The following is a 45,861-nucleotide window of genomic DNA, read 5'->3' as shown; positions in this document are numbered from 1 at the left end:
CTGCGCTACCTCAGCCGCGGCGAGGCCGTCCGCGCCGACCTGCGCGCCCTCGTCGCGGGCCTGGAGCCGCCCGTCGCGCTCGTCTGTCACAGCCTGGGCGGCATCATCGCCCTGGACACCCTGATCTCCGCCCCGCTGCCCCAGGTCCGCCTCCTGGTGACGGCCGGCTCCCAGGGACCCTTCCTGTACGAGTCCGGCTCCCTGCCCTCCCTCGACCACCCGGCCCCGCTGCCGCCGCACGTCCCCGACTGGCTGAACCTGTACGACCCCCACGACCTGCTCTCCTACCTCGGTGCGGACCTGTTCCCGGGCCGTGTCACCGACGTCGCCGTCGACAGCCGCCAGCCGTTCCCCGCCGCGCACAGCGCCTACTGGACCAACCCCGAGGTGTACCGCCGCATCGTGGACCGCCTGCCGTGACGGGCCCCGTGCCGCCCTTGCCGCCACGCGTGGATCCCGCCCGCGTGCACGCCCTGATCGTCGGCATCGAGAGGTACGACGCCGGCTCCGGCTGGGACCTGCCCGGGCCGGCCCGGGACGCCGTCGCCTTCCACCGGCTGCTGCGCGCGGCCGGGGTGCCGGACGCCCAACTCCGGCTGCACCTCGCGCCGTTGCCGCCGTACGCCCCCGAAGTCCCGTACGAGCCCGCCGACCACGCCACCCTGCGTCGCGTCCTGGTCCGTGAACTTCCCCTGGTTCAGGGCGACATCCTGTGGGTGTGGTGGGGCGGGCACGGCGTTCTCGACCGGGCCGGGCGGCTGCGGCTGTTCTGCGCCGACGCGTCCACCGCCGACAAGCTGGGCATCGACCTGGACTCCGCGCTCGCCCGGTACGCCGGCGACGCCGTGCCTGGCTTCGCCGAGCAGTTGTGGATCGTGGACGCCTGCGAGACCTTCGAGGAGGCCCTCGGCTTCCGGGAGCCGCTGCCGCCCGACGCGCTGCCCGTGGGACGGCGCAGCCTCGCCCATCAGCAGACCCTGCTGCGCGCGGCGGGCCGCGGCCGGGCCGCCGCCAACGACCCCGTGCGCGCCACCGGGCTCTTCTCCGAGATCATGCTCGGTCTGCTGGCCGCCCGAGCGGCCGTCCTGCCCGCCCCGCCCGATCCGGAGGAACTGTTTCCGGCCGTAAGGACACGTATCGCGGCCCTCAGGGAAGCGGGACGTACCCATCAGTATCCGGAGATCCGACTGCGGAGTCCCGAGCGCACCGAGATCCTGCCCGCGGCGGCACCGACCGCCGAGCGGCGCCCGGTCTCGCCGCTGCAGCGGGCCGTGGAGGCGCTGCTCGCCTACCCGTTGATGGGCGACCCCACCGAACGGCAGACCGTGGTCGCCGCGTTGAACCCCCGTGTCACAGCGATGCTGCCCCGTCACCCCAGGGCCCGCACGGACGCCATCGGCATCCTCAATGCCCTCTCCCGGCACCACCCGGAGGCGCTGTGGGAGCTGTTCGACGCCGTGGTGTCCGTCGACGACGACCCCGAGCGTAAGGAAGAACTCGAGGCCGCGCTGCGCGATTTCGCGGCCTCGGTGAAGCGTCCGAGCGATCGGAAATGATCGGGTGGCGTGATCGTACGGTTTTCGACCCGGGCGGGAATGGCCATGATGGAAAAGGACACGGGCACGGGGCATCGCGTGCCACCGTGCGAGAAGGGGGAGCATCTTGGACCGGCCGCCCGCACCGCACCACCCCGCAGCCACCGCCCAGGCGTCGGCCGCCACCAGGCATGCCGACGTCTGGGAGTCGGATCTGGCGGACCTCGCGGCGCTGCCCTTGACCGCCGTGGACGGTCTCGCCCCGCTCGGCCCGACCGCCCGTCTCCTCGAAGAGGTCCTGCGCGCCCGCAGCGGCATCAGGGGCGGAGGTGAAGGGGGAAGCGCCCGGGCCGAATAGCGCCGCCCGTTCCTACGGCAGACCCTGACGAGGCCCCTGCGCCCGTCGGGGCCCCAGCATGCCCGCACCCGCGACCGGAGGTCCCCGCCCATGACCAGTGAGCCGCACCCCGCCCCGTTCCGCATGCCGGAGCGGCTCTTCGCGGAACTGGCCGCGGGCGGCGGCTCCGCGGAGGCCGTCGCCTTCCTCGAACGGGGGGAGCGGGCGCGCCGGCTGCTGCTCCTGCGGACGCTGCTGGACCGCCTCGACGCGCTGCCCACACCGCTGACCCCGGCCGCCGAGGCATGGCGCGTGCTGAAGGAGGCGGCGGCCCGGGCGCCCGAGCCGGTCGACCGGCTGCTGCTCGCCCCGGCGACCGGCGCCTGGCTCGCCCATGTACTGCGCCGGGCGCACGGCACCGCGACGGGCCCGCCGCTGTGGGCGGAGGCGGGCCATCTGTGCGCCCTGGCCGTCACGGCGTCCCTGCGCGCCGGCACGGAGGCCGACCTGACGGTCCCCCTCACCGACGGCGCGCTCTCCCTTCCCGGCCTGGGACTGGCCCGACTCACCGACGGAAAAGGAGGGTTGACGGTCGGTCAGGCCCACACGGACGGGGGAGAGCTGACCCTCACCGGGGCCGGGCGCGGCGGCGGTACGACGTCCCTGACGATCCGTCCGGCCACGGCACCGTTACCGATCGGGGGCGCCCAGGCCGTCGTAGAGGAATCCGACCCGCTGGACCCGGCGTCCTCCTGGCTCCCCCTGCGCACCCTCACCCATCCCGGCCCCGCCGGACCCGTCGCCATACCCCTCGACGACCTCGATCCCTACCGTGACCTGGACGACCCCCTGCCGCCCGCCCGGCTGGAAGCCGCGGAGGCGCGGGCGTGGCAGCGGCTGTTCGAGGAGGCCGTCGCGGTGCTCGCCGTGCCGGGCGGTACCGGGCCCGGGCGGATCGACCCGGCCGCGATCCGCTCCGTCGTGCCCTGGGGCCGTACCGGCGCCGTGCCGCCCGCCCCGCCGGCCGTGCTGGTCTCCGCGTCCAGCGGCGACTCCTTCGGCGCCATGGTGATCGCCCGGCCCTCCCGCGCGCTCGCCCTCGCCGAGACGCTCGTCCACGAGTTCCAGCACAGCAAGCTGGCCGCCCTGCTGCACCTCTTCCCGTTGCTCGAGGACGACAGGGCGGAGCGTTACTACGCCCCCTGGCGTCCCGACCCGCGCCATCTCACCGGCCTGCTGCACGGCGCGTACGCCTTCACCGGCGTCGCGGGCTTCTGGCGGGACCGCCTGGCCTGCGCGGGGGACGGCCGGTCGGCCGACGAGGCCGGCTACCACTTCGCGCTGCGCCGCCTGCAGAGCCGGCTCGTGGTGCGCACCCTGCTCGCCGAGGGCCGTCTCACCACCCAGGGCCGCGCCCTGGTGTCGGCCCTCGCGCGCACCCTGGACGGCTGGCTGCGCGAACCCGTACCCCCGGCCGCCCTGACCCGCGCCCGTGCGGCCGCCGCGCTGCACCGCACCGAGTGGCGTCTGCGCAACGTACTTCCGGTGTCCGACGCCACGGACGCGGCCGGCACCCCCCGCTTCCGCCCCGACCGCACCTCCTGGCCGGACGTCCGCACCCCCGCCTTCGCCACCCCTCCCGCCGCCCCGCGCACCGCCGACGAGCACCTCGCCGCCGGGAATCCGGCCGCCGCGCTCACCGCGTACGCCGACGAACTGGCCGCCGACCCGGCCGAACCGCACGCCCTCGCGGGCTGGATCGTCGCCCGTGCCGCCCTCGACCCGGGCCGCGCCTCCCGCCGAATGCTGGCCCGCCCGGAACTGATCCGACAGCCACTGCCGAGCGGTTGACCCCGGCCACGCGCCTGAAGCCGATCGGCAGCCGATCGTCCGTCCCGATTCTCGTCAAGGAGACGAAAACAAGGTCGTGCGGAAACGGTCGACCAGCGGGTGAACACGGTCTCCGGTGGTCAGGATGGAGGCATGGGATTCCATGTCGACTCCGAGGCCGGGCGGCTGCGCCGCGTCATCCTGCACCGGCCGGATCTCGAGCTCAAAAGGCTCACCCCCAGCAACAAGGACGCCCTCCTCTTCGACGACGTGCTGTGGGTGCGCCGGGCACGCGCCGAGCACGACGGGTTCGCCGACGTGCTGCGCGACCGCGGGGTCGCCGTGCACCTCTTCGGCGACCTGCTGACCGAGGCCCTGGAGATCCCGGCGGCCCGAGCGCTCGTCCTGGACCGGGTCTTCGACGAGAAGGAGTACGGGGTGCTCGCCACCGGCCACCTCCGGGCCGCCTTCGAGACCCTGCCCGCCCGGGAGCTGGCCGACGCGCTCGTCGGCGGCATGACCAAGCGGGAGTTCCTGGACGCGCACGCGGAGCCGACCTCCGTGCGCTTCCACGTCATGGAGCTCGACGACTTCCTGCTCGCCCCCCTGCCCAACCACCTCTTCACTCGCGACACCTCCGCCTGGATCTACGACGGCGTCTCCATCAACGCCATGCGCTGGCCCGCCCGGCAGCGCGAGACCGTGCACTTCGAGGCGATCTACCGGCACCACCCGCTGTTCCGTGACGAAACGTTCAATGTCTGGTCCGAGGGGCAGGCCGACTACCCGTCCACCATCGAGGGCGGGGACGTCCTGGTCATCGGCAACGGCGCGGTCCTCATCGGCATGAGCGAGCGGACGACCCCCCAGGCCGTCGAGATGCTCGCGCACAAGCTGTTCACCGCCGGCTCCGCGCAGACGATCGTGGCCCTCGACATGCCGAAACGGCGCGCCCTCATGCACCTCGACACCGTGATGACGATGGTCGACGGCGACACCTTCACCCAGTACGCGGGGCTCGGCATGCTCCGCTCGTACACCATCGAACCGGGCGTCGGCGAGGAGCTGAAGGTCACCGACCACCCGCCGGAGCACATGCACCGCGCGATCGCCGCAGCCCTCGGACTGAGCGAGATCCGCGTCCTGACCGCGACCCAGGACGTGCACTCCGCCGAGCGCGAGCAGTGGGACGACGGCTGCAACGTGCTGGCCGTCGAGCCGGGCGTCGTCGTCGCCTACGAGCGCAACGCCACCACCAACACGCATCTGCGCAAGCAGGGCATCGAGGTGATAGAGATCCCCGGCAGCGAGCTCGGGCGGGGGAGGGGCGGGCCGCGGTGCATGAGCTGCCCGGTCGTACGCGAGGCCGTATAGATACGCGAGGCCGTATGGAGAGGCCGTGGAGAGCCGCCGCTGTATAGAAATGCTGATCGTCGTATAGACTTCCAGTGTCCCTGTTCTCGTCCCCCTGGAGCGCCCCCCATGGCGACAGTCCCGACCACCCTCGCCGGCCGCCACTTCCTCAAGGAGCTGGACTTCACCGAGGGCGAGTTCCGCGGTCTGATCGAACTGGCCGCGGAACTCAAGGCCGCGAAGAAGGCGGGGGCGGAGACCCAGTACCTGCGGGGCAGGAACATCGCGCTGATCTTCGAGAAGACCTCCACCCGCACGCGCTGCGCGTTCGAGGTCGCCGCCGCCGACCAGGGCGCCTCGACGACGTACCTCGACCCCTCGGGTTCGCAGATCGGTCACAAGGAGTCCGTGAAGGACACCGCGCGGGTGCTGGGCCGGATGTACGACGCGATCGAGTACCGCGGGGACAGTCAGGCCAAGGTCGAGGAGCTTGCCGCGTACGCCGGCGTGCCCGTCTACAACGGCCTCACCGACCACTGGCACCCCACCCAGATGCTCGCCGACGTGCTCACCATGACCGAGCACTGCAGCAAGGACCTCGTCGAGGACGGTTTCGTCCTCGCCTACCTCGGCGACGCCCGCTTCAACATGGGCAACTCCTATCTGATCACCGGCGCGCTGCTCGGCCTGGACGTCCGTATCGTCGCGCCCAAGCAGTACTGGCCCAGTGACGACGTCGTCGCCCGGGCCCGCGAGCTGGCCGAGGGCAGTGGTGCCGCCATCGTGCTCACCGAGTCCGTGGAGGAGGGCGTCGCGGGCGCCGACTTCGTCGCCACCGACGTCTGGGTCTCCATGGGCGAGCCCAAGGAGGTCTGGGACGAGCGGATCGCCGCGCTCGGCCCGTACGCCGTGACCATGGACGTCCTGCGCGCCACCGGCAACCCGGATGTGAAGTTCCTGCACTGCCTGCCCGCCTTCCACGACCTCGGCACCAAGGTCGGGCGCGAGATCCACGAGTCCCACGGCCTGGAGTCCCTCGAGGTCACGGACGAGGTCTTCGAGTCGGCGCACTCGGTGGTCTTCGACGAGGCGGAGAACCGTATGCACACGATCAAGGCGGTCCTCGTGGCCACGCTGGCCTGATCAGTCCTTGCTTCTCGCGTTCTTCGCGGGGACGGTCATACCGGACGCCGCTGACGCGGTATCGACGGCAGCCTGAACCACACCGCCTTGCCGGACTCGGTGGAGCGGTGGCCGCAGGACGAACTGAGCGTGCGGATCAGCAGCAGACCGCGCCCGTGCTCCTGCCAGGGATCGGGCTCGGTGTCCGCCGGACGCGTGAGGTCGCCGGGCGGCACCGGGTCCGGGTCGTGCACCTCCACCCGGCAGCCGGTCGGCAGCAGCTCCACCACGAGCTCGATCGGCGCGTCGCCGGCGGTGTGCTCCACGGCGTTCGCCACCAGCTCCGCCGTGAGCAGTTCCGCGGTGTCGCTGTCGGCCCCGTGCTCCAGCTCCGCCAGCGCCGTGCGCACCAAGGCGCGGGCCACGGGCACGGCCGCGACGGAGTGCGGCAGCGCGATGCGCCAAGAAGCGGAGGCGGAGGCGGAGGGGCGTTCGTACAAGGCGGGTCCGTTCATGAGCAGGCTGTCCTGCTTTCAACCTGATGAATGGTACGGGGCCACCCGGCAGAGGCGTCCGACGGGCACCGTACGGGACCGTCGGCCCCCTTGCCGGGCGGCTTACCCGGGTGAACGGCGGGCCTCGCGCGGTTGCTCCCGCCGTTACGGGGGTGTCGACGAGCCGTGACGGATGTGACGGAGCGGGGTCGGATCCGGGTCACGCGCATCCGTCCGTCTGTATCGCGGACTCGTGACGACAGTCACGGATGAGTGATAACTTCGTGGAGTAGTGCTCCGTGAGTCCGTGAGGCAGTGCCCGTCGCTCCCACGAGGAGGCCGCACCCCATGAGTCCGTTCACCGGCTCCGCCGCCCGCACCTCCCACTGGCAGCATCTGCGCGTCACCGTCGCCGACGGCGTCGCCACCGTCACCCTCGCCCGCCCCGACAAGCTCAACGCGCTCACCTTCGGCGCCTACGCCGACCTGCGCGACCTGCTCGCCGAACTGTCCCGGGAGCGGTCCGTACGCGCCCTGGTGCTGGCCGGCGAGGGACGCGGCTTCTGCTCCGGCGGCGACGTCGACGAGATCATCGGCGCCACCCTGGCCATGGACACCGCCCAGCTCCTCGACTTCAACCGGATGACCGGGCAGGTCGTGCGGGCCGTACGGGAGTGTCCGTTCCCGGTGATCGCGGCGGTGCACGGGGTGGCGGCGGGCGCGGGGGCGGTGCTGGCGCTGGCGGCGGACTTCCGCGTCGCCGATCCGAGCGCCCGCTTCGCCTTCCTCTTCACCCGGGTCGGACTGTCCGGCGGCGACATGGGCGCGGCCTATCTGCTGCCCCGGGTCGTCGGACTGGGCCACGCGACGCGGCTGCTCATGCTCGGGGAACCGGTACGGGCGCCCGAGGCCGAGCGGATCGGCCTGATCAGCGAACTGACGGAGGAGGGGCGGGCGGACGAAGCCGCACAGGCGCTGGCCCACCGTCTGGCCGAGGGCCCGGCCTTGGCATACGCCCAGACCAAGGCGCTGCTCACGGCGGAGCTGGACATGCCGCTGGCCGCCTCGGTCGAGCTGGACGCATCGACCCAGGCCCTGCTGATGAACGGCGAGGATTACGCAGAGTTCCACGCGGCGTTCACGGAAAAGCGCCCACCGAAGTGGCGGGGACGGTAATGCCCACCTCAGGTGCACGTACCTCAGGGGCGCGGGGAACTGCGCGACCAGCCACACACGATGTACAACCGCCCGCGATGACCAGCCACCCCCAACGCATCGCAATCATCGGCGGCGGCCCCGGCGGCCTCTACGCCGCCACCCTCCTCAAACGCCTCGACCCGTCCCGCGAAGTAACCGTCTGGGAACGCAACGCCCCCCACGACACCTTCGGCTTCGGAGTAGTCCTCTCCGACGAAACCCTGGGCGGCATCGAACACGCCGACCCCGTGGTCTACGAGGCCCTCCAGAGAGACTTCATCCGCTGGGACGACATAGACATCGTCCACCGAGGCACCCGCCACACCTCCGGAGGACACGGCTTCGCGGCCCTCGGCAGAAAACGGCTCCTGCAAATCCTTCACGACCGCTGCCGCACCCTTGGCGTAGAGCTCCGCTTCCGCACCGAGGCCCCATACCCCGCCTGGCTGGCAGAGACGTACGACCTCGTCATCGCGGCCGACGGTGTGCACAGCACCACCCGCGAGGCCTACACCCATGTGTTCCGCCCCCATGTGGCCGCCCACCACTGCCGCTACATCTGGCTCGCTGCGGACTTCGCCTTCACATCCTTCCGCTTCGAGATCGCCGAGACCGAACACGGCGTGATGCAACTGCATGGCTACCCGTACGCGCCCGACGCCTCCACCGTCATCATCGAGATGCGCGAGGAGGTCTGGCACGCTGCCGGGTTCGACGAAATCACCCCGCAGGAGTCGATCGCCCGCTGCGCCAAGATCTTCGCGGACGCGCTGGGCGGGCGGCCGCTCAAGTCCAACAAGCCGGCGTGGACCACCTTCCGTACGGTGGTCAACGAGCGCTGGTCGCACGACAACATCGTTCTGCTCGGCGACGCCGCCCACACCGCCCACTTCTCCATCGGCTCCGGCACCAAACTGGCCGTCGAGGACGCCCTCGCGCTGGCGGCGTGTCTCGAGGAACAGGACTCACTGCGGAAGGCGCTGCGGGCTTATGAGGAGGAGCGGCGTCCCGTCGTCGCCTCCACCCAGCGCGCCGCCCGAGCCAGCCTGGAGTGGTTCGAGAACCTCGGCCTCCACCTCGACCAGCCGCCCCGCCAGTTCGCCTTCAACCTGCTCACCCGCAGCCGCCGCGTCACCCACGACAACCTGCGGCTGCGCGACGCCCGCTTCACCGAGTCGGTGGAGCGCGCGTTCGGCTGCCCGCCCGGCACGCCCCCGATGTTCACCCCGTTCCGGCTGCGCGGCCTGACCCTGCGCAACCGGGTCGTCGTCTCGCCCATGGACATGTACTCGGCCACCGACGGCCTCCCCGGCGACTTCCACCTCGTCCACCTGGGCGCACGGGCGCTCGGCGGCGCCGGGCTGGTGATGACCGAAATGGTGTGCGTCAGCGCGGAGGGACGGATCACGCCCGGCTGCACCGGCCTCTACACCGGCAGGCAGGCCGAGGCCTGGAGGCGGATCACCGACTTCGTGCACGCCCAGGCCCCCGGCACCGCGATCGGCGTGCAACTCGGCCACAGTGGGCGCAAGGGCTCGACCAAGCTGATGTGGGAGGGCATCGACGAGCCCCTGGAGGACGGCAACTGGCCACTCGTGGCCGCGTCCCCGCTCCCGTACAAGCCGTACAGCCAGACCCCGCGCGCACTCTCCCGCGCCCAACTCACCGACCTCCGCGAGCAGTTCACCTCGGCTGCCGGGCGCGCCGCACGCGCCGGCTTCGACCTTCTCGAACTGCACTGCGCCCACGGCTACTTGCTCTCCGGCTTCCTCTCCCCGCTCACCAATCAGCGTACGGACGCCTACGGCGGCTCGCTCGAGCGGCGGCTGCGCTTCCCGCTGGAGGTCTTCGACGCCGTCCGGAGCGTGTGGCCGCAGGAGAAGCCCATGACCGTCCGCATCTCCGCCACCGACTGGGCCGAGGGCGGGACCACCGCCGAGGACGCCGTCGAGATCGCCCGCGCCTTCGCCGCACACGGCGCCGACGCGATCGACGTGTCGACCGGGCAGGTCGTGGCCGACGAACACCCGGAGTTCGGGCGGTCGTACCAGACGCCGTACGCCGACCGGATCCGCCACGAGGTGGGGATCCCGGTGATCGCCGTCGGCGCGATCTCCTCCTGGGACGACGTCAACTCGCTGATCCTGGCCGGTCGTACGGACCTGTGCGCCCTGGCCCGCCCCCACCTCTACGACCCCCACTGGACGCTGCACGCGGCGGCCGAGCAGGGCTACGAAGGGCCGGGAGTCGTCTGGCCGGCACCGTACCGGGCGGGCAGCCGCCGTCCGCAGACGGGGCGGACGGATGCTCCGAAACCCCGGCTCAGCCTGGGGAGTTGAGCAACCCCCGCGCCGTCAGCAGCGCGTACACCGCGTCCGCCGACTCCCAGAAGCCTGAAGGTTGTCTTAGTGACCCCCGGTGTGAATGGGATCACACGCCGACGAAGGCCGCCCCCGCATCCCGCAGCCGCTCGTGCAGCCCACGGAACACCGCCGCCGAGCGGGCGCCGGGCCAGCCCTCCGGGAGCAGGTGGGCCGGCAGCCCGGGGTCGGCGTAGGGGAGGTGGCGCCAGGAGTCCAGGGCGAGGAGGTAGTCGCGGTACGCCTCCTCGGGCGGGGTGTCCGTGCGCCGCTCCCAGTCGTGCAGCACGCGCGCGTGGCGGTCGAGGAACGCCTCGTGCTCCTTGGCGATCGCCGCCAGGTCCCACCAGCGGGCGACCGCCTCGGCCGTCGGCGCGAAGCCGAGGTGCTCGCCGCGGAAGAGGTCGACATACGGGTCGAGGCGCAGCCTTCGGAGGGTGTGCTCGGTCTCCTCGTACAGCCGTGCGGGGGCGATCCACACGCCTGGGGTGGCGGTGCCGAAGCCGAGACCGGCCAGGCGCGAGCGCAGCACGTGCCGCTTCTGCCGCTCCGACTCCGGCACGGAGAACACGGCGAGCACCCAGCCCTCGTCCCGCGGAGGAGCCGTGGCGTAGATGCGCCGGTCGCCGTCGTCTAGCAACTGGCGGGCGTCCGGCGACAGTTCGTACCCGGCCGCGCCCTGTGCCGTACGGGCCGGCACGAGCAGTCCGCGCCGTTTGAGCCGGGACACCGACGAGCGCACCGAGGGCGCGTCCACGCCGACGGCGGCCAGCAGCCGGATCAGCTCGGCGACGGGCACCGGGCCGGGCATGTGGCGTCCGTACGCGCCGTAGAGCGTGACGATGAGAGACCGTGGTGCATGCTGGTCGGACACGTTGATCATCTTAGTTCGTCGGCATCATTGCTGGTCACCATCAGTGCGCAGACGGAAGCGCTGGAGCTTGCCGGTCGCGGTGCGCGGCAGCGCGTCCAGGAACACGATCTCGCGCGGGCATTTGTAGGGCGCCAGTTCCGATGTGACGAAGGTGCGCAGCGCCTCGGCGTTCCGCGCCGCGCCCTCCTTGACGACGGCGTAGGCCACCACGATCTGCCCGCGCGCCGCGTCGGACCGGCCCACCACCGCCGCCTCCAGCACGTCCGGGTGGCGCAGCAGGGCCTCCTCGACCTCCGGCCCGGCGATGTTGTACCCGGCGGAGATGATCATGTCGTCCGCGCGGGCCACATAGCGGAAGTAGCCGTCGGGTTCGCGGACGTAGGTGTCGCCGGTGATGTTCCAGCCCTCGCGCACGTACTCGCGCTGCCGCGGGTCGGCGAGGTACCGGCAGCCGACCGGCCCGCGCACGGCCAGCAGCCCGGGCTCGCCGTCGGGGACCGGCGCGCCGTCGGCGTCCTGCACGCGCGCGTGCCACCCCGGTACGGCGACACCGGTCGTCCCGGGCCTGATGTGCTCGTCGGCCGCGGAGATGAAGATGTGCAGCAGCTCGGTGGCGCCGATGCCGTTGATGAGGCGCAGGCCCGTGCGCTCGTGCCAGGCCTGCCAGGTGGCGGCGGGCAGGTTCTCGCCGGCGGAGACGCAGCGGCGCAGGCAGGAGATGTCGTACCCGTCGAGCTCGGCGAGCATCGCGCGGTACGCGGTCGGCGCGGTGAACAGCACCGACACCCGGTGCTCTGCGATCGCGGGCAACAGCTGCTTGGGACCCGCCTGTTCGAGGAGCAGGGCACTGGCGCCGACGCGCATCGGGAAGACGACCAGCCCGCCGAGCCCGAAGGTGAAGCCCAACGGGGGACTGCCGGCGAAGACATCGTCCACATGGGGTGCGAGCACATGCTTGGAGAAGGTGTCGGCGATCGCCAGCACATCCCGGTGGAAGTGCATACAGCCCTTGGGGCGGCCGGTGGTACCGGAGGTGAAGGCGATCAGCGCCACGTCGTCGGCGGCGGTGTCCACGGCCCGGTACGGGGTGTCGGGCGCCGTCCGGTTCAGCAGGTCGTCGGGGGCGTCACCGCCGTACGCCGTGATCCTCAGCCCCGGAATCTCCGCCTTGGCGAGGTCGTCGACGGAGCGGATGTCGCACAGGGCGTGCCGCACCTCGGCCATCTCGCACATCGTGCGCAACTCGTGCGGGCGCTGCTGGGCCAGCACGGTGACGGCGACCGCGCCCGCCTTCAGCACGGCCAGCCAGCAGGCGGCCAGCCACGGGGTGGTGGGGCCGCGCAGCAGGACGCGGTTGCCGGGGACGACACCGAGGTCACGGGTCAGGAGATGCGCGAGCCGGTCCACGCGGGCGCGGAGTGTGCCGTACGTCCATGTGGCGCCGGAGGGGGTGTGGAAGACCGGGCGGTCGTCGGGCGGGCCGTGGAGCAGTTCGGCGGCGCAGTTGAGCCGTTCGGGGTAGCGCAGCTCCGGCAGGTCGAAGCGGAGCTCGGGCCACTGGTCGGGGGGCGGGAGGTGGTCGCGCGCGAAGGTGTCGACGTGGGCCGAGACGTTCATGACGGGTCGCCCCCTTGCCTTGGCGGGTCGCCTTGTGGGCGTCGTGGTGGCTCGGTGGTGCGCTTGGTGATGCGCTCGGTGGTGGGCTCGGTGGTGGGCTCGCGCAACGAGCGTATCGTGTTGGTGACGACAGTCAACTGTGCGCGATACCGTCGGGTGAAGGGCCACCGCGGCTCCGCGGAGGGAGGACCGGCAATGCCCGCATTCTCACTCGATCCGGCACAGACCGCCTGGTGTGCCCAGCTGCGCACGCAGGCCGCGCAGCGACTGCGCCCCCTCGCCGACAAGGGCGAACCGGGCCACGTCAACCGCCCGCTCCTCGCGGAACTCGGCCGACTCGGCCTGCTCGCCCGCCTGTTCACCTCCGGAGCGGTCGACCTGTGCCTGATGCGCGAGTCCCTCGCGTACGCCTGCACCGAGGCCGAGACCGCCCTCGCCCTCCAGGGCCTGGGCACCCACCCGGTCCACGCCCACGGCACCCCGGCCCAACGGGACCGCTGGCTCCCCCGAGTGGCCGAGGGCACGGCGGTGGCCGCCTTCGCCCTGAGCGAGCCGGGGGCGGGGTCGGACGCGGCGGCACTGACGCTGCGGGCCGATCGGGAAGCCTCCCGGCCGGGGGGCTCGCCGGCCGCCGAGCCCGGCGCCCCGAGGCCCGCCACCGCCCTCGACGCCGAGTCCGACGGCCCGTCCCGCTGGCGGCTCAGCGGTGAGAAGTGCTGGATCTCCAACGCACCCGAGGCCGACTTCTACACCGTCTTCGCCCGCACCACCCCCGGCGCCGGCGCCCGGGGCGTGACCGCGTTCCTCGTGCCCGCCGACCGGCCCGGCCTGAGCGGCACCGGGCTCGACATGCTCTCGCCGCATCCCATCGGCGCCCTCGACTTCGACGCCGTCCCGGTGACCGCCGACGACGTACTCGGCGAGCCCGACCGCGGCTTCCGGGTCGCCATGGGCACCCTCAACCTCTTCCGCCCCAGCGTCGGCGCCTTCGCGGTCGGCATGGCCCAGGCCGCCCTCGACGCGACCATCGACCACACCTCCCGACGGGACGCGTTCGGCGGCAAGTTGAGGGACCTCCAGACGGTCGCCCACACGGTCGCGGAGATGGCCCTGCGCACGGAGGCCGCCCGCCTCATGGTCTACGCGGCGGCGACGGCGTACGACGAGAGCGCACCCGACGTCCCGCAGCGCGCCGCGATGGCGAAGCTGCTCGCCACCGAGACCGCGCAGTACGTCGTCGACGCGGCCGTCCAACTGCACGGCGCCCGCGCCCTGCGCCGCGGCCACATCCTCGAACACCTCTACCGCGAGGTGCGCGCCCCACGCGTCTACGAGGGCGCGAGCGAGGTCCAACGCGGCATCATCGCCAAGGAGTTGTACGCCCGCCAGGAGGCCCCGTGACCGCCGAGCGCATCAACCCACCCGACCTGTCCCCACCCACCGGCTTCTCGCACGCCGTCGTCGCCACGGGCTCCCGCACGGTGTTCCTGGCGGGCCAGACCGCCCTCGACACCGACGGCAAGATCGTCGGCGACACCCTCCCCGAACAGTTCGAGCGGGCCCTCACCAACCTCCTCACCGCCCTCCACGCCTCCGGCGGCACACCCGCCGACCTCGCCCGCGTCACGGTCTACGCCACGGACATCGCCGCGTACCGCACCCACGCCGCCGAACTCGGCCGGACCTGGCGGGAGCTGGCGGGCCGCGACTACCCGGCGATGGCGGTCGTGCAGGTCGTACGCCTGTGGGACGAACAGGCCATGGTGGAACTCGACGGCTTCGCCGTACTGCCGTAGCCGGCCGACCTCGGGGACGTCACGCTGGTCGAGAGCGACTGCGGCCGCGCCCGGACGGTGGCGGCCCGGCACCCCGAACGGCCGGCGCGTCTCGTGCTGATCTCCTGCGAGGCCTTCGACAACTGTCCGCCGGGCCTGCCGGGCAAGATGATCGGCCTGGCCTGTCTGCGCACGGACCCGGATCGAGGACGCGCCTACGCTGATCGCCGAGGACCAGCCGAAGCGACTCGCCTCCGTACTGCGGGAGTTCATCGCACAGAAGTGATCAGGCGGCGATCGTCAGGCGCTCGACGGGCACCCGGTGAGGTGCGACGATCCGGCCGTCGGGCAGCAGCTCGCCGGTGTCGTCGAAGACGATCGCGCCGTCGCACAGCAGGTTCCAGCCCTGCTCGGGGTGGGCGGCGACGATGTGCGGGGCCTTGCGGTCGGTTGCGGGGCACGAGGGCTGGTGGGAACACATGGCGCACCTCCACGTTCGTAGTGCTCGCTGGGTCATTGCAGTGTGTATGGGTAGACCATGCTCCCGACGCGAACTCATCGGAACGGCGCGGCGGGAAGCGTGACAACACGCGGACAACTCCCGGACCGTTCCACGACGCTCGAGGCAGAGGGAGTATGCCGGGATGAACACCGAGGCGGCGGCCGGGCAGCTTCTGGAGCTGCTCGCCATGAAGGCGGACGCGGCCTTCGCGGAGCGTATGCAGCGGTTCTTCCCCAGCGAGATCGCCGCGCTTGGCGTGAGCAATGCCGCTGTGGTCGCTCTCGCGAACGACTACTTTCGCGAGAGGCCGGACGTTCCCGCGGAGACCCGGCTGCTCCTGGCCGAGGAGGTCTTGTCGTGGGCAACGCACCACGAAGAAGTACTCCTCGGATTCGCGCTCCTCCGCAAGGTCGCCAAGACCAAGCTGGGACCTGAACTTCTCGACCACTCCCTTGTCTGGCTCGAACAGCGTGTTTTCAATTGGGCACAGTGTGACGACTTGTGCCTGAAACTGCTGTACCCGTTCTTCTACGGGCATCTCGACCTGATCCCGCGGACTCAGCAGTGGATCGAGTCCCCTTCGAGCTGGGCGAGACGTGCCGCCAATGTGGCGATGGTGAAGTTCGTGCGGCGCAAGGTCGGGAAGTCGACCTTCGAACTGCCTCTGTCTCATGTCTTCGACAACTGCACCCGGCTCATGCACGACGACGACGTGTACGTACAGAAGGGCTGCGGGTGGTTGCTCAAAGTCGCCGGCGAGATTCACCCCGAGGAGGTGGCAGCCTTCCTTCGCACATGGAGGGGCGACTTGAAGCGTGACACGTTCAGGTATGCGATCGAGAAGATGGATCGACAGACGAGAGCGTCACTGATGTCGCTCGGCAGACAGGCAAGCCGATGAGTTCCCACGGATGCCGCCGCACCCCCTCACGAGCCGCTTCCCAGCAGGTCGGACGGGGTGCGGCGGCACCCGCCGTTCAGATGTCCCGGAAGAGACCAGCGAACGCAGTGACCTGCCCCAATGGGTTCTATGTCGTCACTGCCCCTGACGCGTCGAGTCGGTTCAGAACTATCTGACGAAGGCGTTGGGTACGAGGGTGCGCCGTGAACCATGCGCTGAACATGGACGACGCTGCCGCAGCGCGCATCGAGCAGGTCGGCGCGTGTCCTGGCGAAGGCGGCCGCGAGTTCCGCCCGACTCTGCCGGCTCAGGCTTTCGCATGCCCGGTTGACGAGGGTGCGTTCTTCCTCGTCGATGTGGCGGGCGGTGACCGAGGCAAGCTGCTTCAGCCGCCAGTCCCACTCGGCGGAGCCGATCTCGCGTACTTCCAGAAGGGCGAGGAGGACCTTGAGGGCTTCCCGGTGTGCTGCCTCGATGTGTTCGACGGTGTCGGTCTCCTCGAAGGGCATGAGCACGGGGTGCACCGAAGTTTCCTCGGCCTCGCCGTGCGCGATCATCAGCTGAGCGAAGTCGTTGAGCGCGGCCTGGCGGTCGGCCTCGATGCTCCGCATCAGGCGGAGCAGGTCTTCCATCATCCGGTGGTCATCGAGGATCACCTCGACGACGTCCTGGGGCGGTGTCATGAGATGCGCCTCCTCCCTGCAGTGGGTTCGCCTCCCGTTACCCGATCCGTCGGCAAGCAATGCTCTTGCTGCCCCGTTTGCGCCACATCCTCAGGTCGGAGCGGCCCGAGGGCGGCAGCGAGCGGGCGCCGTCGAGTGGCCCGCCGGCCTGCCGGGTTGGCGATCACCAGTACGGGGCATCAGGACTCGGGGGACCGGCCGCGCACAACATGCCGCGGCCCCGGCGAGCGGCCAGACCGCGGGGATGCCGGGAGACCAGGAGGGGAAGTGATCCGCCATGCGTACGCATCGGCGTACCCATCGGCGTTCCGTACGAGTGGAGTACCTGCTGCCGGACGAGGCCGCATCGGCGGGCAGGGCGCGGAAGCTGACCTCCGACTTCCTCGCCCGTTCCCGCCCCCGGATGACGCGGGTCGATGCCGGCCACATCGACGACGCGACGCTCATCGTGTCCGAGCTGGTCACGAACGCCACCCGGCATGGCCGCAGCGCCTGCCGCCTGCGCCTGCAGGTCTCCGACCGACAGGTGACCGTCGAGGTCTACGACGACAATCCGGACCAGCCCCGCATGCGGCCGTTGACGGCCGAGAGCGAAGGCGGACGGGGCCTGGCCATGGTGCGCTGCCTGGCACAGTGCTTCGACATCGCTCCGGTCAGCGGTGGCGGCAAGAGAGTGCGCGCGGTCCTGGCCATCTGAAGCTACGCAGGCACCCTGCCGTCGGAATCCTCATCATCGTCCGGGCCTTCGCGGCCGTTGAGCAGGTCCGCGGCCACCTCTGGCAACGACTGTGACTGGGTGAAACTGCGTGCGCGCAGCAGGTCCAGTGCATCGTGGACGGGGCAGCCCAGGCGGGCGGCGAGCACGCCGACCGCCTGATAGACGGTGGTCCACGGCTCGACGGGCGTCGGCCCGTTGCCATCGTCTTCTGCCAGGACGGCTTCCTGGGCGCGGAGGAACGGCGCGACCGCGAGCTGTGCGGCGTGCTGGGCGTACTCGACCTGTTCGTGTGCGAGTGCGTGCGGGCGGGCGAAGTAGAGGGTGATCACCCCCAATTGGAGGTTGCGCCTGGCCAGAGGCAATGCCAGCACCGTGCGCACGCCGGGCAGCCGTTCGGCCAGCGGCGCCGTCAGCTGCCAGACGTCTCCCTGCACGTCGGGGACCAGGACGGTGCGCCCGTCGGCGGAAGCGGTGACCGTGGGCCCGTCGCCCAGGGTGAACTGGCCTTCCTCGCCGTGCAACGCGAACGGGGTGGTGGCGTGCAGCAACTGCCACCGCTCCGTGTGCGGCAGGAGTGACACGGTTACGCCGTCGGCACCCAGCGCCTGTTGAAAGGTCTCGCACAACCGGGCCGGCATCTCACGCGGTGCCGCCGTGGCCACGGCGGCCGTGACCTGACGCACCGCCCATGGCGGCTCCTGTGCTGGCTCACGCTCGGCGGTCGTCACCGTTCGCCTCCGCTCATCGGGCTGCGGCCGGATGAAACCCGCGGCAGTCCTGTGCCACACCTCGTGACCACAGGTCAAACGCCGCACCGGCCCATGGGCGGGCGGTCGTACACCGGCAGGAAGCCCCGGGCAGTGGCTGCCGGGAACCACGCCGCAGTGGTGGGCCGCCACCGGCCCCAGTCCAGGACTGGCGACGGGTCGCCCCGTGGCGAACCCACCACTACTCATCCGCAAGGACCGGCCGCCTGCGGAACGAGGACTAGCCAGGACGCTGAGGGAGCCCTTCGGCCATGACTGGCCTCCGGCCAGCGACGCGCCAGCCCGTCCGCCGGCGGCACAGGATCTGTTACCCCGAGTTTGCGGATGGACACCCTTTCCTCCCGCGAGCCGCCGCAGCCCTCCAGCAGAGCCTCCGCTCCACGCGGCTCCCAGCGTCCCGCGCCACCTCCCCAATCGGCCCACGTCCCAGTAGGCACTGCCGGCTGGAGGGCCCCCGAATGCAGTAGCGCATGGTCGGCGCTACGTGCGAATTCCTCACGGAGAGTTAAGTCACAGGCATGTCACGATCATTAGGGGGGTATCAAGCAGGGCACGACGCGCTCCGCCCACGGGGCGCCCTTATCGTTTCGGGAGCGACGATGGCGACTGCGACCACCGGCAATCCAGTCCGCACGATCTCGTATGCGGAGCGACATACCACCGGCCCGGGCGCCGCGCATGCGGTCGTGCCGGGCCTGGAGGACCTGCCGCCCCTGCCCGACCCGGCCCACGTCGACGCGGCTGACGCGCGAGCGCTGTCCAAGACGCTGTTCGCGCGGCTCGACTCGCTGGAAGAGGGCACACCGGAGTACTCCTACGTGCGCAACTCCCTGGTGGAGCTCAATCTCGCCCTGGTGCGCTTTGCCGCCGGCCGCATGGGGGTGCGGGGCGAGTCGTACGACGATGTCATTCAGGTCGGCACCATCGGGCTGATCAAAGCGATCAACCGGTTCGACCTGCACCGCGGTGTCGAGTTCCCCACCTTCGCCATGCCGACCATCATCGGCGAGATCAAGCGGCACTTCCGCGACTCGAGCTGGGCCGTGCACGTCCCGCGCCGCCTGCAGGAACTGCGCCTGGACCTCACCAAGGCTGTGACGCACCTCGAGCAGACCCACGGCCGCGCACCCACCGTGCCTGAACTCGCCCGGCACCTGGACCTGGACGAGGACGAGGTCGTCGAAGGACTGGTCGCCGCCAACGGCTACACCACGTCGTCCCTGGACTATCCGAGCGACACCGAGAGCCCTGAGGACACCCTCGCCGACCACATCGGCTACACGGATCCGGACCTGGCGAAGGTCGAGGACCTGCACGCACTCAAGCCCCTCATCGCCGCTCTGCCGGCCCGCGAGCGCAAGATCCTCGCCCTCCGCTACGGCGCCGACATGACGCAGAGTGCCATCGGCAAGGAACTCGGGATCTCGCAGATGCACGTTTCCCGCATCCTGAACCGCACCCTCGCCCGTCTCCGAACCAAACTCGTCGGCCGACGATAGGCCGCCGGGCTCATCTGCTCCCCACAGCCACGTCGAAACGACTCCGGCCTTCGGCTACCGAGCGGTCGGCTGCGGGGCAGGGGTGGGTGGGCCACGGCAGGGGTGGGTGGGCCACGCCCCGGCCGTGGGCCCCACCCCTCTGCCCGGCCTACTCCGTGGCACTCAGGGGCGGCGGGTGAGCAGTGGCAGCGGATCAGGGATCTGCCCCGTGTCGTCCGGGGCGGACGGGAGGGCCGGGGGCGCCGGGGCTCGCGGGGTCCCCAGTGCAGAAGCAGGGCCGCTCGCCCAGAGGTACAGGGCGGCCAGACGCTCTCAGCCCACTGGGGGAGAACACTCGCCCATCCTTGCCTTGCTGCTGGCCCACTTGCCGAGCCGCCGCCCATGCTGATCCGGGCAGTCCGCGCGGATCACCGACGAGCTGGCCAATCCTCGGAGCCACCCGTATGGGGGTGGCTGAACCAGCTGACCCAGGACAGGTGAACGAAATGGCCGAACTCTCACAGCTGCTGCAACAGACCATGCGACGCAGGCGCCTGAACGCGCAAGCGCTCGCCGACCGCACAGGTATTCGCACGCCGCGGATCCGCGTCTTCGCCGAGGACGGTGCCCGCGGTCCCGTGCGGCCCACCGAGAAGGAACTGGCGGAACTCGCCGAGGCTCTGGCACTGCCCCTACGCGATATCCAGGAAGCCGCTCGTCCCGCGGCACCAGCGCCGGGCTGACGATCCCGCCCCGTCCCGGGGAGGCGGGGCGGCCTTCTCGAACCGATCACGGGTAACTGCCTTGCTACGCAGGAAAGTTGACGACTGGAGGACAGCATGGCCCGTACAGCCGCACGTCCGCACGCCGCTCTACGCCTGCGCACCAACAAGCCGAAGGCATCCCGCACGCCCAAGCGCGGGTCGCGACCGGCCCGGCGCGGACGACGGCCCCTGCCCCTCCCCGTCCGCGTGCTGGCGATGCTGTTCGCCTTCGCCTTCATGGTGGCATTCGCCGTCGTGCTGGCCCGGCTGACGTTGCAGCCCTCCCCTGCGTCGGTGGCGTTGGCCCACACCAACCTGCACCCGGGGCGTTCACTGCAGGCTTATCTGGACCAGCCCGCACTGCGGGACGCCGTCAAGCAGATCGGCGGCAACCTGTTGCTGGGCGTTCCGTTCGGGCTCCTGCTGCCGGTTCTCGCGCCGCGCACGCTCGGAATACTGCGGGTGCTGCTGCTGACCGCGATCGTCATGCTGCTGGTGGAGTGCGCGCAGGGCGCTCTGGTCACCGGGCGGGCCTTCGACGTGGACGACGTCATCCTCAACACGACCGGCGCCCTGGTGGGCTACCTCCTGCTGGGGCGGCGGCTGAGCCGGGCGGTGCACAGCTGAGGTCGGTGGCCGTGAGCGAAGCGGCGCCAGACGCACGGTGATGCCCCGCCAGTTGGAATCGGCGTACAGGACTTGCCACGAATCGCCGGCCCCGGGCTGCCCCACCCCGCACGCAGAAGGGATCTGGATGCCGGGGGAGCAGATCCAGCGGGGTGGTGCTGTTACGGGGCCGGCACCCGTTGGCCGATGTAGCGGTCGGCACCTGGGGCACAGCGGAGGCGGTCAGACTGCTCGTAGTTGGGTCGAGCACCCGTCAACAGCCCGTCGCTGCCCGCATGTGCCGGGGTGCGCTGCCCCCATACATATGCCGGTGGATCGAGGGCAGCCGGACAGTACGGAACACGTGAACAGCACGCGAGTCCGTCAGTGACGATGGAGGTGACACCGCCATGGACACGAAGGTGTTGGAGCGGTTTCCCGCAGGATCTCCGCGCGGATCGTGGCCTGCGGAGGAGTACGCGGCGCGACTACGGGCCGCGGGCGAGCCCTGCGCGACCGTCGTGATGGACCTCAAGTCGGATGCCTTCCTCGTCGTCGTCCGAGAGCGGACAGAACCACGGACGGCATGATGGCGTCCCGCCGAGTGGTGTAGCCAGGTCGAGCGACGGACTCGCGGGTGTCTGCTCGGGGGCGTGCACCCACTGTCCGTGACTGCTCCACGATTGGACCTGCCGCGTGACGGGGTCATGCGGGACATCGTCGACAGCTCTGCCAGAGGCTCTGTGTTGTAATGGTCAAGTGCAGTTTGAGCATGACAACATGGTCGGGGTTCACTTGGCCGTGGCGCTGGTGAATCTCGATTCGAGTGGTTCATGGATGCCTGAGACGCTGGAGCAGACGCTGCGGGCGTATCAGATTCGTCGTCCGCACGTCACTGGCTTCACATCCGAGGACATCAGAGCGTGGTCGCGGATGATGAGGCTGGTCTTCGAGGCATCCTCACAGGCCGAACGGTGCCAGAACATCAACGCTCTGCTCGCGGATGGCGCAGGAAGCGTGTATCTGACCACGCACGACAATCTGCGGCCACATTTGCACTTCGCTCCGGATACCCAGGACCTCCAAAGCCGCGTGAAAGCCGTGACTGCCGGAGGTCTGGCCATTTTCGCCCTGGAAGCCGAAGGGGAACGACTGGGCGTCTGCGCGCTGGGCTCTTGCCGGACCGCTTTCGTCGACACCAGCCGCAATGGCCGCCGTGCCTACTGTTCCTCCCGCTGCGCCAACACTGATGCGGTCCGCCGCCACCGCGACAGGCGCCGCTAGCGTCGGGTTGGCTATGCCGGGACCAGTGCCACGACGAGCGGGACGGCGGCTATTCCCAGGAGCGTTTGCGTTGCCGTGATCCCGGCCATCAGAGGTGCGTCGCCACCGAGTTGCCTGGCCATGATGTACGACGACGATGCCGTGGGCAGGGCCTGAAAGAGCACGGCGATGATCAGCGCGTGAGAGCCCAGGCCGAAGAGCTGGGCCGCCAGGAACGTCGCGGCCGGCATGAGCGCGAACTTGGCGGACGAGGACGTGACGATCGGTGCCGCCCACGACCGTGCAGCGCCGAAGCGCAGAGCGGCGCCGATGCAGAGCAGACCCAGCGGCATCGAGGCGGCTCCCAATGCCTGGAGTGCTGGTTCGATGCCCGGCGGCAGGCTCAGATCGAAGGTCTGCAGGAGAATGCCTCCTGCGCAGGCGAGGATGAGCGGGTTGGTCACGAGCTGTTTGACGATGCCCGAGAAATGCAGGCGCGCGGTTCCGAACCACGCGAAGACCAGCACGCACAGCACATTGACGGTGGGTACGATCGCCGCGTTGCAGACCGCGGCGAAGGCGACGCCCTTGGTGCCGAACAGGCCGGCAGCGATCGTCACACCGATGTAGTTGTTGAACCGGATGCTGCCCTGGAAGACCGAGGTGAAGGCATCGCCCTTCAGCCGCATCAGGGGCTTGCAGGCGATGACCAGCACGGCCACTACCACCGTGGCGGCGACCAGAGCGCCGGCCAGGGCCCCCACCGGCAGATCGTCGGTGTCGGCGGTCGCCAGGCTGTGCAGAAACAGGGCCGGCAGCAGGACGCGATAGCTGAGGCGCTCGGCTTCGGACCAGAAACCCTCGGCTTTGATCATCGATCGCTTGAGCGCGTAGCCCAGCGCGATCAGCAGGACGACCGGAACGAGCGCCTTTACGGTCAGTGCGATCACGCGGAGACCCCATCCAGCGTGGCGACGATGATGCGGCAGCCCTCTTCCAGGGCGGCGATGTCGGTGGCGAAGGAGAGCCGCAGGTGACCCGGCGCTCCGAAGGCGCTGCCCGGGACAGTCGCGCATCCCGCTGCGAGGAGGGCGTCCGCTGCTGCGAGGTCGTCGCCGGCCGCGAGGCGGGGGAAGAGGTAGAAAGCGCCGTCGGGTTCCACCGTGTCCAGGTGCCGGCTCCGCTTGAGGATCGCCAGGCCCGCATCGCGCCGTCGGCGGTATGTCTCACGCCGTTCCGCCAGAAGATCCTGCGGCCCCTGCAGTGCGGCGACCGCGGCGATCTGGCTCACGGTCGAGGTCTGCGTGCAGTTGTGCGTCTGTACGGCGGTGATGCGGCGGACCAGATCGGGCGGCCCGAATCCCCAGCCGACACGCCAGCCGGTCATCGCGTAAGCCTTGGAGACGCCGTCGACCAGCAGGATCCGCTCGCGCAGGTCAGGCGCGACCTGGGCGATGCTCACGTATTCCCCGGCGTGGTAGCGGATATGGGCGTAGATCTCGTCCGACAGGATCAGCGTCGAGGGGTGGCGCCGCAGTACCTCGGCGAGACCGACCAGGAGGTCATGGCTGTAGGTGGCGCCCGACGGATTGCCTGGAGCGTTGAGCACGACCCAGCGGGTGCGATCGGTGACGGCCGCTGCCAGCGCGTCGGGGGTGAGCCTGAACCCTGACTCGGCCGAGCAAGGAACGATCACGGGCACTGCACCGCACAGGCGAACCATGTCCGGATAGCTGGCCCAGTAAGGCGCTGGGATGATCACCTCGTCGCCCGGGCGCAGGGTGGCGAAGAACGCGTTGAAGATCACCTGCTTGGCGCCGCACCCCACGGCCACCTCGGCATCCGAATAGCTCAGGGTGCGGTCTCGTTCCAGCGCATGCCGTGCAGCACGGCGCAGTTCGGGTATCCCGTTGGCAGGCGAGTAGCCCATCGGGCGGGCGGCGGCCTGCTGAGCGGCAGCCGCGGCGTGAACAGGCGCGGCGAAGTCCGGCTCGCCGAGCGTGAGGTCGATGATGCGACGGCCGGCCGCACGGTACTCGGCCGCCCGGCGGGCCATCTCCAGGATCGGCGAACCGGCAGGTGTCGTGGGGTGACTAGGCAACGGTCAGCAACTCCGCCATCGATCGGCCGACGGCCCGCGGCGAGCGGCGTGTACCCGCTCGGGCCGGCGACAGCTCGGGTACGGCCGACCGCGCGCATCCAGTGGCACCGGCCGGCTTCGCAGGGCGGCCGGCACCTGCGCCGTGCTGATGGAGAACCGCTTCTTCTCTGGTCGGGCGGGATGGATCAGTGATCCGTGGGCTGAGCGTCATACCCTTCATGCCGACAGGCTGATGTAACATCGTTAGGCATTTCAACCATTACGGAGCCGCCGGACGGCCTGTGGCGTGGCGGTCCGGCGCCCCCGCCGGTGCGAACCACACGCGATGGCGCCTGTCTGCGGAGCCAATCCGCTCAAAGCGACTCACGAGCCGTCCGCACGGGGTGAGGAAACGCCGACAGTGCTTGGAGGTAGGTCCTCCAAGCACTGTGAGAGAACGGCTGATGTCAGATCGGTCCTCGTGCGGTGACGGGTGCCTCCTGGCCTGTCACAGACCCATGTCTTCCAGCCACTGCGTCGTGGTCCGGGGCGTGACATCCAGCAGCTTCTGGGCGGAGTTCTCCGGCGCGATCGAGCGGCCCGGCATCGCGCTCATGGCCCGGTACGCCTCCGCGATGTCCGCGGCGGGACCTTCGCCGATCAGAGGTGCCACGGACGTGCGGAGCTCATCAGGGCTGATCTGCTCGAAGACCACGTCCCGCCCGAGCCGAGCGGCGAACGCCTCGGCCAGGTCAGGCCCGGTGATCGCCGGGTACTGCCCGACGGAGACCACGCCGGTGACGTCCGGGTGCGCGAACAAGGCGACCGCGACGTCGGCGATGTCCAGGTGCGACGCCCAGGACACGGGGAAGTCGGCCCGGATCGCGTAGGGCAGTACGCCTCGCTCCCGGACGGAATCGATGACGTACGGCATGAGCAGGTTCTCCAGATACAGCTCGGGGCCGATCACCGCATGGGACACCCCGCTGTCCGTCAGGCCGGCGGCCAGCGTCGCGGCGGCGCCGCCGATGGCGGGGTCGATCGGGAAACCGCTGGTGGAGAACACCACGCGGCCCGGCCGGGCCGCACGGACGGCGGCGAGGATGTTGTTCGCGAAGGCCAGACGGTCCTCCTCTGCGCCCACCGGCAGGTGGACGAACACTCCGTCGGCGCCGCGGTAGGCATCGGTCAGGTCGGTGACGGAGGAGTAGTTCGCGGCCACGACGCGTGCGCCGTCCACGGCAGCGTCCGGGTTGCGGGTCAGCGCGGCCACGGACTTGCCCGCGGCAGTGAGAGCGGTAACGACAGGGGCGCCCTGGGCGCCGGTGGCGCCATGGATCACGTAGGTCATGCGGGCTATTAGTGCACATGATGCACCGGTTACATCAAGTGCACTAATGGACTACTCTCGAAAAGTGACCAATCCCTGTCTTCCCGAGTGCGGTGTGGCCCGGTTCCTCACCCTCCTCAACGGCCCCTGGGCCACCCTCATCGTGCGCGAACTCCTCAAGGGCCCTCACCGCTTCACCGAACTGCGCCAGGCCCTGCCCGGCATCAGCCCCCACACCCTGACCAGTCGGCTGCGCCAGTTCGAGACCCACGGCGTCGTCATCCGCACCACGTACGCGGAGATCCCCCCGCGCGTCGAGTACCGCCTCACCCCTCTCGGCGAGGGGCTGCGCGACGTTCTCGACGCCATGGCGGCCTGGGCCGAGTCGGTCCCCGCCCCGGAGACTGTCCCCTCGGTCCTGGCCGAGGGCACAGGTGAGCAGCGGTGAGCGGGCCTGCCTCGGCTACGGCATCGCTGTCATCTGGTTCGAAGCGGGCCATCCCCCGATAGGGCGGCCCCTCGTCCGGCGCGGGCGCCCGGGCCTGGACCTCGGCTCCGCCTCCCGCCAGCGCTGTTCCCCACTGCGCCCGCAACTCCCGGCACACGTCGAGCCCGTCCATGTCCGGAAGCCCGAGGTCCAGCAGCACCATGCATCCAGCGGCTGCGGCCCCTCCTCGCGCTCGAGCCGGCCTGCCGTGCCGTCGATGTCGCGGACCGGCTGTGGATCGTGGACGGCACCTTGATTCCGGTCCGCGACCGCAAGGTCGGTGCCTCGAGCCGCAACTACCGGTTCTCCGCGAACGTGCAGGTCATCATCGATGGCGACACGCGCCTGGTCGTGGCCACCGCTCGCCCGCCAACGGCTGATGTCCTGACGACGATCGAGCCCTTCACTGAGAAACCGGACGGTTTCGGACAGCGGCGGTCCCGACGGTGGTGGACGGCCGGGTCGCTCCGTGTCTGCGGCGCCCGAACGGTCACGGATGCGGCGATGAGTTTGGGGCGTCCGTCTGGTCTGTATGTGTAGCCGACGCTTTCGCGCCGGCACGACGAGCGAAGGAGCTCCAGATGTTCGACCTCGAACCGCAACAGGCCGCCGGCAAGGTCCTCTTTCACTTCAGCATGTCGCTGGACGGGTTCGTGGCGGGCCCGAACCACGCCATGGACTGGCTGACCGGGGTCACCGGCCGCGACGGCGTGGAAGAGGAGTACATCGAGACCACCGGCGCGGTCCTGGGCGGGCGGAACGGCTGGGACCGCGACCCGAGCGCCCGACCCTACAGCGAGGACTGGAAGGGCCAGATCTTCGTCCTCACCCACCACCCCGAAGACGCCACGCCCGCCGACGGCGTCACGTTCCTGAACTGCGACGTGGCCGAGGCGGTACGCATCGGCCTGGAGGCCGCCGACGGCAAGAACCTCGAAGTCCTCTCCCCGACGATTGGCCGCCAACTGCTCGAACGCGGTCTGATCGACGAAATCAACCTGCACATCGCACCCGTCCTGCTGGGTGACGGCATCCGGCTCTTCGACAATCCCGGCGGCCGGCCGATCCGGCTGCGACACGCCCAGGGCTCACAGCCCTTTGCCGAGGTCGACGTGCGCTACCACCCCGTGGCAGAAGCGTAGGAACCGCGGCGGCCCCGTCCGGGTCGTTCAGGTGTGGATGCCGCGGGGCCGGCTCGGGCGATTGTCGAGTGTGCCGGTCACAGCCACTCGTTGATGGCCGCTACGAGGCGACCGTGCTGATCGCAGTTATCAACGAGTGGCTGTGCCCCGCATTTTCTCGACAGAGCCCATCTTGGTGGCGGATGGCCATTCCTCGTGAGGGGCGTGGTGATCTGACGAACCGCCAGGTCTTACGGGGCGAGCACGGCCAGGGCGCTCGCCACCGGTGCTGGGTCCAGCGGGCCGATGTGCGAAGCGGTGGGGAAGTCATGGACCCGGAAGGGGTTGTGAGGCGTCCGTGCGTCGGCCTCCGCGATCATCCGGTCCTGGAGCTTCGTGGCGATCGTCCGGTCGTTGCCGAAGCGGAGGTACGTGCGGGGCAGCCGTCCCCAGGTAGCCGCCTTGCCGACGGCTCGCCCTGCGTAGGCCGTGGTCGACTCGTCTGTTTGCATGCTGCCGAGCCGCTGCCGGAACGCGTCGTCCGGATAGTCCGCGCACATCATCTCCCTGAGCGCCTTGAGGTCCCCGGAGTCACCCGTGCGGGGATTGAGCCGCATCACACCGAGCTGTTCCGGGTCCCCGATGATCTGATCGAACGGTATGAGCGCGTTCTCGTTCTCCGGTGCCGCGGTGCAGGCGTCGGGGGTCGGCAGGGCGGGGCTGGGGCAGAAGGCCGCCATGTAGCAGATGTGGTGGAGCAGTTCCGGTACGGCGTTGCTCACCCGGCTCACGGTGGCACCGCCCAGGCTGTGGCCGACCAGGACCACGGGGCCGTGCGCCGCCGCGCGGCGCACGATGCGCGTCACGTGCTTCTCGTAGTCGTCCAGAGAGAGGGCGGCGACAGGTGAGGGCTCGGTGGCCATGGCCGCCAGGTCCTGCCTCTGGTACGACTCCGGCACGAACGCCTGCGAGCCGTGCAACGGCAGATCCACCGCGACGACGCGATGACCGCGCTGGGTCAACTCCTGCGCGACGGGCAGCCAGTACGCTCCCGCACTATGCGTGCCGTGCACCAGCACATACGTACACGGTCCTCTCCCGCCCCGGCTGCCGTCACGCCCGGTCGCGGCAGCGGACGCGGTCGCTCCCGTGCCCACGCCGAGGACAGTGCCACCTGCGGCGAGGCCAAGCCCCAGCAGCACACCCCTGCGCGTCGTGCTCCCACGCCCAACCCCGTCATCGCCCACCACGTAGTCCTTCGTCATACCTTGACGCTAGGGATGGCCGATGGCCTCCGGGAATGGGGTTGAGCGCCGGAACGGGCGGCGGCAGACCCCCGGAGGCGCACTCTGGTTATCCCCCCCGTCAGGTGGCACAACTCCGTGGACAGTCCCGATGCGGAGCGAGAGTTCCCATGTCCGGGCAAGCCGCGACCATGCGATCGGCTGGGAAAAGCAGCCAGCCCGTCATGCGGGGCATCGCAGGGGGTTCTGCCGCCGTGTTGCTCCAGGCTGAGCTGGCCTCTGAGTGTGTCGATCACGGCCTCGATCCACTGGCGTACGGCCGCGGGGCGATCGTGCCGGACGGACTCGTCCTTCCGGCACGGACGTATCAAACGGTGGCGCCTCGAGCAGCCCCGCCCACAGGGTCGGCCGTCTGGTGCTGTCATCCGCTGCTGCACCGAGGTGGGGACTTGCCACTCCGCCGTCATCATGAAGCCCCGAGTGTCACGACGATGTGTGGATCTGCGTGAGCTCTTAGGATGATCGCCTTCGGCCAGTTGGGGCCGTGAGGGGGACACAGGGGGAAATGCCGATCATGTCTGATGTGCGACCGAGACCGGACGAGGCAGAACCATCCCGCCGGGTTCCCGGCGCGGACGAGTCCACGGTGACGAACGGTGCCAGGCCCCGCCGGCGGTGGGTCGCCGGGGCCGGGGCGGTTGTTCTCGTGCTCGTCGCCGGCGCTGCCATGGTCGTCAACCGATACCCCGACGACGCCCGGCCACAGCCCGGGCCCGCTCCGCTGAGGACCTCCGCGTCGAAGAGCGCTGCCTCGCCGGGCGACGGGCCACCGTATGTCGCGGTTCCGCAGTTCACTTCCACTGCCGCCCGCGACACGGCGTTCGTCGGTGACGTCGCGCCGTTCTCCACCTGGCCCAGCGGCACCGTCTCCTACGGTGTCATGTCGTCCATGCCCGGCGGCAGCGACATATCCGACTTCCGTACGGCCGTCATCAAAGACGCGAAAGCCGTCTGCGAGGCGCTCGCCGGCGGCACGGACATGAACGAGGTACCCGACGCGGTGGGGCTGCCGTTGACCGACCAGGTCGACCAGGCGGGGTTCATCGTGGAGGCAGCCACGTTCTACTGCCCGGACCAGATGGCCGCGGTGACCGACGGTGTCTACAGCCAGCCGGTGCCGACCGAACAGAGAGAAGACTGCCCCACGGCTCGCGCCTTGGAGGTGTCGGCCTCGGTCGAGGAGCAGTCGGGCGACGACCTGATTCACACGGCCTCGTACAGCGTGGAGGTCCACAACACCTCGTCGTACACCGTCCGCGCTCAGCTGCAGCAGCGCTGGTTCGCCGACGGATATCCGGGCGAGGACGAGTGGGAGTCCTTCGGCGACGTGACGGCCGACCCGGTCGTCACCATAGAGGCGGGAGACACCTTCACCTACGAGGGCGAGCAGAGCGGGATCTACCGCTGGGAGCGCACCGAAGTACGGGTCCAGCCCGGGCAGTTCGTGTTCATCGGGTGCGGATACCAGCCTGGCCCAGGTACTGCTGGAACGGATGAGGAATAACCGTCATGACCGACGCCTCTGCCGACGCCTCCCTGGTCGCCGAGGTCGGGGACTACCGGTCACTACCGGCACTGGCCTCCTCGCCGCCGACCAAGACCGCGCACTGCTGAACCGCTGGTGCGGCCGGCAGTACGAGGGCCTGCGCCCGGCACGCCGAACAAGGGCCGCAAGATCCGCGACGTGCCCCTGCCCTCAAGCGTGGCCAAGGCCATACGACAGCACACGGAGCTCTTCGAACCCGTGCCGGTCACCATGCCCTGGGACGACCCACGCCCGGCCGAGGTCCCTGGCCCGGCGGCTCGGTCACTCGGACCGCGGGTTCACGCTCCGGAAGTACGCGCACTTCCTGCCCCGCGCCGGTGCACGCGGCAGCGCCGCCATCGACGCGGTCTTCGCGTAGCCCGGACGACCCGGCAGAAGCCCGGTCCCGGCCCAAAGTCCCAGGAGAAGTCCCAAAGGTGCCGTCGCACCCCTTCATGACCCGCATACGTGCAGGTCAAGCAGGGTGCGGCGGCATCCGCCGTTCAGATGTCCCGGAAAATCTCGATCTGCGCCCCGATCGTATTGAGGCGCTCGGCGAGGTCCTCGTAACCGCGGTTGATGACGTACACGTTGCGCAGCACGGACGTGCCCTCCGCCGCCATCATCGCCAGCAGGACGACCACGGCGGGCCGCAGCGCGGGCGGGCACATCATCTCGGCGGCTCGCCAGCGCGTCGGTCCCTCGACCAACACCCGGTGCGGGTCGAGGAGTTGGAGACGTCCGCCGAGGCGGTTGAGGTCCGTCAGGTAGATCGCGCGGTTGTCGTAGACCCAGTCGTGGATCAGGGTCTTGCCCGACGCGACGGCGGCGATGGCCGCGAAGAACGGGACGTTGTCGATGTTCAGGCCGGGGAACGGCATCGGGTGGATCTTGTCGATCGGCGCCTCCAGTTTGGAGGGCCGGACGGTGAGGTCCGCCAGGCGCGTACGGCCGTTGTCGGCGAAGTACTCGGGCGTGCGGTCGTGGTCGAGGCCCATCTCCTCCAGCACCGCGAGCTCGATCTCGAGGAACTCGATCGGCACCCGGCGCACCGTCAGTTCCGACTCCGTGACGACCGCGGCGGCCAGCAGGCTCATCGCCTCGACCGGGTCCTCGGAGGGGGAGTAGTCGACGTCCACGTCGATGGTGGGCATGCCGTGCACGGTGAGCGTCGTCGTACCGACGCCCTCGACCTTGACGCCCAGGGCCTCCAGGAAGAAGCACAGGTCCTGGACCATGTAGTTGGAGGAGGCGTTGCGGATGACGGTGACGCCGTCGTGCCGGGCGGCCGCCAGCAGCGCGTTCTCGGTCACGGTGTCGCCGCGCTCCGTCAGCACGATCGGGCGGCCGGGGCGGACCGCCCGGTCGACCACGGCGTGGTACTGCCCCTCGGTCGCCGTGATGTCCAGCCCGAACCGGCGCAGCGCGATCATGTGCGGCTCGATGGTCCGCGTACCGAGGTCGCAACCGCCGGCGTAGGGCAGCTTGAAGTGGTCCATACGGTGCAGCAGCGGGCCGAGGAACATGATGATGGACCGTGTCCGTACGGCGGCCTCCGCGTCGATCGCCGCCATGTCCAGCTCGGCCGACGGCACGATCTCCAGGTCCACGCCGTCGTTGATCCAGCGGGAGCGGACGCCGATGGAGTTCAGCACCTCGAGGAGGCGGTACACCTCCTCGATCCGGGCGACCCGGCGCAGCACCGTGCGCCCGCTGTTGAGCAGCGAGGCGCACAGCAGTGCCACGCACGCGTTCTTGCTCGTCTTCACGTCGATCGCGCCGGACAGCCGACGACCGCCGACCACACGCAGATGCATCGGGCCCGCATAGCCCAGCGAGACGATTTCGCTCTCCAGTGCTTCACCGATGCGAGCGATCATCTCAAGGCTGATGTTCTGGTTGCCGCGTTCGATGCGATTGACGGCGCTCTGACTGGTGCCGAGCGCCTCGGCAAGCTGCGCCTGTGTCCAGCCCCGGTGCTGCCGGGCGTCACGGATGAGCTTGCCGATGCGTACGAGGTAGTCGTCTGCCATGAGGTTGAGGCTATCTCAGATATGAGATGGCACATCTCCGGGGGGTCCATTCGGGTGATGGACCGTCAATCGTGCCTGGTGGGACGCGGGTCCTCAGTGGCGCCTGGCGGTACGTGTGCGACGCCACCCGAAAGGTCCCGGCAAATCCACCGATGTCGTACGCCGTCCCGTGCTGCTGCGGGTGTGCCGCGGCCCGTGCCTGCCGCCGCCGGTGGTGATGGACCAGGAGCGCTTGTTGATGTTCAGCCGCACTCCGGGAAGGATTCGAAAGCTCTTACGGAATGTGAGGGGCATCGTGCCTCCTTTCGCCGGGCTCGACATGCGTGCCCTCGGCTGTCGGTTACCCCGACTTGGCCAACTGATGGGCGAACCGGGCAGCTGCATCCTGGAGCAGCAGGGCCTCGATCCTTCGCGCGGAGATCGTGAGCCGCGCCGGACGGCAGACCGATCGCCTTGCCGAGCGCCGTGCCGGCCTGTGTACTGGTACGAGGGAGAGGTTGATCATGTCTGGTGAGATCCTCAAGAACCTGTACGAGGTTCTGGACGAGCGCTTTCGTAGGTGCGCCAACGGCGACGCCCGGCTCGAGCGGCTGCACGCCGACTGCCGCTGGGCCGAGGGGCCACTCTATCTGCCCGCCTGGAGGCAGCTGATCTGGAGCGACATTCCCAACGACCGCCTGCTGCGCTGGGACGAGGCAACCGGCGTGATCGGGGTCTTCCGCTCCCCGGCCGGGCACATCAACGGCAACACTCTCGACCGCGAGGGCCGGCTGGTCAGCTGCGAGCAGGGCAACCGCCGGGTCACCCGCACTGAACCCGACGGCCGCGTCACCGTCCTCGCCGACCGCTACGAGGGCAAGCGCCTCAACAGCCCGAACGACGCGGTCGTACGCTCCGACGGCTCCGTCTGGTTCACGGACCCGGACTTCGGGATCACCAGCGACTACGAGGGACGCCGGGCCGAGAGTGAGATCGGCACCTGCGACGTCTACCGGATCGACCCCGTGACCGGCGAGGTCCACCGGGTCGCGGACGGCTTCGACGGACCGAACGGCCTGGTCTTCTCACCGGACGAAAGCCGGCTGTACGTCGCCGACACGAGAGCCGGACAGATCCGCGTCTTCGACGTGCGGGAGGATCGCGCCCTCTCCAACGGCAAGGTGTTCGCCGAGCACACCGGCGGCTTCGACAACATCCGCCTCGACGACGAAGGGCGGCTGTGGGCCGCCGTGTTCGGCGACGGCGTGCACTGCTACGACCCCGACGGCACCCTCATCGGCAGACTGCACGTGCCCGAACCGGTCGCCAACATCGCCTTCGGCGGCCCGAAGAACAACCGGCTGTTCATCACGGCAACGACCTCGCTGTACTCGCTCATGATGTCCGTGACGGGCCTGCCGCGCGTGCTGCGACGCCGATGACCTTTCCGGAGTAGGCCATCTGCTCGGTAGGGAGGGCGGGCTGAGAAGCTCGGCTCATGATGGAGCGAGCCGGTGAGGCACAAGGCGAGGTCGTCAGCCCGGGGAAATACGCGCGTATTGAGCGGGAGAGACGGTTCCTGCTCGCAGGGCCTCCCGCTCCTTCGACGGTCACTGTCATCCGTGTGATCACGGACCGGTATCTGGTGGGGACACGTCTGCGTCTCAGACGGGCCGAGCGCTCGGACGTCGGCGGTTGTGAACTCAAACTCACCCAGAAAGTGCCTGTTGATCAGCCGGGTGCCGTGCAAGGGCTGATCACGAATACGTACCTGTCCCAGGCCGAGTACGATCTCCTCGCCTCGCTGCCGGCCGCGGTGTTGTACAAGACGCGGTTCAGTGTGCCTCCCTTGGGAGTTGACGTCTTCGACGGTCCACTGGAGGGCTTGGTTCTGGCGGAGGCCGAGTTCACCGGCGATGAAGAGGCACTGGCCTTTGTGCCTCCCACGGAGTGCGTGGCTGAGGTCACGGATGACGCTCGCTTCACCGGCGGGAGACTTGTCGGGGCTTCTCGGCAGGAGCTGTTGGCGTGGCTGGCCGAGTACGGAATCCGCCCGGGCACTGCGCAGTAAGAGTCAGACTGCCCAGGATTCACCGATACGCGGTCGGCCGCTCGCGTCAGCGATCGGTGGCTGCGTCGCCGGCGGCCAGGTCGGCCCTGCCCGTAGCGACGACGAGGGCGCCGAGTCCACCGCTTGCTGCCGCGGTGAGGAGGGCCGACCAGGCACCGACGCTCTGCGCCAGTAGTCCTGCGACCACGCTCCCCGCAGCGATGCCGAGCTCTTCTCCCGCGACCATCCACATCATGGATGCGACCGCTGTGTGTGGGGACGCATGGACGTCCAGCAGTTCGAACAAGCAGATCGTCATGGGCGCGAGCGCGGCGCCTGCGCTGAGCAGAAGGATCAACGACAGTACCGGTGTCGAGACGGTGGCCAGTGGGGCCAGTGCGAGGGCGAGCCAGGCAAAGGCGGTGAGGTAGCCGGTGGCGGGCGAGGCCGCGCGGTGGCGGATGCCGAATCGCGCGCCGGCGAGTGCGCTGCCCAAGGCGAGGCAAGCGAACAACCAGCCGGAGTCGGCTGCTGACCCGCTCTCAGCGGCTCGGGCGGGAAGACCGACGGTCAGTGCACCCAGACACAGGCCCGCGCACGTGTTGGCGGTGAGCAGAAGGCGAAGGGCGGGGGAGGTCAGGACGCCGCCGGTGCCTGATGCCGCGGGAATGCGAGGGGTTGGCGGGTGGAAGATCACCAGGCAGGTACTGCTCGTCAGGAGTGCCGCCGCGATGATCACACCCAGGCGTGGTGAGTGGGCGCCGGATGCGGCCGCGATGAGCGGTCCGCAGATCTTGGTCACTTCAGTGAGGACCGCGTCCAGCGCGTAGGCGCTGTGCACCAAGTCCTTGGGCGCTGCCTGCGCCCACAGGGGGCGAATACTGGCCACGATCGGCGGGGCGGCGGCGCCGGCGAGTGCGCCGAAGCAGATCAGTTGCGCGGTTCCCACTGCGGTGGCCAGGCCCGCGGCGGCAAGGGCGGTGATCAGGGTCAGGGCGACGAGAGGCAGGCGTTGGCCGTGGCGGTCGACAAGGCGTCCGCGCAGAGGCCCTGTCACGGTGCCGCCCATGCTCCAGGCGCCGGCCACGGCCCCGGCGTCCAGGAAGGACCCGGAGGAGCCGTGTCCGAGCAGCACGGTGGCCAGCGGGAAAACAGCGAAGCCGAGTTTGCCGGTGGCGGTGGCGGCAAACAGTCGGCGAGCTGCCCCGTAGTGCAGCAGGTCCACGTAGGCACGCATCACAGCACGCTCGCACGGACCTGCCTGCCTGCTGAAGGTCCGGTGCCGCGCATGCCGTGATCAAGGCGGGGCAGCCACGCCGAGCACCTCAAGTCGAGCCGCATGAGGTGCTCGCGCTCCAGCGGCCGGGGCTTCAGCGCCGTATCTGCTGTCGGCCGAGGAAGTCGGTGATGAGCCGCAGCCATTCCTCGGGCTGCTCGACAAAGGGGAGATGCCCGGTGGGGAGTTCGGCGATCTGCGCGCCGGGGATGGCGGCGGCCAGTTCGTGCTGCAGGGCGGCGGGGATGAGGGAGTCGGCGGTGGTGATGACGACGAGGGTCGGGACGGTGATCGCGGCGAGGTCGTCGCGTACATCGACCCGGCGGACCAGGTCGACCTGGGCGCCGGTGCCCGGCGGTATGGCCGAGGCGGTCTGTTCGGCGGTGGCTCGGGCCTGGGCGGGGGTGAGGGAGTTCTGGGCGGGGGCGCTGAGGGTCAGTCGGGTCAGGTACTGGGCGAGCAGCATGTGCTGTCCGGAGATGAAGAGCTGGTGCAAGAGGTCGGCGGCCAGCTCGGTGCGGGTGTCCAGGTGGGCGAACGTGGCGCTCAGGACGAGCGAGGTGACCCGCTCCGGGTGGCGGGCGGCGATGCGGATGGCGACCGCGCCGCCCAGCGAGTACCCGGAGACGGCGAACGTGTCGAGTCCTTCGGCATCCGCCGCCGCGACCAACTGGTCCGCCAGCTCGTCGAGCTCCAGGGCGGTCTGCGTGGGGGTGTTGCCGGAGCCCGGGTAGTCGACGCCGACCACGGTGTGCTGGGCGGCGATCCCGTTCATGATCGGGCCGTAGTTGGCCTCGATGCCGCCGCCGGCGCCGTGGGCGAGGAGGAGACCGGGGCCCGAGCCGTGGACGGTGCGGGCGTAGAGGGCGGGGGCTTCGGTGGTCATGGCTGGGTCCTTTGTGTGTGCACGTGTATGTGCGTGGACGTGGACGTGGACGTGGAGGTGGGCGTGGGCGTGGGTGTTCGGTCGCACCCACCTTTAGCGATCGCTAAAGCTGGGTGCGATGGTGACTGTAGCAGAGCTTCTTTAGTGGTCGCTAAAGCTGGTCGCTAGACTGACCACGTGACGGAGAACAGCGAGAACGAACGGCGGAGCCGCAGGCGACGCGGAGAAGGCGCGAGCGGAGAAGGCGGCGACCCGCCCGCCGCCCTGCCGGACAAGCCCGCTGCGACGCGAACCCGCCGCGCCTTCGACCGGGACCAGGCCTTGGCCGTGGCGCTCGAGGAGTTCTGGACCTACGGGTATGAGGCGACGTCCATCGCCTCGCTCACCAAGGCCATGGGAATCAAGCCGCCCAGCCTGTACGCGGCATTCGGTGACAAGCGGCAGCTGTTCGGCGAGGCCGTTCGGCTGTACCAGAGCACCTACGGCACAACCCTCTCGGGCGACGGCCAGGATGCTCGCTCGGCGATCCGGGCCATGCTGCGGTACCTGGCGGCCGACTACACCGACCCGCGGCATCCGCCGGGCTGCCTGATCATCACAGCCGCCGCGAACTGCGGACCCGGCTCGCAGGATGTGAAGACGGAACTCCGCGGGATGCGAGAGGCGACGAAGGCGGCCATCGCCGCCCGCATCCGCCAGGACATCGAAACGGAGCGCCTGCCCCCGGACACGGACGCGGAAGGCCTCGCGGCCTTCTACGCGGCCGTCATCCAGGGCATGAACCAGCAGGCATGCGACGGCGCCTCCCGCGAGGTGCTGGAGAAGGTGGCGGAGTCGGCGATGCTGGCCTGGCCCACAGCCGACCGGTCTTGAGCTGTGAAGGTTGAGTGATTCTCATCGATTCCTGATGCCGCTCGTCAAGCCGCGGGTCACGCGCGAGGTAGCGGGCAGGAGGTGTCGGAGGTGCGCGATACAGTCCGTTCCTCCGACTGGGGAGGGCTCATGGCCACCAAGTGGAGCTTGACGATCGACTGCGCGCACCCGGCGAAGTTGGCCGCGCTGATCGGCTTCGAGGACTCGCCGATCGCGCGGCACGCCAACCGCCGCTGACCAGCCTGTGGCAGCCGACGGAGGAGATGGGCCGCACGATGGCGCGGGTGCTGCTGGAGGAGATCGCCGCGCACCCGACGGCTGTGGTGCCGGCGACAGAACTGGTTCGGTGGGAGTCCGCGCAGGGCGGGGCTCGCACGTGCTCGGCCAGGCGTTGTCGTACCCCCGGTGTAGCGTCCAGGCCGCGGTCAGGTTCATGCTCTGCGGTTGACGGAGGCGCGCGGATGACGAGGACGACAGGCGAGCCCGTGGTGGCGGTGTCCCGGCGTATCGGGGCCCCGGTGGGGGACATCTTCCGGATCCTGGCCGACCCCGGACGGCACCCGGACCTCGACGGCTCGGGGATGCTGCGCGGTGGCGTCTGCGGCGCCGTGGTCTCGGGCGTCGGGGACGTCTTCGTGATGCGGATGCACTACGAGCGCTACGGCGACTACGAGATGAACAACCACGTCGTCGAGTACGAGCCGGACCGCCGCATCGGCTGGGAGCCGAGGCCCGGTCGCGGGCACCCGGACGCCACCGCACCCGAGGCCGCGTGGGGCCACCGGTGGATCTTCGACCTGCTCCCGGACGGGGCCGGGGCGACGGTGGTGACCGAGATCTTCGACGGTTCGCGCATGCCGGAGGACAAACGCGCGGAAGTGGACAGCGGGCGCGCCTGGTGGCAGACGCAAATGGCGAGCACCCTGGAACGCCTCGCCGAACTGTGCGCCGCCCGGTGAACGCCGAACTCGACGCCCTCAAGGGCGCCCTGGACCGCCAGCGCGAGCACGTCCTCGGGATCCTCGAAGGGCTCTCGGAGGAGGATCTGCGGCGGCCGGTGCTGCCCAGCGGCTGGAGCTGCCTGGCATTGCTGCGCCACCTCACCCTGGATGTCGAACGCTTCTGGTTCCCCGGGGTGATCGCGGGCGAGCCGGATGTGGCCGGACAGCTCACGGCGGGCGCTGAGACGCACTGGTACGTACCCGAGGGGATGAGCGCCGAGGAGGTCTTCGCCGACTACCGGGCGGCCATCGCGCGCGCGGACGCCGTGCTCGCCGCCGCCGCGCCCGAACAGGAGCCCGCCGCCTGGCCCGTGGAGATCTGGCCGACCTGGCGGCTGCCTGACGTGCGGCACATACTGATCCACGTGCTCACCGAAGTCGCCTGCCACAGCGGCCACTTGGACGCGGCGCGCGAACTGATCGACGGCACCACCTGGCTCGGCGGCAACCCCTACGCCGGCTAGTTCTGTGACCCGGATCAGGCCCTGTCCGGCGGATCATGCCGCAGACGCGGGGCCGCAGTGACACCAGCCGCTCTGCGGCGGGCGCCGATCTGCGGCGTTGTCGTCGGTTGCCGACTCCCCCACGCTCGAACAACCTCGCGCGGGGGGACCCCCATCGCGTCGACGCCCTCCTCCGCCTTGCAGCTCGACGCACCAGGCCCCGCTCACCTGCGTTGATTGGGCGCCGCCGCTTTCCTGCGACCTGATCCGCCGGACAGGCCCCAGGCTCGCCGGTGGTTCTCGACGACGCGTCGGCGGTCTCGCCGATCGCCCGCCGCATCGCCTCCACCACCCCCGGTTCGACCTGCCCGAAGGCCGGCATCTTCTTGGCCGACCGACCGTCCGCCAGGCCGACGTCAGCTCCTGGAACCAGCGCCGATGGAACAACACGGGCAGCGTCGCCAGCTGGTCACCGGCTGCATCCGCCCCGGCCATCAGCGGACCCGGTGTCGTAAAAACCTTCCGAAGCCGACCCGCGGACACGTCGTGCGGGCAGCGGGGGTGCCGGTAACGCGACAACCACCGGACACTCGCCAGCAGCGGCGCCTCAGGTACCCCGACCCAAACGACTGACTTCGCTGAGCAAACGCCTCGACTGGATGAGAACAGACAAGGAGCCCGGGCATGACCAACCCGGCCCCATGTACTAGAGTTATCTCGACATCGAGATATCTGCCGAGGCGTGCCGCAGTCGCCACTCCAGTAAGGCCTACCTAACTTAGCCTTACCTTAGCGGATCGGCCAAGAGGGCGTGGCGGCAGGATGCGGTGGTAAGCGCACAGAAATAAAGGAGACTGTCGTGTCGGCGAACAGCTTCGACGCCCGCAGCACGCTGCAGGTGGGCGACGAGTCGTACGAGATCTTCCGCCTGGACAAGGTGGAGGGCTCGGCCCGGCTCCCCTACAGCCTTAAGGTCCTGCTGGAGAACCTGCTCCGTACCGAGGACGGCGCGAACATCACCGCCGACCACATCCGCGCCCTTGGCGGCTGGGACTCGCAGGCCCAGCCGTCGCAGGAGATCCAGTTCACGCCGGCCCGCGTGATCATGCAGGACTTCACCGGCGTGCCCTGTGTCGTGGACCTCGCCACGATGCGTGAGGCCGTCAAGGAGCTCGGCGGAGACCCGGCGAAGATCAACCCGCTGGCCCCGGCCGAGCTGGTCATCGACCACTCCGTCATCGCCGACAAGTTCGGCACCAACGACGCCTTCGCGCAGAACGTCGAGCTCGAGTACGGCCGTAACCGCGAGCGCTACCAGTTCCTGCGCTGGGGCCAGACCGCCTTCGACGAGTTCAAGGTCGTCCCGCCCGGCACCGGCATCGTCCACCAGGTGAACATCGAGCACCTGGCCCGGACCGTGATGGTGCGGGGCGGCCAGGCGTACCCCGACACCCTCGTCGGCACCGACTCGCACACCACCATGGTCAACGGTCTCGGCGTCCTCGGCTGGGGCGTCGGCGGTATCGAGGCCGAGGCCGCGATGCTCGGTCAGCCCGTCTCGATGCTCATCCCGCGCGTCGTCGGCTTCAAGCTGACCGGTGAGCTCACCCCCGGCACCACCGCCACCGACCTGGTGCTGACCATCACCGAGATGCTCCGCAAGCACGGCGTGGTCGGCAAGTTCGTCGAGTTCTACGGCGAGGGCGTGGCCGCCACCTCCCTCGCCAACCGCGCCACCATCGGCAACATGTCGCCGGAGTTCGGCTCGACCGCCGCGATCTTCCCGATCGACGCCGAGACCATCAAGTACCTGAAGCTGACCGGCCGCAGCGAGCAGCAGCTGGCGCTCGTCGAGGCGTACGCCAAGGAGCAGGGCCTCTGGCTCGACCCGGCCGCCGAGCCCGACTTCTCGGAGAAGCTGGAGCTCGACCTCTCGACGGTCGTCCCGTCGATCGCCGGCCCGAAGCGTCCGCAGGACCGCATCGTCCTCGCGAACGCCGCCGAGCAGTTCAAGCAGGACGTCCGCAACTACGTCAGCGTCGACGAGTACGAGGCCAGCAAGGAGTCCTTCCCGAGCTCCGACGCCCCCTCGTCGATCCCGAACGGCGCCCCGAGCAACCCGGTCACCGTCACCGCCCCCGACGGCTCGACCTACGAGATCGACCACGGTGCCGTGACGGTCGCGGCCATCACCTCCTGCACCAACACCTCCAACCCGTACGTCATGGTCGCCGCCGCGCTCGTCGCGAAGAAGGCCGTGGAGAAGGGCCTGACCCGCAAGCCGTGGGTCAAGACCACCCTCGCCCCGGGTTCGAAGGTCGTGACGGACTACTTCGACAAGGCCGGGCTCACCCCGTACCTCGACAAGGTCGGCTTCAACCTCGTCGGCTATGGCTGCACCACCTGCATCGGCAACTCCGGCCCGCTGCCGGAGGAGGTCTCCAAGGCCGTCAACGACCACGACCTCGCGGTCACGTCGGTTCTCTCCGGCAACCGGAACTTCGAGGGCCGTATCAACCCCGACGTCAAGATGAACTACCTGGCCTCCCCGCCGCTGGTCGTCGCGTACGCCCTCGCGGGCTCCATGAAGGTGGACATCACCAAGGACGCGCTGGGCACGGACCAGGAGGGCAAGCCGGTCTACCTGTCCGACATCTGGCCCTCCGAGGCCGAGGTCAACGACGTCGTGGCGAACGCCATCGGCGAGGACATGTTCAACAAGTCCTACCAGGACGTCTTCGCGGGCGACGCCCAGTGGCAGGCGCTGCCGATCCCGACCGGCAACACCTTCGAGTGGGACGCGCAGTCGACGTACGTCCGCAAGCCCCCGTACTTCGAGGGCATGACGATGGAGACCACTCCGGTCTCCGACATCTCGGGCGCGCGCGTCCTCGCCAAGCTGGGCGACTCGGTCACCACCGACCACATCTCCCCGGCCGGCGCGATCAAGGCCGACACCCCGGCGGGCAAGTACCTCACCGAGCACGGTGTGGAGCGTCGTGACTTCAACTCGTACGGTTCCCGCCGCGGCAACCACGAGGTCATGATCCGCGGCACGTTCGCCAACATCCGCCTGCGCAACCAGATCGCGCCGGGCACCGAGGGCGGCTACACCCGCGACTTCACGCAGGACGGCGCGCCGGTCTCCTTCATCTACGACGCCTCGCAGAACTACCAGGCGGCGGGGATCCCGCTGGTCGTCCTGGCCGGCAAGGAGTACGGCTCCGGCTCGTCCCGCGACTGGGCGGCCAAGGGCACGGCCCTCCTCGGCGTCAAGGCCGTCATCGCCGAGTCGTACGAGCGCATCCACCGCTCCAACCTCATCGGCATGGGCGTGCTCCCGCTCCAGTTCCCGGAGGGCCAGTCCGCCTCGACGCTCGGCCTGACCGGCGAGGAGGCCTTCTCCATCTCCGGCGTCACCGAGCTCAACGAGGGCACCACGCCGCGCACGGTCAAGGTCACCACCGACACAGGCGTCGAGTTCGACGCGGTCGTCCGCATCGACACCCCCGGTGAGGCCGACTACTACCGCAATGGCGGCATCATGCAGTACGTGCTGCGCAGCCTGATCCGCAAGTAACAACCCAAGTAATCCAAAGTAATCCAAAGTAATCCAAAGTAATCCCAGTAAGCGGTACGGCACGGCAGTTGAGGGCCGCATCCCCGATGGCGGGGTGCGGCCCTTCGTCGTGCGCCTTCGTCGTACGCCTTCGCCGTATGCGTCCCGATCCGCCCGAGAACATCGCCCACCCTCAGGTTGAACACAGGATTCCCCCAGCGGACGGGGACAGGATCGAGACATGTCTGGCATCTCCCGGTCCCGAACCGGCCGCGTCCGCAGGCTCGTCGTCGACGGTGAGCCCGCCCTTCCCCATACCGACCGCCGGCCGGGCCGCACCATCAGGCCGACGGAGGCCGGGAGATGACCGCCGCCGGACTGCGCCCGAGCCCGCGACGAGCGGGGACCGCCCGGCAGCGCCGTTTCCCGCGCACGCGCTCCCTCCGCACCCGCCTGCTGCTCTTCATCGGCGCCATCCTCGTCGCCGTATGCGCCGCGACGGCGATCATCACGGCCGTCGTCCAACGCTCCTATCTGATGGGCGACTTGGACGACCGCGTCACCAGCGCCGCCGAGCGCGGCCTGGACGGTGCCGCGCACCACCCGGACATCGAGGACAACCTGACCTTCCTCAACGACACCGGTCACCCGGCCGGTTTGCTCACCGCCCGGCTCGACGACGACGGCACGATCCTCACCGGAGCGGTGGTCGGGCACGACGCCGTACCGCGGTCCCTCACCACAGCCCAGCGCACCGCCCTGGCGGGCATCGCGCCCGACGGTTCGCGGCACACCCGGACCGTCCCCGGCCTCGGCACCTACCGGGTCGCCGCGCTCGACGACGACGGGGTCCGCGTCCTGACCGGCCTCCCCATGGACCAGGTGGAGCGCATGATCAGCAGGCTGGTCTTGGTTGAGGGAGTCGTCGTCGGCGCCGGGCTCGCCGTCGCCGGCTGCGTCTGCGCGGTGGTCATACGGCGGCAGCTGCGCCCCCTCCGACGGGTCGCCGCCACCGCAGCCGAGGTTTCCCGCGCGGAGCTGGACCGGACCGGGGCCACCGGCCTCACCCGCGTCCCCGTCAAGGACACCGACTCCGGCAGCGAGGCCGGTCAGGTCGGTGCCGCGCTCAACCGGATGATCGACCATGTCGAGTCCCAGATCGCCGAGCGCCGGCGCAGCGAGGAGCGGGTGCGCCGCAGCGAGGAACGCATGCGCCGCTTCCTCTCCGACGCCAGCCATGAACTGCGTACGCCGCTCGCGTCCATCGCCGGATACGCGGAGCTGATGAACCGCGGCACCGGCCCGATCGAGCCGGTCCTCGCCTGGCGCCGCGTCTTGGCCGAGTCGGCCCGCATGACCAGCCTCGTCGAGGACCTCCTCCTGCTGGCCCGGCTCGACGAGGGCCGGCCGTTGCGGTCCGCCGAGGTGGACCTGGCGGCGCTGGTCGCGGAGGCCGTGTGGGAGGCGCGGGCCGCGGGCGGCGGCCACGACTGGCAGCTGGAGCTGCGCCTCGACGCCCCCGCGCTGGTGGCCGGCGACGAGGCACGCCTCCACCAGGTGGTGGCCAACCTGTTGGCCAATGCGCGTATGCACACACCTGTCGGCACGACAGTCGTGGCCTCCGTCGAGGCCACGCCCGCCCGCCGCGTCATCCGCGTCCGCGACGACGGCCCCGGCATCCCGCCCGCCCTCCTCCCCACGGTCTTCGAACGCTTCAGCCGCGCGGACACGTCCCGCTCCCGCGCGGATGGCAGGCAGGGCGGCTCGGGTCTGGGCCTGGCCGTAGCGGCGGCGATCATGGCGGCGCACGGGGGACGCATCGAGGTGGACAGCGTTCCGGGGCACACGGAGTTCACGGTGGAACTGCCGACGGCGGGCAGCACGGCGAGGGCGGCGCGTGCGGATCCGGTGACGGAGGTGGCCGCCGCTTGCTCCTTCCGCTCTCGATGACGGATCTCGATGACGGATCTCGATGACGGACCCGATGGACAGGGCTCACACCCACCGGGTCCGTCCGGAGCGGTGGCTCAGCCGACCCGGCAGGGCAGGCTCGTCGCCGTATCACCGCCGGAGCCGGAGACGACGTAGCCGAACGTCGTACTCTCTCCCGGATCCAGCGAGCCGTTCCAGCCCGCGTTGTGGACCATCACGTTCTGCCCGGTGTAGGTCGCGTTGCCGCTCCACAGGCTCTCGACCTTCTGGCCGCTCGGCAGCGTCCAGTCGACCATCCAGCCCAGCATCGGGACGTCGCCGGAGTTGGTGACGGTCACCTCGGACTGGTAGCCGCCGTTCCAGCTGCCCGTCGTCCTACGGGTGGCCGTGCAGGTGCCCGGCACCGGATCGGTCGGGTTGCCCGGGTCGTGGATGCCGGTGACCTCGCCGTTTCCGCCGTCGAAGACGACGTCGGAGCAGGAGTAGAAGGTCTCCTGGCTGTCCGAGCGCTGCCAGACCATGTAGATGATGTGTCGCCCGGACTTGTCGGCGGGCAGCTTGCCGGTCCAGGAGTAGTTGGCCTCGACCGTGCCCGGGCTGCCGTTGAGCGGCGGGTGGTCGACGCTCAGGAACGGCTGGTCCTCCATGTCGTCCCAGGTGAGGGTCTGCTTGGGATCGAAGCCGTCCTTGGTGATGTAGACGTAGAACCAACCGGGGTGCGCGGCCCAGGCGTTGTACGAGAAGTCGACCGTCGCGCCCGAGGTGAGGTGGGTGAGCGGCCAGTCGTCGCGCGGCGCGTTGAAGCCGGTGAAGTTGGTGTTGCCGCCGCTGCACAGCTGGCCGTCCGGCACGAAGCCGCGGGTGCGGCCGGCGCCGTCCGAGCGCAGCACCGAGAACCAGTTGTAGAACGGCGTGGTGCCGCTGACCTGCTGGGCGTTCTTGCAGGCCGGGTTGACCGGCTTGATCTCACCGGTGTCGGTCAGGCCGTCCTGCCAGCACAGGAAGGTACGGCTGCCGGGCTTCATCGGGGTGCCGTGGGCCTCCGCCTCGCCGCCGGCCGTGACGACCAGGCTGAGCGCCGGGATGGTGGCGAACAGGGCCACCAGGACGAGGAAGAGGGATCTGGCGCGGGTGGGGGCAGCCAGTAATCGGCGCGGGGAGTCCGGGGACTCCGGCCGCGTTCTTGTCAGGATCATGACAGATCAGTCCGTTCCTTGAGGTACGGGCCGTGTGGATGCGTGCCTGTGGATGCGTGTCCGTGGATGCGTGTCTGCGGACGCGTGTGCGGATGCGGATGCGGGGGTGGGAGCGGGCCCGCGGGCGGGTTCCGGTCCACCTGGTGGGAGCGCTCCCACCCCTCTGTTTTGGGAAGCTAGCGCCGCAGGGCTGACTTGTAAACAGTCAGCGCGGCGGCCGTACGAGCCCGGACCGGTAGGCGAAGACCAAGGCGAAGACCAAGGCGAAGACCACCAGTTGGGCGCGGTCGCGGGCGCGGGCGCCCAGCTTCGTCTTGGCGCGCTGGACTGTTCACGCTCGCCCCGGGCCGAACACCTCCGCCAGCCAGCCCAGTTGGCGGCGTACATGCACCGCGTCGCCGCCCTCGTGACCGTTGTACGGATAGGCGTGGATCTCCTTGCGGGGTTTATCGGTGGCCAACTCCCCGTACCGGTTGAAAGCCGCGTACGCCCCGCTCGGCGGGCACACCGTGTCGCGCAGCCCCACCCCGAAGTGCGCCGGCGCCTGCGCGCGCCGCGCGAAGGAGATGCCCTCCATGTACGCGAGCGAGCGATGGGCGGCCTGTTCGGC

43 protein-coding genes and 5 pseudogenes (1 of these 48 cut by a window edge) are annotated in these 45,861 nt (G+C 70.0%); 30 read left to right on the top strand and 18 right to left on the bottom strand.

The window, feature by feature from the left end; genetic code table 11:
- The 6 genes from CLM62_RS36145 to argF form a co-directional block, all read left to right on the top strand.
- On the top strand, positions 1-420 hold a 420-nt coding region (locus CLM62_RS36145; protein ID WP_143659208.1), incomplete at its 5' end, for an alpha/beta fold hydrolase.
- Positions 417-1,556 carry a caspase family protein gene (locus CLM62_RS36140; protein ID WP_095754115.1) on the top strand — a complete coding sequence of 380 codons (1,140 nt, stop codon included), beginning with the start codon at positions 417-419 and terminating at the stop codon, positions 1,554-1,556. The genes CLM62_RS36145 and CLM62_RS36140, both read left to right, overlap by 4 nt.
- Before the next feature lie 106 nt (positions 1,557-1,662).
- Positions 1,663-1,893, top strand: coding sequence for a hypothetical protein (locus CLM62_RS36135; RefSeq protein WP_095754114.1), 231 nt, complete (start codon positions 1,663-1,665; stop codon positions 1,891-1,893).
- A 90-nt stretch (positions 1,894-1,983) separates the two neighbouring features.
- The gene (locus CLM62_RS36130; protein ID WP_095754113.1) at positions 1,984-3,723 is read left to right on the top strand and encodes an HEXXH motif domain-containing protein; all 1,740 of its coding nucleotides are present in this window, start codon (positions 1,984-1,986) and stop codon (positions 3,721-3,723) included.
- Between the two features lie 132 nt (positions 3,724-3,855).
- A complete protein-coding gene (locus CLM62_RS36125; RefSeq protein ID WP_095754112.1) occupies positions 3,856-5,076 on the top strand; it encodes an arginine deiminase in 1,221 nt (406 codons plus the stop codon).
- Between the two features lie 108 nt (positions 5,077-5,184).
- The gene (argF, locus tag CLM62_RS36120) at positions 5,185-6,198 is read left to right on the top strand and encodes an ornithine carbamoyltransferase (protein ID WP_095754111.1); all 1,014 of its coding nucleotides are present in this window, start codon (positions 5,185-5,187) and stop codon (positions 6,196-6,198) included.
- A 35-nt stretch (positions 6,199-6,233) separates the two neighbouring features.
- Here argF and CLM62_RS36115 read toward each other — a convergent pair whose 3' ends face one another.
- Complete coding sequence (locus CLM62_RS36115; protein ID WP_095754110.1) at positions 6,234-6,692, bottom strand: ATP-binding protein; 459 nt, start codon at positions 6,690-6,692, stop codon at positions 6,234-6,236.
- 327 nt (positions 6,693-7,019) lie between these two features.
- On the opposite strand from CLM62_RS36115, the gene CLM62_RS36110 reads away from it, so the two are divergent.
- Both CLM62_RS36110 and CLM62_RS36105 read left to right on the top strand, forming a co-directional pair.
- Complete coding sequence (locus CLM62_RS36110) at positions 7,020-7,847, top strand: enoyl-CoA hydratase family protein (RefSeq protein ID WP_095754109.1); 828 nt, start codon at positions 7,020-7,022, stop codon at positions 7,845-7,847.
- A 77-nt stretch (positions 7,848-7,924) separates the two neighbouring features.
- Positions 7,925-10,207 carry a bifunctional salicylyl-CoA 5-hydroxylase/oxidoreductase gene (locus CLM62_RS36105; RefSeq protein WP_257004288.1) on the top strand — a complete coding sequence of 761 codons (2,283 nt, stop codon included), beginning with the start codon at positions 7,925-7,927 and terminating at the stop codon, positions 10,205-10,207.
- Positions 10,208-10,298: 91 nt separating this feature from the next.
- Here the strand turns inward: CLM62_RS36105 and CLM62_RS36100 are convergent, their stop codons facing one another.
- Positions 10,299-11,111, bottom strand: coding sequence for a PaaX family transcriptional regulator C-terminal domain-containing protein (locus CLM62_RS36100; RefSeq protein WP_095754107.1), 813 nt, complete (start codon positions 11,109-11,111; stop codon positions 10,299-10,301).
- Positions 11,112-11,126: 15 nt separating this feature from the next.
- Positions 11,127-12,719 carry an AMP-binding protein gene (locus tag CLM62_RS36095; RefSeq protein ID WP_095754106.1) on the bottom strand — a complete coding sequence of 531 codons (1,593 nt, stop codon included), beginning with the start codon at positions 12,717-12,719 and terminating at the stop codon, positions 11,127-11,129.
- Between the two features lie 195 nt (positions 12,720-12,914).
- Between CLM62_RS36095 and CLM62_RS36090 the strand changes: the two genes are divergently transcribed.
- The 3 genes and pseudogenes from CLM62_RS36090 to CLM62_RS52805 all read left to right on the top strand — a co-directional run.
- Entirely contained in the window at positions 12,915-14,120 is a 1,206-nt protein-coding gene (locus tag CLM62_RS36090; RefSeq protein ID WP_095754105.1) for an acyl-CoA dehydrogenase family protein, read from the top strand.
- Positions 14,117-14,515, top strand: coding sequence for a RidA family protein (locus CLM62_RS36085; protein WP_095754104.1), 399 nt, complete (start codon positions 14,117-14,119; stop codon positions 14,513-14,515). The genes CLM62_RS36090 and CLM62_RS36085 overlap by 4 nt, the downstream gene beginning before the upstream one ends.
- Positions 14,516-14,521: 6 nt before the next feature.
- Positions 14,522-14,680: pseudogene (locus tag CLM62_RS52805) on the top strand (alpha/beta hydrolase); the annotation flags it as partial.
- Between the two features lie 100 nt (positions 14,681-14,780).
- On the opposite strand, the gene CLM62_RS36075 reads toward CLM62_RS52805, so the two are convergent.
- A complete protein-coding gene (locus tag CLM62_RS36075; protein ID WP_095754103.1) occupies positions 14,781-14,975 on the bottom strand; it encodes a DUF5999 family protein in 195 nt (64 codons plus the stop codon).
- 163 nt (positions 14,976-15,138) lie between these two features.
- On the opposite strand from CLM62_RS36075, the gene CLM62_RS36070 reads away from it, so the two are divergent.
- Positions 15,139-15,897 carry a DNA alkylation repair protein gene (locus CLM62_RS36070; protein ID WP_095754102.1) on the top strand — a complete coding sequence of 253 codons (759 nt, stop codon included), beginning with the start codon at positions 15,139-15,141 and terminating at the stop codon, positions 15,895-15,897.
- 26 nt (positions 15,898-15,923) lie between these two features.
- On the opposite strand, the gene CLM62_RS36065 is transcribed toward CLM62_RS36070, so the two are convergent.
- On the bottom strand, positions 15,924-16,553 hold the full coding sequence (locus CLM62_RS36065) for a hemerythrin domain-containing protein (RefSeq protein WP_306457960.1): 630 nt from the start codon (positions 16,551-16,553) through the stop codon (positions 15,924-15,926).
- A gap of 304 nt (positions 16,554-16,857) precedes the next feature.
- On the opposite strand from CLM62_RS36065, the gene CLM62_RS36060 reads away from it, so the two are divergent.
- On the top strand, positions 16,858-17,277 hold the full coding sequence (locus CLM62_RS36060; protein ID WP_257004287.1) for an ATP-binding protein: 420 nt from the start codon (positions 16,858-16,860) through the stop codon (positions 17,275-17,277).
- 2 nt (positions 17,278-17,279) lie between these two features.
- On the opposite strand, the gene CLM62_RS36055 is transcribed toward CLM62_RS36060, so the two are convergent.
- Positions 17,280-18,026 (bottom strand): GAF and ANTAR domain-containing protein, encoded by a 747-nt coding sequence (locus CLM62_RS36055; protein WP_179382379.1) that lies wholly within the window; start codon positions 18,024-18,026, stop codon positions 17,280-17,282.
- A 638-nt stretch (positions 18,027-18,664) separates the two neighbouring features.
- Here CLM62_RS36055 and CLM62_RS36050 point away from each other — a divergent pair.
- From CLM62_RS36050 to CLM62_RS36030, 5 genes are all read left to right on the top strand, one after another.
- Complete coding sequence (locus tag CLM62_RS36050; protein ID WP_095754099.1) at positions 18,665-19,564, top strand: RNA polymerase sigma factor SigF; 900 nt, start codon at positions 18,665-18,667, stop codon at positions 19,562-19,564.
- A gap of 485 nt (positions 19,565-20,049) precedes the next feature.
- A complete protein-coding gene (locus tag CLM62_RS36045; protein WP_095754098.1) occupies positions 20,050-20,286 on the top strand; it encodes a hypothetical protein in 237 nt (78 codons plus the stop codon).
- Positions 20,287-20,382: 96 nt separating this feature from the next.
- Entirely contained in the window at positions 20,383-20,934 is a 552-nt protein-coding gene (locus CLM62_RS36040) for a VanZ family protein (protein ID WP_095754097.1), read from the top strand.
- Between the two features lie 389 nt (positions 20,935-21,323).
- Positions 21,324-21,503 (top strand): hypothetical protein, encoded by a 180-nt coding sequence (locus CLM62_RS36035; RefSeq protein WP_095754096.1) that lies wholly within the window; start codon positions 21,324-21,326, stop codon positions 21,501-21,503.
- 169 nt (positions 21,504-21,672) lie between these two features.
- Positions 21,673-22,197 (top strand): CGNR zinc finger domain-containing protein, encoded by a 525-nt coding sequence (locus CLM62_RS36030; protein WP_095754095.1) that lies wholly within the window; start codon positions 21,673-21,675, stop codon positions 22,195-22,197.
- An 11-nt stretch (positions 22,198-22,208) separates the two neighbouring features.
- Here CLM62_RS36030 and CLM62_RS36025 read toward each other — a convergent pair whose 3' ends face one another.
- From CLM62_RS36025 to CLM62_RS36015, 3 genes are all read right to left on the bottom strand, one after another.
- Complete coding sequence (locus tag CLM62_RS36025) at positions 22,209-23,126, bottom strand: AEC family transporter (protein ID WP_095754094.1); 918 nt, start codon at positions 23,124-23,126, stop codon at positions 22,209-22,211.
- A complete protein-coding gene (locus tag CLM62_RS36020) occupies positions 23,123-24,232 on the bottom strand; it encodes a pyridoxal phosphate-dependent aminotransferase (RefSeq protein WP_095754093.1) in 1,110 nt (369 codons plus the stop codon). The genes CLM62_RS36025 and CLM62_RS36020 overlap by 4 nt, the downstream gene beginning before the upstream one ends.
- A 532-nt stretch (positions 24,233-24,764) precedes the next feature.
- Positions 24,765-25,607: an SDR family oxidoreductase gene (locus CLM62_RS36015; RefSeq protein ID WP_095754092.1), complete on the bottom strand. Its 843-nt coding sequence runs from the start codon at positions 25,605-25,607 to the stop codon at positions 24,765-24,767.
- 64 nt (positions 25,608-25,671) lie between these two features.
- Here CLM62_RS36015 and CLM62_RS36010 point away from each other — a divergent pair, with 64 nt between their 5' ends.
- Complete coding sequence (locus tag CLM62_RS36010; protein WP_257004285.1) at positions 25,672-26,034, top strand: helix-turn-helix domain-containing protein; 363 nt, start codon at positions 25,672-25,674, stop codon at positions 26,032-26,034.
- A gap of 139 nt (positions 26,035-26,173) precedes the next feature.
- On the opposite strand, the pseudogene CLM62_RS53290 reads toward CLM62_RS36010, so the two are convergent.
- A pseudogene (locus CLM62_RS53290) lies at positions 26,174-26,269 on the bottom strand (DNA-binding response regulator); the annotation flags it as partial.
- Between CLM62_RS53290 and CLM62_RS53285 the strand changes: the two are divergent.
- Positions 26,224-26,442 (top strand): annotated as a pseudogene (locus tag CLM62_RS53285) (IS5/IS1182 family transposase); the annotation flags it as partial. The pseudogenes CLM62_RS53290 and CLM62_RS53285 sit on opposite strands and share 46 nt — an antisense overlap.
- Before the next feature lie 212 nt (positions 26,443-26,654).
- A complete protein-coding gene (locus tag CLM62_RS36000; protein WP_095754090.1) occupies positions 26,655-27,215 on the top strand; it encodes a dihydrofolate reductase family protein in 561 nt (186 codons plus the stop codon).
- 230 nt (positions 27,216-27,445) lie between these two features.
- Here CLM62_RS36000 and CLM62_RS35995 read toward each other — a convergent pair whose 3' ends face one another.
- Both CLM62_RS35995 and CLM62_RS52230 read right to left on the bottom strand, forming a co-directional pair.
- On the bottom strand, positions 27,446-28,273 hold the full coding sequence (locus tag CLM62_RS35995; RefSeq protein WP_306457961.1) for an alpha/beta fold hydrolase: 828 nt from the start codon (positions 28,271-28,273) through the stop codon (positions 27,446-27,448).
- Between the two features lie 407 nt (positions 28,274-28,680).
- Positions 28,681-28,809: pseudogene (locus CLM62_RS52230) on the bottom strand (IS982 family transposase); the annotation flags it as partial.
- A 203-nt stretch (positions 28,810-29,012) separates the two neighbouring features.
- Here CLM62_RS52230 and CLM62_RS35985 point away from each other — a divergent pair.
- Positions 29,013-30,002, top strand: a complete 990-nt coding sequence (locus CLM62_RS35985; protein WP_218835651.1) for a DUF732 domain-containing protein — start codon at positions 29,013-29,015, stop codon at positions 30,000-30,002.
- Positions 30,003-30,526: 524 nt separating this feature from the next.
- Here the strand turns inward: CLM62_RS35985 and CLM62_RS35975 are convergent.
- Entirely contained in the window at positions 30,527-32,056 is a 1,530-nt protein-coding gene (locus tag CLM62_RS35975) for a UDP-N-acetylglucosamine 1-carboxyvinyltransferase (protein WP_095754088.1), read from the bottom strand.
- Positions 32,057-32,149: 93 nt separating this feature from the next.
- Entirely contained in the window at positions 32,150-32,350 is a 201-nt protein-coding gene (locus tag CLM62_RS35970; RefSeq protein ID WP_095754087.1) for a DUF4236 domain-containing protein, read from the bottom strand.
- 209 nt (positions 32,351-32,559) lie between these two features.
- Here CLM62_RS35970 and CLM62_RS35965 point away from each other — a divergent pair, with 209 nt between their 5' ends.
- Together CLM62_RS35965 and CLM62_RS35960 are read left to right on the top strand one after the other, a co-directional pair.
- Positions 32,560-33,477: an SMP-30/gluconolactonase/LRE family protein gene (locus tag CLM62_RS35965; protein ID WP_095754086.1), complete on the top strand. Its 918-nt coding sequence runs from the start codon at positions 32,560-32,562 to the stop codon at positions 33,475-33,477.
- A gap of 56 nt (positions 33,478-33,533) precedes the next feature.
- A complete protein-coding gene (locus CLM62_RS35960) occupies positions 33,534-34,106 on the top strand; it encodes a hypothetical protein (RefSeq protein WP_095754085.1) in 573 nt (190 codons plus the stop codon).
- A 46-nt stretch (positions 34,107-34,152) separates the two neighbouring features.
- On the opposite strand, the gene CLM62_RS35955 is transcribed toward CLM62_RS35960, so the two are convergent.
- Positions 34,153-35,322 (bottom strand): MFS transporter, encoded by a 1,170-nt coding sequence (locus CLM62_RS35955; RefSeq protein WP_095754084.1) that lies wholly within the window; start codon positions 35,320-35,322, stop codon positions 34,153-34,155.
- A 133-nt stretch (positions 35,323-35,455) separates the two neighbouring features.
- Complete coding sequence (locus CLM62_RS35950; RefSeq protein ID WP_095754083.1) at positions 35,456-36,247, bottom strand: alpha/beta fold hydrolase; 792 nt, start codon at positions 36,245-36,247, stop codon at positions 35,456-35,458.
- 177 nt (positions 36,248-36,424) lie between these two features.
- Between CLM62_RS35950 and CLM62_RS35945 the strand changes: the two genes are divergently transcribed.
- The 6 genes and pseudogenes from CLM62_RS35945 (at position 36,425) to CLM62_RS35915 (ending at position 44,073) form a co-directional block, all read left to right on the top strand.
- Complete coding sequence (locus CLM62_RS35945; RefSeq protein WP_257004284.1) at positions 36,425-37,120, top strand: TetR/AcrR family transcriptional regulator; 696 nt, start codon at positions 36,425-36,427, stop codon at positions 37,118-37,120.
- Positions 37,121-37,303: 183 nt separating this feature from the next.
- A pseudogene (locus CLM62_RS50830) lies at positions 37,304-37,479 on the top strand (substrate-binding domain-containing protein); the annotation flags it as partial.
- A 102-nt stretch (positions 37,480-37,581) separates the two neighbouring features.
- A complete protein-coding gene (locus CLM62_RS35935; RefSeq protein ID WP_095754082.1) occupies positions 37,582-38,079 on the top strand; it encodes a polyketide cyclase in 498 nt (165 codons plus the stop codon).
- Entirely contained in the window at positions 38,076-38,585 is a 510-nt protein-coding gene (locus tag CLM62_RS35930; RefSeq protein ID WP_179382377.1) for a DinB family protein, read from the top strand. Before CLM62_RS35935 ends, CLM62_RS35930 begins: the two co-directional genes overlap by 4 nt.
- A gap of 838 nt (positions 38,586-39,423) precedes the next feature.
- Positions 39,424-42,144 (top strand): aconitate hydratase AcnA, encoded by a 2,721-nt coding sequence (gene acnA, locus CLM62_RS35920; protein WP_095754080.1) that lies wholly within the window; start codon positions 39,424-39,426, stop codon positions 42,142-42,144.
- Positions 42,145-42,486: 342 nt separating this feature from the next.
- Positions 42,487-44,073 (top strand): ATP-binding protein, encoded by a 1,587-nt coding sequence (locus tag CLM62_RS35915; RefSeq protein WP_095754079.1) that lies wholly within the window; start codon positions 42,487-42,489, stop codon positions 44,071-44,073.
- Between the two features lie 77 nt (positions 44,074-44,150).
- Here CLM62_RS35915 and CLM62_RS35910 read toward each other — a convergent pair whose 3' ends face one another.
- Positions 44,151-45,251, bottom strand: a complete 1,101-nt coding sequence (locus tag CLM62_RS35910; RefSeq protein WP_095754078.1) for a lytic polysaccharide monooxygenase — start codon at positions 45,249-45,251, stop codon at positions 44,151-44,153.
- A gap of 331 nt (positions 45,252-45,582) precedes the next feature.
- Positions 45,583-45,861 carry the final stretch of an acetylxylan esterase gene (locus tag CLM62_RS35905; protein WP_095754077.1) on the bottom strand. Its footprint extends 720 nt past the window's final position, so 279 of the gene's 999 nt are visible here — the last part of the coding sequence; the start codon falls outside the window, past its right edge; the stop codon is at positions 45,583-45,585.

It is taken from the genome of Streptomyces sp. SA15 (assembly GCF_002291145.1).
Taxonomy (GTDB): domain Bacteria; phylum Actinomycetota; class Actinomycetes; order Streptomycetales; family Streptomycetaceae; genus Streptomyces.
Note: the sequence above shows the minus strand (reverse complement) of the source record. Positions and strands in the feature narration are given on the sequence as shown.

Coding starts and splice junctions, on each gene's coding strand:
- CLM62_RS35915 (WP_095754079.1), top strand. CDS start 42,487: ATGACCGCCGCCGGACTGCGCCCGAGCCCGCGACGAGCGGGGACCGCC.
- CLM62_RS36130 (WP_095754113.1), top strand. CDS start 1,984: ATGACCAGTGAGCCGCACCCCGCCCCGTTCCGCATGCCGGAGCGGCTC.
- CLM62_RS35960 (WP_095754085.1), top strand. CDS start 33,534: ATGATGGAGCGAGCCGGTGAGGCACAAGGCGAGGTCGTCAGCCCGGGG.
- CLM62_RS36015 (WP_095754092.1), bottom strand. CDS start 25,607: ATGACCTACGTGATCCATGGCGCCACCGGCGCCCAGGGCGCCCCTGTC.
- CLM62_RS36040 (WP_095754097.1), top strand. CDS start 20,383: ATGGCCCGTACAGCCGCACGTCCGCACGCCGCTCTACGCCTGCGCACC.
- CLM62_RS35970 (WP_095754087.1), bottom strand. CDS start 32,350: ATGCCCCTCACATTCCGTAAGAGCTTTCGAATCCTTCCCGGAGTGCGG.
- CLM62_RS36000 (WP_095754090.1), top strand. CDS start 26,655: ATGTTCGACCTCGAACCGCAACAGGCCGCCGGCAAGGTCCTCTTTCAC.
- CLM62_RS36035 (WP_095754096.1), top strand. CDS start 21,324: ATGGACACGAAGGTGTTGGAGCGGTTTCCCGCAGGATCTCCGCGCGGA.
- CLM62_RS36020 (WP_095754093.1), bottom strand. CDS start 24,232: ATGGCCCGCCGGGCGGCCGAGTACCGTGCGGCCGGCCGTCGCATCATC.
- CLM62_RS35950 (WP_095754083.1), bottom strand. CDS start 36,247: ATGACCACCGAAGCCCCCGCCCTCTACGCCCGCACCGTCCACGGCTCG.
- CLM62_RS35935 (WP_095754082.1), top strand. CDS start 37,582: ATGACGAGGACGACAGGCGAGCCCGTGGTGGCGGTGTCCCGGCGTATC.
- CLM62_RS35975 (WP_095754088.1), bottom strand. CDS start 32,056: ATGGCAGACGACTACCTCGTACGCATCGGCAAGCTCATCCGTGACGCC.
- CLM62_RS36050 (WP_095754099.1), top strand. CDS start 18,665: ATGGCGACTGCGACCACCGGCAATCCAGTCCGCACGATCTCGTATGCG.
- CLM62_RS36105 (WP_257004288.1), top strand. CDS start 7,925: ATGACCAGCCACCCCCAACGCATCGCAATCATCGGCGGCGGCCCCGGC.
- CLM62_RS36115 (WP_095754110.1), bottom strand. CDS start 6,692: ATGAACGGACCCGCCTTGTACGAACGCCCCTCCGCCTCCGCCTCCGCT.
- CLM62_RS36090 (WP_095754105.1), top strand. CDS start 12,915: ATGCCCGCATTCTCACTCGATCCGGCACAGACCGCCTGGTGTGCCCAG.
- CLM62_RS36070 (WP_095754102.1), top strand. CDS start 15,139: ATGAACACCGAGGCGGCGGCCGGGCAGCTTCTGGAGCTGCTCGCCATG.
- CLM62_RS36100 (WP_095754107.1), bottom strand. CDS start 11,111: ATGATCAACGTGTCCGACCAGCATGCACCACGGTCTCTCATCGTCACG.
- CLM62_RS36060 (WP_257004287.1), top strand. CDS start 16,858: ATGCGTACGCATCGGCGTACCCATCGGCGTTCCGTACGAGTGGAGTAC.
- CLM62_RS36125 (WP_095754112.1), top strand. CDS start 3,856: ATGGGATTCCATGTCGACTCCGAGGCCGGGCGGCTGCGCCGCGTCATC.
- CLM62_RS36095 (WP_095754106.1), bottom strand. CDS start 12,719: ATGAACGTCTCGGCCCACGTCGACACCTTCGCGCGCGACCACCTCCCG.
- CLM62_RS35965 (WP_095754086.1), top strand. CDS start 32,560: ATGTCTGGTGAGATCCTCAAGAACCTGTACGAGGTTCTGGACGAGCGC.
- CLM62_RS36110 (WP_095754109.1), top strand. CDS start 7,020: ATGAGTCCGTTCACCGGCTCCGCCGCCCGCACCTCCCACTGGCAGCAT.
- argF (WP_095754111.1), top strand. CDS start 5,185: ATGGCGACAGTCCCGACCACCCTCGCCGGCCGCCACTTCCTCAAGGAG.
- CLM62_RS35955 (WP_095754084.1), bottom strand. CDS start 35,322: ATGCGTGCCTACGTGGACCTGCTGCACTACGGGGCAGCTCGCCGACTG.
- CLM62_RS35985 (WP_218835651.1), top strand. CDS start 29,013: ATGTCTGATGTGCGACCGAGACCGGACGAGGCAGAACCATCCCGCCGG.
- CLM62_RS36075 (WP_095754103.1), bottom strand. CDS start 14,975: ATGTGTTCCCACCAGCCCTCGTGCCCCGCAACCGACCGCAAGGCCCCG.
- CLM62_RS35910 (WP_095754078.1), bottom strand. CDS start 45,251: ATGATCCTGACAAGAACGCGGCCGGAGTCCCCGGACTCCCCGCGCCGA.
- CLM62_RS36045 (WP_095754098.1), top strand. CDS start 20,050: ATGGCCGAACTCTCACAGCTGCTGCAACAGACCATGCGACGCAGGCGC.